Here is a 57,671-nt window from a genome sequence, read left to right as displayed (position 1 = left end):
GCCTGCACGCCAGAACGCCGTGGTGGTGAGCGGGGTGATGGCGGCTTCCGTGGCCCCGGCCACCGCGACGTCGCACTGGCCGGATGCGAGCAGGTCGCGGGCCAGCGCGATGGCGGTGGCGCCGGAGGCGCAGGCGGTGGCCGGGGCGAGACTGGGGCCGTGCGCGTGGAGGTCGATGGACACCTCTGCGGCCGCCATGTTCGGGACGAGCTGGGGGATGGTGAGCGCGGAGACCATGTCGGGTCCCCGTTCGTCCAGCCGCTTGCCCTGCTCTTCACGTACTGCGTCTGCACCCAGCCCGCAGCCGACGACGACGGCGACCCGGTCGCCGTTCCATGTCGCGGGATCGAGGCCGGCGTCGTGCACCGCCTCGCGGGCGGCGAGCACAGCCAGCTTCGCGTTGCGCGACATGCGCCAGGCCGTGCGTCCGACGCGCTGGTCCAGAGCGTCCCGGGTGAGGGGGACGCGGCAGGAGAAGTCGACAGGCAGGCCGGCGAGCGCCGGATCGCGAGCCGCGGTGCCCACGCCGCGGCACACGGCGTTCCAGGTGGCATCGGTGTGCTCTCCGCCCGGGGTGAGCAGGCCGAGTCCGGTGATGGCGACGGGCGCTGTCATGAGGACGCCGCCGCCCCGGTGTCTTCCGCGCGCAGGATGTCCAGGCGATCGACGATCTCGGTGATGGTCGTGCTGCGGGCGGCGTGCTCGCCGGTGACCGTCACCCCGAACCTCTCGTGGATGACGAGCCACAGATCCGCCAGGGCCAGGGAGTCCAGGCCCAGTTCCTCCAGCGTGGCCTGGGGCTGGATCTCGTCTTCTGGGATGCGGAAGGTGCTGGTCAGGATGGAGCAGAGGAGCTGGTGCGTTTCCGGCATGAGGTTTCCTTGCTGTCGTCCGGCGCGGACGGGGTGGTCCGGGTCAGCTCTGCGAGGCCGGTCTCGAACCCGATCGGCGGGTCGAAGCCCAGCTCGCGGCGTGCTGCGGTGAGGTCGAAGTGGTGCGGCTGCAGGAGTTCGGTGACCAGGAAGCGGCTCAGGGCGTGGGTGCGAGGGCTGCGGATGACGCGCAGCCAGGTGTCGCTGACGGCGGCCGCGGCCGTTGCGAGGCGGGGTGGGACGGCGCACCAGCGGGCGTCGATGCCGGCGGCTGCCAAGAAGTGGTGGACGATCTCGCGCAGGGGACGCGGGTCGTCCTGGCCGATGAAGTAGGCACGGCCGCCGGCCGCCGGGGGCTGCTGGAGACGGTCCAGGGCAAGGAGATGGGCGTGGGCGGCGGTGCGCAGATGCGTGGTGTCCACGAGGTTTCCTCCGTGCCCGGGCATCAGCAGGCGGCCGGCCAGGACGGCCCTCGCCAGGGCCGGGGCGAAGTGGGGGTCGCCCGGGCCCCAGATGATGTGCGGACGCAGCGAGACGGTGGCCAGCTCGGGACTGTGGGCGGCCAGCACGAGGGCCTCGGCACGGGCTTTCGCGGCCGGGTAGGCGGCCAGGTGCCGACGCGGGTAGGGAAGATCCTCGGCGACACCCTCCAGACCGCCGGGGCGGAAGACGACGCTGGCGGTCGAGGTGTACACGAGGGTGCGCACCTGATGGGCGCGGCACTGCTCGATCACGTGGCGGGTACCGCCGACGTTGGTGGCCCAGTAGGGCGCCGGCGGGCCGCTGACCCCGGCCAGTGCGGCATTGTGGATGACGGCGTCGCAGCCGGCGACGGCACGGGAGACCGCGCCCGCGTCGGTGAGATCACCCAGGTGCTGCTGGACTCCCAGGTGTTCCAGCGGGGTGCTGGGGCGGCGGCACAGGGAGGACGTGGCGATGCCCCGTGCTGTCAGCTGCCGGCAGATCTCCCGTCCCAGGAAGCCGCTTGCTCCGGTGACCAGTACTTTCACCGCGGCCTCCCGCGCAGGCGCTTGGCGGCCCAGGCGGCCAGCCGCGGCCGGTCGATCTTGGAGTTGTGCCGGGGGTCGGTGGGAAAGCCCGGGTGCGGCAGCAGGGCGCCGATGCGGTGTGCTGCCGGGTGGCCCGTCAGGGCGGCGCGTACCGCGGCCAGCGCCGTGGCACGGTCGGCGGAGGGCTGGACTTCCACGCACAGGACGGGCAGTTGGCTCCCCGCCGGGCCGACGCCGACCAGGGCGGTGCGCGAGACGCCCGGGGCGGTGTCGGTCACGATCTCGACGTCTTCGGTGGTCAACGAGGAGCCGGAGGTGGTGACCAGGTGCGCCCGGCGGCCGAGGAACCACAGCCGGCCCTGGTCGTCGAGCCGCCCGAGGTCTCCGGTGCGGTGCAGCACACCACGGTCGGTCTCGATCTTGGTGGCGGCGTCGGCCTCGGGCTGTGCGTGGTAGGCGGGGCTGACGGTGGGGCCGCAGACGGAGATCTCACCGAGTCCGGTGGCGTCGGCGTCCAGGATCCGGGCGTGGAGGCCGGGCAGCGGCCGGCCCAGGCAGGTGCCGGCCTGCCCGGCGGGCGGCCGCGGGCGCGCGGTCCGCAGGTCGTGGTCGGTGATCGCGGAGACGGGCAGGCACTCGGTGGCGCCGTAGACGCTGAGGAGTTCGGCGTCGTCCGGGACGGCCTTGCGCAGCGCATCGGCGAGACGGGTGCGCAGCGGGGCGCCGAAGGACAGGATCTGCCGTACCGAGGGCAGGGTGATGCCGTGGCGGGCGCAGTGGGCGGCGATCAGGGTGAGAACGGCGGGCGAGGCGAGGATCTTGGTGACGGAGTGCCTCAGGATCGGCTCGACGAGTTCCCTCGGCGGTGTGCGGGCCGGGGCCAGATGGTTGACGGCAGGGGCGACGGTGGTCAGGTCCAGGAGCGGGCCGAGCATGGCCACCGGCAGGAAACCCGCGAGGAGGACGTCGTCGGCCCGGGGGGTGAGCAGCCCGGTCAGCGCGTCGAGCTGCCCGGTCAGGGTGGTGTAGCGGTATTCCGCTCCTCTGGGGCGGCCGGTGGAGCCGGAGGTGAAGGCGATCATGGCCAGGTCGTCGCCGCTGGGCTCCGCCAGTCGTGGCAACGGCCCGCTGCCGTCGGGCGCTTGAGTCGTCAGCCGACGCCCCGGGGCGAGCGGTGTTCGGCCCGTGACCAGGGCGATCCGCACATGGGGGCGGCCCCATCCCCGTGCTCGGCGTCCCAGGTGGGCGAGAGGCTCGCCGATGAGGACGTCCGGGGCGATCTCCTTGAGGCAGCGGCCCACTTCGGCGCGCGGCTCGATCAGGACGGGGACGGCGCCGAGGGAGCACAGGGCGTAGGTCACGGCTGTGAGGTCGTAGGCGTCGCGTGTCATGACCACGGCCTTGTGGCCGGGGAGGACCCCGGCCTCGCGCAGGGCCTGGGCGGTGGCGTGGCAGCCTCGTAGCAGTTCGCCTCGGTGGACGGTGCGGTCGGTCTGCTTACGGCAGCTGATGAGCGCGGTGGCCTCGGGCTGTTCGGCCAGGCGTGACAGGCGTGCGGTGACGTTCAGGGCGGTGGCGGTCACGGGGTCCCTCGCAAGAAGTCGCGGATGTGGTCGCCGAGTTCGCCGGCGGCGTCCTCCATCACGAAGTGACCGGCGTCGGGGAAGCGGTGGATGGCGGCGTGCGGGTAGCGGCGAGCCCATTCCTCCAGGACGAGGGGTGTGAACACGGGGTCGCGCATGCCCCAGCCGATGAGCATGGGCACCGCGCCCAGGCCGGCGTCGGGGTTCGGGGGTTCGAGCAGTTGCCAGGCCGGGTCGGTGCTGTCGCGCGGGATGGCGCGGATGGCGTCGACGACGGCCCGGCGCTCGCCGCTGCGGGCATACGGCCGCAGGAAGGCGCGGCGCTCGGCCGCGGGCAGCCGATGGTGGACCCCGGCGTGAACGGCGGTGCGGGCGAAGGCGTTGGTGAGGTGGACGAAACCGGACACCAGCGCATGGTCGCGGATCCAGCGCAGATAGAAGGGGAGCTGAAAGCCGGCGGGCCAGGGGAAGGCGACGGTGTTGCAGACGACCAGGCGGGTCACGACGCCTGGGTGCCGCAGGGCCCAGGCGATGCCGAGCGGGCCGCCCCAGTCGTGCAGGACCAGCGTCCAGCCCCGCTCGGGCAGTTCTCGGTCCTGTGCCAGGTGGCGGTGGAGGGTGTCCAGGTGGTCGAGTTGGGCCTGGTAGGGGTCCGGGCATCCGGCGGGCGGCCTGAGATGACGGGACATCCCGAAACCGGGCAGGTCCGGTACCACGCACCGGGCGTGCGGCGAGAGACGGCCGACCAGTTTGCGCCAGGCGTAGCTCCATGACGGGTTGCCGTGCAGGAACAGCACCGGATCACCGCTGCCGAGGTCCAGATAGTGCTGTCCGGTGGACGGGACCCGCCGCCAGTGACGGGGCGGTGGATAGCCCGGCATCAACCGGTCGATCACGGCCTCTCGCGTCGGCGGGGCGAGAGCGGGTTCCGGGGCGCGGCCGGCCGTGCCGCTCACCATCGGAGCAGCGCCAGGCCGAAGCTGAAGCCGCTGGCCAGGCCGAGCATCGTCACGATGTCCCCGCTCTCGACACGGTCGGCTTCCCGGGCCTTGACCAGTTGCAGTGGCAGGGAGGCCGCAGCGGCGTTGCCGTGTTCGAGCACGGCGGGCATGCATCTGTGCTCAGGCAGGGAGAACAGCTGGATCACCTCCCGGTACTGCGGCATGGCGATCTGGTGGAAGGCGATGAAGGCGCCGGCGCGTGCCGTGTCGAGTTCGCTGCCTGCGACGGTCAGGATCTCCGGGAGAACGTCGAGCGCGCCCTGGCGGAGGTCTCCGTTCAGACGCAGTGTGGTGTGGTCGTCGTGCACCGACCGGCTGTGCATCGTTCCCCCGCCGGCCACGGTGCACGACTGCCAGGCGGCGGAGTTGCTGACGAAGCGCATCGCCAGTACTCCGGGATCGTCGTCGCCCGCGGGTCCGGCGGTGAGGACCATCGCGGCGCCGGCGTCCGACGCGGTGTAGCCCGGCAGTGCCCGAAGCAGAGCCTGGCGGTCGGGGGCGTGCCACCGCGTGACCAGGGAACCGACCTCCCCGCAGGCGATGAGCACGGTGCGGCGGTGGCCTGCCGCGATGAAGGCCGCGGCCACCTCCATGGCGTTGAGGACGCTGTTGCAGGCGTTCTTGACGTCGAACACCGGGCAGGACGCACCGAGTTTCGCGGCCACGAGGTGAGAGGTGGCGGGCTCGATCAGGTCGTGCGCCGTCGCGGCGAACAGCAGCAGGTCCACGTCGTCGATCTTCAGGCCGGCCTCGTCGAGTGCCGTGCGTGCGGCGGCCACGGCAAGGTCGGAGGCGTTCTCGCCGTCCTCCCGGACATGGACGCCGCGTACCCCGGTGAGATCCTCCAGCAGGCCCGGGGGCGGGGCGTAGCCGCCCGTCTCGGCGATTTTGGCGCGGACTTCGTCCATGGTCCGGTAGTGGGACGGCAGGTGAGCGGCGACGGCAGTGATGCGGGCACGGCGGGCTTCGGGCACCGCGCCACCGTAGCGGCGCAGCGCACGGCGGCGGACCCGCAAAGCACCTGGTGAGAGGTTCTCCACCCCAACGAGTGGTCCGCATTGGCTTTCGCCTCCGTGATGCTCTTCAATGCCGAATCACCCCAAGGTCTGCAATTCGGTGTGAGAAGGCGGAAACGTGGCGACGCAGCTTGAGCGATCCGTGGCGGTGGTGGGTGCCGGCTGCCGGCTTCCCGGCGGAATCACGGATCTGGACGGACTGTGGACCGTGTTGCGAGAAGGGCGGGACATGGTGGGTGAGATGCCCGCCGACCGTCTTCCCAGGGACAGGATGGTCGACCCGGGGGCCGTGCGCCCCGGCCGCAGCTACACGGCCGCCGGCGGTTTCCTCACGGATGTCGCCTCGTTCGACGCCGCCTACTTCGGCATGTCCCCCGCCGAGGCGCGCCACACCGACCCCCAGCAGCGGCTGTTGCTGGAGATGACCGCCGAAGCGCTCGACGACGCGGCGATCCCGGCCGAGTCGCTGGCGGGGTCCGACACCTGTGTCTACGTGGGTGTCTCCGACCCCGCCTACGGCACGACGCTGGCGATGATGCAGGACCACACGAGTCCGCACACCATGCCCGGCGCGACGCTGTCGATCGCGGCGAACCGGGTGTCGTACGCCTTCGACCTGCGCGGACCGAGCATGGTGATCGACACCGCCTGTTCGTCCGCGATGGTCGCGCTGGACCGCGCGTGCCGCACCCTGCGCGAGGGCACCAGCCGCGTCGCCCTGGTCGGTGGCGTCAACGTGCTGGCCAATCCCTATTCCTTCGCCGGCTTTTCCTATGCGGGCATGCTGTCGCGCCGCGGGCGCTGTGCGGCGTTCTCCGCCGACGCCGACGGGTTCGCGCGGGCGGAGGGCGGCGCGGTGATCGTCCTCAAACGCCTGGTGGACGCGGTGGCCGACGGAGACCGCGTCCACGCCGTGCTGGCCGCCACCGGCAACAACACCGACGGCCGCAGCACCGGCATGGTCCTGCCCAGCAGCGAGACGCAGGAAGCGCTGCTGCGTGCGCTGTACGCGGAGGCGGAGATCAGCGCGGACGACGTGGTGTACTTCGAGGCGCACGGCACCGGAACCCCGGCCGGGGACCCGGCGGAGGCCGAGGCCGTCGGCCGGGCGCTCGGCCGGCACCGCAGCAGCGGCGCACTGCCCATCGGCTCGGTGAAGACGAACCTGGGTCACCTGGAGCCCGCGTCCGCGATGGCGGGCCTGCTGAAGGCGATCCTGGTTCTGCGTCATCGACTGGCGCCGGCGTCCCTGCATGCCCTTCCGCTCAACCCCGCGATCGACTTCGACGGCCTCAAGCTGGCACCCACCGTCGAACCACTCCCCTTGACGCTGGGGGAACGATCCGCCGTGGGGGTGAGCGCCTTCGGCTTCGGCGGAGCCAACGCCCACGCCATCGTCACCCTGCCGCCCGCGCCCCTTCAGGCCGACGTGGGCCCCGCACCGAGCACGCGCCCGCTGCCGCTGGTGATCTCCGCCCGTTCCGCGAAGGCACGAGACCAGCTGGCCGCCCGGATGGCAGAGCGCCTGCGCGCCGCGCGGCCCGAAGACTTCTACGACCTCGCCCACACCAGCACCGTGCGGCGCAGCGCGCACCCGCACCGGGCCGCCGTACTGGCCCGCGACCCGCAGGACGCCGCCCGGCAACTTGACCAGCTCGCGGCCGGACAGCCCGGCCACGCAGCCACCGTGCGCACGAGTGCGCGGGGCGGCGTCGCGTTCGTGTACTCCGGCAACGGCTCGCAGTGGCCAGGCATGGCCGCCGACCTGCTGGAGCACGAACCGGCCTTCCGGGCGGCCGTCGAAGAGGCGGACACGGCCCTGGCCCCGCACCTGGGCTGGTCGGTGGCCAAGGAACTCGCGTCCCCCTCCCCCCGCGCCTGGCAGCGCACCGAGATCGCCCAGCCGGCCCTCTTCGCCGTGCAGGTGGGCCTGACCGCGCTGCTGGCCTCCCATGGCCTGCGGCCGCGCGCCGTGGCCGGACACAGCGTCGGAGAAGTCGCCGCCGCCCACGCCGCCGGGGCCCTGACCCTGGAACAGGCGGCGCTGGTGATCGCCGAACGCAGCCGCACCCAGGGCACCACGGCGGGCCGGGGGCGCATGGCCGCCGTCGGCCTGCCCGAGGACCAGGCCCGTGAGGAACTGCTCCGCCGTGGTGGGGCGTTGGAGATCGCCGGTGTCAACAGCGACCGTGATGTGACAGTCGCCGGCTGCGCCGACGCGCTGGCCGCCTGGGGCGCCGAACTGGCAGGCCGAGGCGTCTTCTTCCGCGAGCTGGACCTGGACTACGCCTTCCACAGCCGCGCCATGGACTCCACCGAGGAGCCGCTGCGTACCGCGCTGGACGGCCTCGCCCCTTCTGCCGCCAAGATCCCGTTCGTCTCCACCGTCACCGGCACCGCCCTGACCGGCAGCGAACTGGACGCCCCCTACTGGTGGCGCAACGTCCGCGAGCCGGTCCGCTTCGCCGACGCCGTCAGCCACCTCACGGCCGAGCACGCGGGCGTCCTGGTCGAGATCGGCCCGCACCCGGTACTACGCCCCTACCTGCGCCGTACGGACGCCACCTGCATCGCGACCCTGCTCCGTGACGGCGACGGCCGCCGCGAGGCCGCAGCCGCCGTCGCCGCAGCGCTCGCCGCCGACCCCACGACCGACTGGCGGCAGCACTTCCCCCGCCCGGGCCGCGTCATGGACCTGCCCGCCTACCCGTGGCAGCACGAACGGCACTGGCACGGCAGCGCCCCTGACTGGGTGGCACGGACCAGCGGCTCCGGTGAGCTGGACCATCCGCTGGTCGGTGAGCGGATGCCCGCCCCGCACCCCGTCTGGCACGGCACCGTCGAGCCGCAGCTGGTGCCCTGGCTGGGTGACCACAAGATCGGCGACGACGTGCTCATGCCGGCGGCCGCCTACGTCGAGATGGCGCTGAGTGCGGGCCGCCGAGCCCTCGATCAGCCGGTGGAGGTGCGGCATCTGGAGATCGGCCGTCTGCTGTCCCTGCAGTGGCCGGACCCGACGCCGGCCGCCCTGCAGACCGCGGTCACCCCCGACGACGGCGCCCTGACCATCAGCGTGCGCGAGGAACACGGCGGCGAGTGCCGGCCCGCCGTACGGGCGCGGGTGCGCAGCCTGCTCGGCACGGCACCCCGACCGCTCGACGTCGACTCCCTGCGGACGCGGTGTCAACGGCACATCGACGGCCCGGACTTCTACCGGACCTGCCATCGCATCGGGCTGAACTGCGGCCCCGCCTTCCAGCTGATCGACCGCCTGGACGTCGGCGACGACGAGGTCCTTCTCTCCTATCGGCTCCGGCACGCCGCCGACGCCTACACCGCCCACCCGGTCCTGCTCGACGCGCCGCTGCAGGCCACCGTGGCTCTGTCCGAGCTGACGACGGAATCCGCCGCCTTCCTGCCGACGGTGTTCGCGGCCGTGCGCGTATGGCGCACCCCCGCCGCCACGGGCATCGTGCATCTGCGCCGCCGCACCCGCAGCGCCAACGAGATCTGCTGGGACATCACCTACGCCGACACCGACGGCACCGTCACCGCCGAGATCGACGGCTGCCGCACCCGCCGCGGCGGGCTGACCGAGCACGTCCCACTGGCCGTCCAGCGCACCGTCCTGAGGGCAGCCCCGCACCCTGGCAGCCCCGCACCGCCCTCTGTGCTTCCCGCCCCGAGCGAGGTGGCGCGTGCGGCCGGGCCGCGCATCGCCGCCGCTCGCGCCGCCCTGGACGACAGCGGCCACCAGCGTTTCATCACCGCCGCCGAACAGGCCACGGCCCGCTGCTGGGCCCGGACGCTGCGCGGCCTTCTCACCGATCCGGCAGCCCCTTTCGCGATGCACGACCTGGTGACCGGGGGCCTTCAGCCACAGCACCGGCGGCTGGTGCGCCTGATGATGCCTCTGCTGCTCAGCCATGGCCTGGCCCGGACAGCGGGCGAGAACTGGCAGTTGACCGACGCCGGTGACCGCGCCGTGCCGCTGCTGCGCAGCCTGGTGGAGGACCATCCCGGGTACGGCGCCGAGACGCTGCTCATCAACCGGCAACTGCGGCACCTGCCCGACGTCCTCGGGGGACGCCTCGACCCACGCGAGCTCCTGTCGACCGGGGAGAGCGCCTATGAGCAGATGCGGGACACCAGCCCCGCCCACCGCTTCACCCACCGCGTCGTGCAGGCGCTGCTGGGCGACATCGTCGCCCGCTGGCCCGCCGACCGACCATTGCGGATCCTGGAGGTCGGCGCGACCACCAGCGCCCTGACGGCGGCAGTCCTGCCCGTGCTGCCGGCCGACCGGACCCGTTACACCTGCACCGCTCCCCACGACAGTGTCCTCACCCGCGCCGAACACCGCTTCGGCCGCCACGACTTCGTCGACTACCGCACCGTGGACCTGAATGCCGGTCCGGCCGGACAGGACCTGCCCCGAGGCGGCTTCGACCTGGTCCTTGCCGGCGATGCCCTACAGGACACCGCCGATCTGGCCACGACCCTGCGGCACCTGCGCACGCTGCTGGCCCCGGGCGGACAGCTGCTGGCCACCGAACCGCACCATGCCCAGCTCCAAGCCGTGCTGTTCGCGGCTTCGGAGGACTTCTGGGAGCGCGCCGACCGCACTCTGCGCCCTGCGTCCCGCGTACTCGACCGTGATCAGTGGGTCCCGCTGCTGGAACGGTGCGGCTTCACCCAGGTGGTGCAGACCGGACCCTACGACCGATCCGTCCTTCTGGCCGCGGCCGGCCCCGACACCGTTGCGGACGCGCACGCACCGCGACCGGTGCCCGCCACATGGGTGGTCGCCGTCGAGGACGCCACCGAGGTGCCGACCGCACAGGAGCTGGCCGCCCTGCTGGGCGACGGCGTGGTCGTCCCCGCGGCCGACGAGGCGGCCACCTGGACCGCCGTACTGGCGAAGGACACAGTCCCGCGCGTCGTGCTGCTGCTCGCCGCGTCCGCCCCGCACGAGACCGTCCCACGAACCGTCCGCCGCGCCGCATTCCTGCGTGCGCTGGCCACCGCCTGCGAGAACCTCCCGGGCACAGCCAGCCCGCACCTCTGGCTCATCACCCGCCCGACCGGCCTGTTCCCGGCACCTGAACAACCCGAGCAGCCGGACGACGCGGCCATCTGGGCGGCGTGCCGCACACTCGCCAACGAACGCCCGGACCTCCACGTACGACGCGTCTCCTGCCACCGCACCGACGACGCCCTGGCCGACGCCCAGCGCATGGCCGAAGAGCTCCTCGCCACGCACGCAGACTCCGGAGACGGCCGGGAGGACGAGATCGTTCTCACCCCGCAGGGACGCTTCGTCCCCCGGCACGTCCAGCACCCCGCCGACGAGCTGCCGGCCCGCCCCGCCACGACACCGTTCATCCTGGACGTACGCAACCCGAGCCTGAATCGCCGCCTGGTATGGCGGCAGACGGACATCGTCGAGCCCGGGCCGGGCGAGGTCGCCATCGAGATGCGGGCCGTGGCCCTGAACTACCGCGACCCCATGCGCGCCAATGGGTTGCTGCCGCCCGAGGCAGTCGAGAACAGCCCCCTCAGCCGCGGCCTGGGCACGGACGGCGCCGGCGTCGTCTGCGCCGTCGGGCCGGGCGTTGACCATCTCAAGCCCGGCGACCGGGTCTTCGGCCTCGTCCCCGCCGGCCTCGCCTCCCACGCGACGAGCCCTGCCTACGGCCTGCACCGTATCCCCGAGGACATGAGCTTCACCGAAGCAGCGACCTTCCCCGTCGCCTTCCTGACCGTCCACCACACCCTCGTCGAACAGAGCCGCCTCGGCCCCGGGGACACCGTGCTCGTACACGGCGGAGCGGGTGCGGTCGGCCTGGCCGTCCTGCAGTGCGCCCGCGCCTGCGGCGCCCGCGTCATCGCCACCGCCGGGACCGAGACCAAGCGAGACCTGCTGCGCACCCTGGGCGTCGAACACGTCCTTGACTCCCGCAGCCTGGACTTCGTTCCGCAGGTACGGGAGCTGACCGGCGGACAGGGCGTGGACGTCGTCGTCAACTCCCTCAGCGGCGAGGCGATCGCCCACAACGTCGATCTGCTCCGCCCCAACGGACGGTTCATCGAACTCGGCAAGAAGGACATCTTCCTCGACAACTCCCTGCCGCTCCGGCCCTTCCACCGCAGCCTGACCTTCATCGGCTTCAACCTCGACGCCGTCATGCAGGACCGAACCCGAGGCAGCCGGCTCGCCGGCGCGTGCGCATCACAGATCGCCGCCGGCACGTACCGCCCGCTGCCCCACTCGGTCTACCCCGCCGCCCGCGTCGACGAAGCCTTCCACCTCCTGCAGCACTCCCGGCACACCGGCAAGATCGTCATCTCCTTCGACCCACTCGACGAACCCGTCCCCGTCGAACCCGCACCCGGCACCCCCGCCCTCGACCGCACCGGCACCTACCTGATCACCGGCGGGCTGAGCGGGCTCGGCGCCGCCACCGCCCACTGGCTGGCCGACCACGGAGCCCGGCACCTGGCCCTGCTGTCCCGTCGTGGCCCCGAGGCCCCCGAAGCCCCCGCCCTGCTCCAGCAGCTCACCGAACGCGGTGTGCGTGCCACCGCCCACGCCGCCGACGTCACCGACGAGGACGCCCTGCGACAGGTCATCGACACCGTGAACGCCTCCGGACACCGGCTGCGCGGCGTCGTCCACGCGGCCATGCACATGGACGACGCCCCGCTGTCGGAACTCACCGACGCCCGATTCGCCGCCGTGCTCTCACCCAAGGCCACGGGAGCGGCCGTCCTTCACCGCCTCACCGAGGACCACGACCTGGACCTGTTCCTCGCCCACTCCTCCGTCTCCGCCGCGATCGGCAACCCCGGCCAAGCCGCCTACGCCGCGGCCAACGCCTACCTGGAGGCCCTCGCCCGGGCCCGACGCGCCTGCGGACAGCCCGGCACGGCACTGGCCTGGGGACCGATCGGCGAAACCGGATACGTCGCCCGCAACGCCATGGAAACCGTCATGACGGAACGCGGCCTCGAACTCCTCACCCCCGCCGAGGTCCTGACCACCGCCGGTCACCTCCTGGCGGCAGGCACCGAAGTCGCCGGAGCGGGCCGCTACCGCTGGGGCGCCGTACGCGACCTGCTGCCCGCACTGTCCACACCCCGATTCGCGCCCCTGCTCCCGCCCACCTCCGCGGCCTCCGCGGACGCCCGCGACGAACTCCTGCGGACGCTGGCCACCCTGCCCGCGGACAAGGCCCTCGGCACGATCACCGACAGACTGGCCCACCTCCTGGCAGGCGTCCTCCAGACCGATCCCGCCGACATGGACCCCGCCCGCCCCGTCACCGACTTCGGACTCGACTCCCTGCTCGGCACACACTTCCTGGTCCAGGCCCGAGACCTCTTCGCCATCCGACTCGCACCGGCGGATCTGGCCACCGGGCGAACCCTGAACCACCTCGCCCGTCTCGTCCACCAGCGACTCGAACTCCATGCGGACGACGCGGAGTAGGAAGGACAGGGAAGACCTTGGGCGGGTCGGATCGGCGGCCCGCTCGGGGCTTCCGTGAGGCCGCCCGCAGAGGCCGGCGAATGCTTCGCCCGGCGACACCCCGCTTCCACTCGTTCGCATCACCGGGCAGCCGCAGGGAAAGCGACAGGATCGGCACCATGAGTACCGAGACGGACTGGACATACCGGGTGGAGGAGCCGCACGGCTCCGAGGGGTGGCGCCCCTACGGCGACGATCCAGGGCGTTGGCGGGGAACCGTCACCACCGACGACCCGAAGGAGAACGCCGAGTACGTCGCCGCCCTCGTCGTCACCGACCTCGTGACCGAGTGGGACCGCGAGGGCGCCGTCCGCAAGCACGTGCGCGTGATCGTCTGGGAGGGCGAGGAAGGCACCGGTCCCGCCGACGCGGCCTTCACCGTCGAGATCCAGCCCGCCACCGACGGAGACTGACGCATCGTGGTCGGTCAGCCGAGAGAAGTGAGGAGGGTGTTGAGTGCCTTGTGGGCTGGTGGTGTTCCCAGACAGGTCCAGGGCTGCTGCTCAGCGCGAGGGGAACGCACGGACATGCCGGCCGACTGTCGTGCCGCACACGGTGCCGGAGCCCATCAGGCCAGTCCTACATAATGTAGGAGTTCATCGGGCGCCGCCCACCGGGTCCTCTGCTCCATCAACGACGGAGAGCGCCTGTCACGACCGCACGAACGGGAGCAGAGTTGTCCAGCGCACACGACGGGGCGGTCACGGTGGTGGTCATCGCCTACAACGACGCGGAGCACGTCGCGGAGGCGGTGGCCTCGGCCCTCGCACAGGGTGATGCGGTCGGCGAGGTCGTCGTCGTCGACGACGCTTCCACCGACGACACACCTCACGTACTGGCACAGCTCGCGGCCGCCGAGCCGCGCGTGCGCGTCGTACGCCGTGCGGTCAACAGCGGCGGCTGCGGCACCCCGCGCAACGACGGTATCGACGCGGCCCGCCACCCGTGGCTCGTCTTCCTCGACAGCGACGACGTGCTTCCGCCGAAGGCCGTGGACACGCTCCTCGCCGTCGCACTCCGGCATGACGCCGACGTGACGGCAGGCCTGTGCGTGCGGCGCGAACTGCCCGGTGGACGTGAGATCCCCTGGCAGGAACAGCTGTTCACGGCGGAGTCGGTGCACGACGGGGTGGCCGGGCGTCCGCGGACGCTGTGGGACACGCTGTCGGTGAACAAGATCTACCGCCGTGACTTCCTGCTGTCCCGGCGGATCCGCTTCCCCGACGGCGCCGCGCACTACGAGGACTTCGTGTTCACCGCGCGTGTCTACGCGGCCGGGCCGCGCTTCGCCGTCACCCCCGAAACCGTCTACATCTGGCATGTGCGCTATGGCACCGGCCAGGCTTCGATCTCGCTGCGCCGGAACCTGATCCAGAACTGGCAGGACCGGGTCGCCGCCCATCGGCAGGTGCTGGAGATCATGCGGGACAGCGGCGACCAGGATCTGCTGATCGCCGCGCAGACGAAATTCCTTGAGTTCGATCTCGCTGTCTATCTGCGCGAACTGCCGCAGCGCACGCCGGAGTACCAGGACGCCTGGTGGCGGATCGCCCGTGAGCACGTGGGGGCCTTCGAGACCGAGGCCGTTCGCCGGGCCACTCCCGCTGCCCGCTGGCGTACCGAGGTGCTGCTCGGCCGCGAGCGGGATGCCGTGGACGTCCGGCGGCTGGCCGAGCTGGCGGCCGACCCGCCGCGGCTGGCGCCGCCGTACGCCGGTGACGCGCGGCGACCGCTGTGGGACGAGGCGGGTTCCCTCCCCGAGGCGGCGGACGAGATCGTGCTCGACGGTCTTGACGACACCCCTGTCGCACTGCTGCCCTTCCACGTCCTCGGGAACGTGGGCGCGGGTCGCCGCCTCGTGCTCGAACTACGACTGGCCGACCTCTACGGCAGGACCGCGCACGCCGACCCGGAGCGGGCGGCCGTCGAGTTGCGGCACCGGGTGACGGGCACGGCACACCGGTACGAGGCAGCGTGGGAAGCCGAGCCGGGCGGACACGGCTGGCGTGCCGTCGTCACTGCCGACGTGGCGGCGCTCTGTGAAGGCGGCACGATCACCACCTGGGATGCCTGGGTGACCCTGACCTTCCGGGACGGCGCGTCGGCCACGAGACCACTTCGCGCGGGATCCGGACTCAGGCGGCTGGTACGGATGGGCCGCGGGGGACGGGTGCTGTTGCTCCAGCCGTACGCCACCACCAGTGGCTGCCTCGCCGTGCGCGTCACGGATGGCCTTTCCGGGATGCGCCGCGTTGTCGCGGGACGGATCGCCCGCCGCGTGCGGCGCTGAACGGCGACGAGGTCAACTGCCCGCCGGTACCGGTCCGTTCGTGTCGGCCGGCTTTCGCAGGAAGACGCTGCGCACCACGCGTTCGGCCGCGTGCCCGTCGTCGTAGGGGCAGAAGCGTGCCCGGAATCCGGAGCGCCGCTTGGCCATGTGCGGCCCCGTGTACTCGCCGCTGAGGAAGATCTCGGCGAGTTGCTCCTGCGTGGTGGCGACCGCTCCGGGCGCCTCGGCGAGGAGGTCGAAGTAGACGCCTCGTGCGCGGCGGTACGTGTCCCAGTCGGGCGCGTAGATCACGATCGGCCGGTCCAGGGCGGCGTAGTCGAACATCACCGAGGAGTAGTCGGTGATCAGTGCGTCGGCAGCGATGCACAGGTCTTCGATCGACGGGTGGGACGAGACGTCCACGACGCCCGGCGACGGGACGGTCCCAGGGGTGTCGAAGTAGTGCGCACGCACCAGCAGGACGTGGTCGTCACCGAGCTGATCGGCGAACCGCCGCACGTCGAGCAGGGGTGCCGCCTGCTCCTGGTGGTCGCGGTGGGTGGGCGCGTAGAGGACCGCGGTCTGCCCAGGGGCGATGCCCAGTTCGTCCCGAACCCGGTTCACCTCGTCGAGCGAGGCGTTGACCAGCCGGTCGACGCGCGGATACCCCGTCTCAAGTACCTCGTAGCCGCCGGGGTAGACCCTGGTGAACACCTCGGTGGTGTGCGGGTTCGGCGAGACCAGGAAGTCCCATCGCCCGCACTGCTCCACCAGCCGGTCGAAGTTCATGCCGCGTGCGGCTGCGGGGTGGTCCCGCAGGTCGGTTCCCATCTTCTTCAGGGGGGTGCCGTGCTGTGTCTGCACCAGTACCGCGCCGCGCCGCTTGGGCAGTTCGTAAGGGAAGTTGACGTTGTTGACCAGATACTTGGCCCGCGCCATGGTGCGCAGGCATCGTGCCGACCCGTCCACCACGTACTCGACCCCCGGCGGGATGGATGCCGTCCTGTCCCTGGCGACCACCCACACCCCGCGGATGCCGGGCGCGAGCTCGCGGGCCTTCTCGTAGACGGCCGCGGGGTTGCAGGCGTAGCCGCGGTTCCAGTAGGCGGCGTAGACGGCGAGGCTGTCGTCGACGGGTAGCAGCAGACAAGCGCGGTAGTAGGCCCGCCGCAGCGCCGTGGCCACGAGGCGGGGTGCCCGCCGTGCCGCACGACGCGCCCGGCCGAGGGCGGTACGCAGTGCGAGACGAAGCCGGTTCACCGGTTCCAGGGCCGCGTAGGCGGGGTAGGCGCCCCGCTCCACCAGCCGGTACTGCAGGCCGCGCAGCCCGGACGGGTGGGAGTAGTCGCGTGGCCGGAATCTCCGGAAGTGCTCCGACGCCTGCCGGAAGAAGTCGCGCCGCATGCTCTCCGGCACGAGTCCCGGGGTGGCGAGCACCGTCGTCGCATGGCGTACGGTCCGGTCGAACACCGCCCTGCGGAAGGGCTCGGCGGTCTCGGCCTCGCGGTCGATGAAGGCGAAGATCCGCTCGTACTGGGCGAAGAGATCGAAGTGCTTCGGGCTGGAGGTGTTGGTGATCGCTCCCTCGCGCCCGCGCCGGTAGTGGTAGCAGACACGGTCGAGCATGCTGAGCCGGCGCGCCGCGAGCAGGACGGGATAGGTGACGGAGATGTCCTCGTAGTACCCGTGCCCGAATTCCACGTCCAGGCCCAGCAGGAACTCGCGGCGCAGCACCCTGCCCCACGCGGTCATGATGAGGTCCAGGGTACTCGGGCGCTCCGCGAGCGTGAACGTCTCGGGGGCGTCCCGGAACAGATGCGCACGCACGTTGCGCTCCACGCCTCCCTCCGGGCCGAGGAGGGCGTGGTCGACGAGCAGCACGTCGGGCTCGGTCCGCTTCAGCCGCTCGGCGACCGCGGCGAGCGCCCCGTCGGCCAGCCGGTCGTCGCTGTCGACGAACCACACGTAGTCACCACGGGCCCGGGCCAGTCCCTCGCCGCGCGCCCGGCCGAGGCCGACGTTCTGCGGCAGGTGGACCACGCGCAGCCGCTGGTCCCGGGCCGCGTACGCGTCGAGCAGGGCACCGCTGCCGTCAGGGGAACAGTCGTCCACGGCCACGACCTCGATGTCCTGGAAGGACTGCGACGCCCCGAGGACCGAGTCGAGGCACTCCTCCAGATACTCCTGCACCTGGTAGACGGGCAGGACGATACTGATGAGTACCTCTACGGACGGTTGCACGGCCGGGGTGTCAGTCGTTGCCACATGCCCTCCAGGCAAGTGTCGGTGTGTATGTGTTGCACGCTCGGACACCCGTGAGGTCGTCTCACGCCATTCCTCGGCATGAAGGAACCAACCATCCTGACCAGCGACACACCAGGGCGCCCCTGCACGGGGGAACGCGGCAGCTCCTCAAGCACACACTAGTACTACATGTTGTAGGAGGACCAGCGCGGTCGTGCTGGGCGAGGTGAGCGGGCAACGCGGAGGCATCGGAGAATGGTGCCACAGGGCCGAAATTCCCGCCAAAGCTCCACTCGAAAGGGTGAATCGCCCGAGGGAATCGATCGGGTAGGCCACGCCCGTAGGTGTCTCCCGCGGAGGGCGGGTCAGGGAGTCCGGATGCGCCTTCGAGGCCGGGCTCGGGTCCCGACCCCCAGCGCCGTCAGTACGTCACCGTGATCCGCTGCGCCGGGCCGTCGACGCTGATCCACCCGCCGTACGGGATCACCAGTTGGGGATCGGTGTGTCCGAAGTCGACGTCGAACACCGCCATCGTGTGCGGGGCATACGTCGCCAGCGCGCGCAGCACCGCTTCGCGCTGCTCAGTGGCGTAGCGCCGCTTGTCGTCGTTCTTGTTCGGCTGCTGGAAGGACCACGCTTTGGCGCGGCCCATCAACAGGGCCGGGAAGCGCGCCAGCAGGCCCCGTTCTCCCATGTTGCGCAAGATCCGGAAGACGTCCTCCCCGCTCGGCAGCTCCTCCGAGGTCTCCAGGAACAGCACGCCGCCCTCGTAGACGGCCGGGTCGCGTGCGATCTCGCGGTCGGCCATCAGCAGCCATGACAGGATTTCCAGGTTGCCGCCCCAGGCGCGGCCCTCGACGAATTGGTCGGGCTGGTGCCAGATCCAGCCGTCGGCGGGCTGCGAGTCCGGCTCCGTCTCGAAGGTGGCGGGGTCGGCCCAGTCACGGGCGGTGTCACGGTAGCGCGGGGCGGGGCGGAGTTCGTACGGGCCCGAGGTGAACAAGGCCGCGCGTACCGAATCTGCGGTCATGGGGTGGAGTGCGTACGGGCGGCCGAGCTCGGTCATCAGGCAGCCGCCGTGGTAGGCGACGATGCCCAGGTTGTGCAGGAAGACCAGCAGGTTGGTGTTGTCGCTCATTCCGAAGAAGGGTTTGGGGTTGGCGCGGATCAACTCGCGGTCCAGGAAGGGAAGCACGGTGATCTGGTCGTCGCCGCCGATGGTGGCCATCACCGCTTTGACCGTGGGATCGGCGAACGCGGCGTGGATGTCGTCGGCTCGTTCCCTGGGGGTGGAGCCCATTTTGCGCGTCGCCGGGTACTCCACCGGTTCGAGTCCGAAGTCCTCGCGCAGTCGCTTGAGCCCCAGCTCGTGCGGCTGAGGGAAAAGCGCCGGCAGTCCGGACCCCGGCGAGATGACGGCTATACGGTCGCCCGGCACAGGCTTGGCCGGATACGCAGGTGAGGTCATGTCGGCCAGGTTAGGGGCCTGGTCGACTTCCGATCATCTTCATTTCTGCTGCGCGGGTCGAGTTGTCGAGTACGAGGGCGGCGACCTCTGGGGGGGGAAAACTCCTGCCTACTTCATCAGCGAGTTTCCGTTGACGGTCCGAGTCGTGCCGTCGTTGAGGGTGACGGTGATGGTGGTGCCGGTGAGCTGGTCGTGGGAGTCGCTCTCCGGCCACCAGGCGGTCCACCGGCCGTACGGCAGTGTGCGGATTTGCCGCACGGTGGCATGGACGGTGCGCCGGTGGTCTCGAACGGTGATCTCCTTCACGTCGGAGCCCATCGATCCGACCGCGTAATGGAACCTGGCGGAGCCGCCGCCCTGGGCGCCCTGCGCGTCCAGCGTGACGCCGTCCGCGGGTACTTCGACCGCAGGGCCGATGGCCACCGCGACGCCCGAGCCATCGGATCCCGCCAGGCAGTACGCCGCGTGGCCGTGGCGTGTGATGATCATGGAGGCGATGGTTCCACGCATGTCCGTGTTGCTGAGCTCTCCTGGTCCTCCTTCCCCGGAAGCCTCCTTCGTCTCCTTGAGGCACCGGATCAGAGGGGAGGATTTCGCGCTGCCGGCATCAGTCACGTCGCCGGCGGTGGGTGTGGCAGTGGCCGTCCAGGTGGCTACTTGGGCCGCCGACAACGGTCCGGAGCCCCCAGGCCCAGGCCGATCCGACAGCACGGCCAGCAGGGCGGCACCTGCCGCCAGTGTGCCGGCCACCGTGAGCGCAATGCCGCGCACCAGCGGCCGGCGAAACGGGACGACGGCGGAACGGCCGGGACGGGCGGTGTCGCTCAGAACCGTCCGCAGCAGCCGTTCCCTTCGGTCGAGATCGGCGGCGGAGAGTTCGGTGCGCGGTGCGGCGTCGAGTTCGGTGAGGCGGGAGAGGAGAGCGTTTCTCATGCGGAGCTCCTGTCAGTGCGTCGGAGAGAGGTCGGGTGAGGCGGGGGCGGCAGGTCTGACACGGCTGGCGAGACGCCGCTTCGCACGCGTCAGGCGCATGGCGTATGCCGCACGGGTGCAGCCGAGGACCGTGGCCGCGTCCCGAGCCTTGAGTTCCTCCCAGACGTGCAGCGCGAGGACCTCCTGGTCGGCCGGGGTGAGTGACTGCCAGGCAGCGACGAGGTCGATCCGGCTGTCCACCTGGGCCGTCGCGTCGATCGCCGTTTCGTGGCAGCCCGCCTCGGTGGCTTGCCGGATGTGCACCACGAGGGCCGACTGTCGGCGTGCGCTGCGGTCCGCGTTCAGCATCACGTTGCGGGCCACGCCGAACAGCCACGGCCGCGGATGTGCGGGGAGTTCGCGCCGGCGGCGCCACGCGGCGAGGAACGTCTCCCCCACAATGTCGTCGACGTTCATCGAGTGGCACGGCGGCGCACGAACCGCAGCACGTCCTCGTAGTGAGCCCGGTACACGTCCGTGAACTCAGCCTCGGTATGGATGGGCATGGCTTCCTTCCGTAGCGCCTGCCTTTCCATGTCCATCACCGATAGAAGTGCAACAGGGCCGGCTGACCGGGAGCAGGCCGCCGTCGACGGCGTGACCGGCCCCGAGCCACGCACCAACCGGCCTGCCCCCGGCCTCCCCCCTTGGACGAGATCAAACCGTGGGCGTGGCCGGCCCCGGCCCGTGAGTGCAACGAGACCGGGTGTCCGGGCCGGTTGCCGGACGCCGGCTGACCGACTCGGTGCCGTTTCCTGCTCATGGCGCTCGCATGCGCGAGCGCGTCTCACAGGGCGGCCGAAGAGACGCTTCCGCCAGGCAGGTGAGGCTGCTGCCGGGCCGTGGGGGCGGCGGGCCAGGGAGCGGTGGGCAGGACTCGCGCCAGCTCGTGGCGTATGCGGTCGGCTTCACCACGAGCCTGAGCCGGCACGTCACCGCGCTCAGCGACAAGGCGATTGAAGATCGGGGTTTCCTGGAACACGCTGGGATCTGCCTTCTGAGGTGGGTTCGGCACGGCAACCACCGAGCCGCGAATCGATCATGTGACGGATCGAGTATCCAGTGCCGCGAGCAGGGGCAGTCACCACCCGTACGAGGGAGACGGCGCCGATGTCGGACTCTGTGCTCTTGATCACACCAACTCAACGGTCGGCCGACCCGGTCAGCGCCCCAGGTACTGGTGGTGAGCAGCACCGTCGTGGTGCAGCGGGCCGTTCCGTGACGCGTTCCCCTTGGGCGAGGGGTGGCGGGCACTCCGGCACACGCGGGCAGTACGCGGCGGAGAACGCGCAGGAGTGGGCCGACGCCCCGCGAAAGCTCTCGTTGAACCGGATCTCCTCCGCCGAGCAGTCAAGCCAGGAGCAGGGCGGCGTCCCAGGGGAGGTCGTCGCCGTCAGATGCGGGCGGCCGGGTGATCCGGTCGTGCAGGGCGAGGGCGACTCCGGCGGCACCTTCGAGGTATGCCGGGGAGTCGAGTGGTTCCGGTCGGTGCGGAGGCGCGGGGACGGTGGGGAAGCCGAAGGCCGACGCGGGGTCGAAGCGGGCGCACAGCCGCTCGGCGAGTTCGTCGGCTCGCGCGGACAGTGAGGCGTCGTCCAGATCGGCGGCCATGCGCCCGGCGGTCTGCATCAGTCCGGCAAGGCCGTGGCAGAGGCCCGCGTCCTCAAGCCCGCGCAGCCGGTCGGGGTGGGAGAAGAGCGCCCTCATCGCGCGGGCCGCGTTGTCCAGCCACTCGTCCTCTCCCAGTGCCGTACCGGCGAGTTGGAGTGCACGGGCGATGCCCGGCGTGCCGTAGCACCAGCTCGGGCGTCCGCGCTCCACGGTGGGCCTGGCGGGGGCGAGTTCCTGGTCAGCGGTGACCGTGCCGGGCCACCACGGCCCCGCGTCCGCGTCCTGTCGGTCCTCTTGGCGCCAGCTCATCAGCCACGAGGCGATACGGCGGACGGCGGTGTCCTGGCCGGGGACGCGCAGTCCGCGCGTCCAGCACAGGGACAGCAGCGCGAGCGGCCCCGCCGCGCCGTGTGCCAGGCCCAGGTCGAGTACGCACTCCCGCCCGCGCTCGTCCGCCGCGAAGGGCCACGGGGGGCTGGACCAGCCGGGCAGCGGTCCTGCCTCTGTCCCGACCGGCTCGGTGAGGGCGACGAGGTAGCGCAGCACGTTCCGGACGGCATCGGTGTCGGCCGTGGCGGCGGGCTCGGCGAGGAAGTACCGGCCGAGGCCGGTCACGCCGGAGATGACGTCGAAGTGCGCCCGGTCGGCGCCGGGGGTGCCCGACTCGATACGGGCGTACTCCGTTTCGAGGATTCTCACCAGGCCGTCGCGCAGGGCCGTGTCGATGCGGGCCCGCAGGGTGGCGTAATCCCGGGGCGAGCGGGTGGCGTGCTTCGCGGCGAAGCCGAGACCGCCCAGTCCGGAAAGGATCCCGATCCCGCCGGCGCGCCCGGCCGCTTCGGCCTCAGCCGCCAGCAGGGCATGGGCAGTTGGGCGCAGGCTCGCGTCGCTCCTGCTGACCTCGCCGAACAGCAGCGCCGCCCCCGAGGGGCCGCCTGCGAGTCCGGAGGTGGTGAAGAGCCGCGGGTCGGTGAGGCGGTCGCGAGCGCGGGCCAGGATCTCGGCCACCACCGTCTCGGCGTCCCACCGCTTCGGTGCGGTAGCCGTCATCGCAGGTGCTTCCTGCGTCCGTGTTCGGCCTGGGCGAGGCCGCGCGCCACCGCGAGCGAGCGGTTCTCCGAGGTGCGCGAGGTGCCGACGAGCCGGTTGTGGTGCATGTGGAACACGCTTGCCAGCACCGATGGTTCGCGGGCGACGGAGGCGTACACGCGCATGGCCGCCGCCCTGGCGGCACAGGCGGCCAGCACCGCGTCGGCCTTTCCGGCCGGGAACGCGGCCCGGATCCCGCCGTCGTCCAACAGGCGCAGCGCCGCCGCGCGGTGATCGCGGAAGTAGGCGTGGTTCTCCTCGTCGCGCGGACGCGTGAGGTGCCAGTCGGGCCACTGGTCGCCGTGCACCTGGCGGGAGAGGTCGAGGTAGTTGGCCGCGGCGAGCACCGCTGGCTCGACGGTCACGGCGTCCGTCGCCCGCAGCAGCAGTTGTTCCAGGACGGCGGCGCTGTCGCGGTGGAAGACCTCCTCGGCGGCTTCGAGGGCCTCGTGGCCGCCGTAGCGATGAGCTTCGGGCTCGTAGCCGTCGAGGACGAACGCCCCGGCCAGACGCATGCCGCGAAGCTGCTCGACCCAGTCCAGGACACCCGGTGTCAGCTCGCCGTGGAGCGTGTCGGGGTCGCCGTGGAAGCGCAGGCGCAGATGCGCGCCGGTGGGGTCGCTGTAGCGGATGAAGAACCAGCGGTCGACCCCGGGCGGCAGGGCCGCCAGCAACCGGGGCAGCTGCTCGGTGAGGATCTCGTTGTGGCGGGCCGCGGCGGCGTAGAGCCGGCCGTAGAGCCATGCGCGGCTGTGGCGCGGGGCGGGCGGGGCGACCGGGCTGAAGCGCGGCGTCCGAGGCCCGGCGGCAGGGGGCCGCGGGGCGGCGGACGGCTGCGCGGCCGTAGGTGACGGCGGGGTGGCAGGGGACGGGACAGGGAGGAGAGGAAGCACCAGTTCGCTGGTGAAGGCGCCCGCGTCGGTCGCCAGCCAGCCATCGCCCGCGCCCGCGTCCTCAGGGGTCTCGTACGCCGCCACCGGCGCTCCCCGGCCCAGCTCGCGGCGCAGCAGCATCCGGTGCAGCGGTGCCGTCAGGTCCAGCTCCGTCCGGCGGTCGGTGCTGCCGACGACCACCCGGTCGGGGACGTTCCACCGGGCACGCCAGGCGTCCAGGCGACGTTCCCATTCCTCGTCCGAGAGGGAGGAGTCGGCCAGATCCGTGGCCGACAGCTGCCAGCGGGCGGGGGCGAGGACCGACCTGCCGTAGCGGACGCGCGGCAGGCAGGGAAGCCTGCCGAGCTCGCCCCATGACCACAGGCCCTGCACCGCCGTGCCCATCTTCGGCACCTCGCGCAGCAGCCGGACCGCGGCGGGGGCGAGGTGCGGGTTGAGCATGGTGGGGAACTGGGGCACGATCTCCTGTCCGGTCGACGCGTCCACCACGTACAGCTGGTCCAGGTCGGCGGCGAGCGCGAGGTCGCCCATTCCGCGCACCGCACCCGAGGAGCGGTCGGCGAAGCGACCGACGGCGACGCGCTCGCTCCAGAACGACGGCACACGGACGACGTTGGTGCTGCGGCCTCCCCGGGGCGTGAAGTCCAGCTGTGCCGGGCACGCACCGTCCCCGGCCGCATCGGTGGCGGCACGGCGGACCAGTCCGCCCAGCGCGTCGACGTCGTCGAGGAGATAGGCGAACCTGCCGAAGAGGTCACCGAGTGACAGTGACGCCGTCGTCGGAGAGATCACCAACGTGAAGTCGCCCTCTTCGACGGCCTGTTGGGAAGGGGCGGTCAGATGCAGGCACAGATCCAGTGCCGCCGCGGGCGGTGTCCGCGAGCCGGCCAGCCGGTCGAGCACCGCGTCGTCCAGCACCACTTCGCGGGCACCGGAAGCAACCGCCCCGAGGGCGAGCTCCGCCAGGAGCGCGTCCCTGGACCGGCCACGCTCACTCGCTTCCCCGCGCGCCGGCTGCCGCCGTTCGCTGCGCGGATGGTCGTACCCGGCAGGCGGGCCGAGCCCCGTGTGCGGATCGAGCACGTCGCTCAGCGGCACGGCCCGGCCGGTGCCGTAGCGCTCGACGAAAGCGTCCCGGTACTCCCGCAGTTCGGCCCACTGCCCCGCGGCGTCGGGGGCGGCGAGACGTAGCGCGGCGGCCGCCCGTTCCGCCTCCCTGAGCACGTCCCGGGGCAGGGTGACCTCGGCGTCCAGCCGGGTGTCGACCTGGATCGACCGGTCGCCGGTGCGCAGCGCGCCCATGGTGTCGAGGGCCGTCCGCCAGTGACCGAGGCCGGCGCCGGCGTGTTGTGCGCCGTACTGCTCCAACAGGTCACCGACGGAGGCGAGTCGGCCGGCCTCGTCGGCTCGGCCCGCGGCGTTGAGGGCGTCGATCGCGTACCGCAGTGGATCGGTCTCGCTGAGCGGCGGGCGCAGCTCCGTGAGGAGGAATCCCTGCCGGACGAGCCCGAGGACCAGCCCCTCCTTGGCGGACGCGGGCACCCCGGGGTACGCGTCGTCAAGGTGTTGCAGCAACTCCCCGGCGAGTACGGGGCGATGGGCCATGGCGAGAACGGTCCTCACCGGCGCCGTGTGGCGCACGGAGACCTCTTGGACGCCGTGGCCCTCGTGCTGCCGTTCCGAGGCGTCCTGCCTTGCGGAGTCATGCCTTGCGGAGTCATGCCCTGCGGAGTCATGCCTTGCGGAGTCCGTGGGATCCTCGACGGCGTCGGCGAAGGGGAGCACCCAGCGCCGGCCTCGTGCGAACCCGAGGTCGTTGGTGACGACGCGCAGCCCGCGGAGCACGTCCATGTCACCCTCCCACGTGGCGAGGACGCCGAGCAGCCAACCGCCGTCCGGGCGCACCGCCTTGCGGTGACGGGTGCCCATGCGGACCCGGCAGCCGTCGCCGAAGGAGACGGGGGCGACACCCGCGAGAAGTCCGAAGGGGGTGGCGCGGCTGGCGGCCCGCAGCACGTAGCGGGTGGCCGAGAGAGTGAGCTTGCGCAGGGCGTTGGGCCTCATCGGCGCGCCGCCGCGCAGCGTTTCGACGGCCCGGTGAAGCGAGGGGCTGGAGACGGCGAGCGCCTCCTCGACCCGTGCGTCGGAGGTGAGCGCGTCGAGGTACCGGGCGACCTGGTCGCGGTCCCGTGGATCGATCGCGGCGCGGGACTCGGCGGCGGCCGTCCGGGGAAGCAGGGGGACGCGGAGCATCCCGAGGGGCTCCGCTCGGAAGGGCACGTTCTCGCCGGGCATGTTCTCGCCGCTCCTTTTCGCGTCCTGTTCGCTTCCTTGTTCTCGCCGGGCACCGCACATGTGCGCCGCCTGTGGGCACATGTGCGTCTGTCGGCCGCGGGGGCCCGGGCCTGAGCCCGAACTCCCGCGGCCTCAGCTGATCAGGAGCAGGTCGGGGTGAGGCAGCCGATCTCGGACGGGCAGAACACGATGGTGGCGGTGGGGGTGACCGAGAGGGCACCCTCGATCGACGCCGACTCGTCCAGCTCCACTCGCACGTCCAGGTCGAACTCCGACAGCTCCGCCGGCGACTCGGCCGGCATGGCAACGGACATGGTTCTCTCCTTCGGCAGAAACACGCGATGGCAACCGGGCACCCGGACTTGAGCACCCGTCAGTCACATACACGGTGAGAGACAGGTCGCCGGTGCCGTGCGAGACCGAGGCCTAGTGGCCACCACAGACATGCCCGCCATGAAGCAACCGTTCGAACCGGCCGCGCGTCCCCGCCAGGTTTGCTTCGCGTATGCGAACATGAGGGCGGCGCCATGGACGACGGCAGCTCGTTCAGCACGCCGAACAGACGGGGAGATGCGCCGTCCGCCAGACCCTGCCGAGGCTCAGACCCTGCCGACGCTCAGACCCTGCTGACGGTCAGACGCTCCAGCGCGGGGATCACGGCACGCAGGTCCTCGGCCTCGACGTACGTCGTCGCGCGTGCGCGCACGTCGGGCGGGGCGTTGAAGGCGATGCCCAGGCCGACGGTGTCGAAGAGCAGGCCGTCGGTCGGGCAGGCGCCCACCGCGGCGCAGTCCGTGGGGGCGACGCCGAGATCGTCGGCCCGGCGCCGGACGAACTCGATCTGGTCCGCGGAGGTGACCGGGGCTCCGGCCTGGCCGGTGAACCGGCCGTTCATCGCGTCCAGGAAGCGGCCCGAGTACGAGTGGAAACCGAACCGCTCCGCGAGATGCGCGCCGATCGGGGTCCAGGTGAGGCTGGAGACGATCGGCACCAGGCCGTTGTTCCAGCACCACTGCGTGGTCTCCGCGACGCCGGGCACCACGGGCAGGCCCGCGAGCTGGGTGTGCAGGGCCTTCTCCGGGATGCCCGTCCAGCGTTCCGCGTCCGCCTGCCCTGTTTCGTGCACGCCCGAGGCCCCGCTCAGTCCGAGGCGTTCCTCGACGAGGCGGGACAGGCTTCTTCCCGGGACCAGAACGCAGTCCACGGAGAAGAACACGGCGGCGTTTTGAGCAAACATAAGCTGTGCGAGTATGCCACCGCCTGCGGCCCCGCAGTAGACATATTCGCGATCGCTCCTTCCGGGATCTCGTGGGGGTGCACGCTTTAGGGATCTCCTGGTCCGATCGAGGCAAACATGGGAACGGCCGTGATCTCACGGTCCGCCGCCGCCTCGCTTCACGGGAGCACCGTGTCCACCAATTACGTGCCCTTTACTGCCGGTTTGTCACCGGGGCCGCTGGACTTCGCCGGAGCCGCGCCGGCCACGCAGCCGGCCGTCCAGAACGCCTGACACCGGTCCCGCCACCACGGCCCCTCCCGAACAGGAAATCCCGTGCAGCTCTCACCCCTGCCCGAAGCCTCCTTCACCGCTCGCCTCCGCGGCGCCGTACGCCCCGACCGTCCGTTGATCGTGGTGGCGGCGGAAGCCGAGGCGGCGTGTTTCGACGACACCTTTCCCGTACTGGTCACCGGAATGGGGAAGGTACGGGCCGCCGTGGAGCTGACGCTGGCGCTGTCGTCGGTCCGGCCGCGGGAGATCGTCAACGTCGGTACGGCCGGCTCGCTCCGGGACCTGCCGTGCGGGGTCGTGGAGGTGAGCCGGGTCATTCAGCACGACCTGCCGGACGAGGTGCTCCACCGGCTCAGCGGGGTCCACTACAGCCGTCCGCTGACCGTACGGCCCGAGCCCGGCCCCACCCTGGCCACCGGTGACGCCTTCGTCGCCGACGGTCGCACCCGCGCGCTGCTGGCCGAGCGGGCCGATCTGGTCGACATGGAGGGCTACGCGATCGCCGCCGTGGCCGAACGGTTCGGCGTGCCGGTGCGGATCGTGAAGTACGTGAGCGACCAGGCCGACGAGTCCGCCGAGCGGGAGTGGCCCGAGGCGGCAGCGGTGGCCTCCGGCGCGCTGGCCGACTGGATGCGCCGGCACCTGCTCTGAACGGCCGTGCCGGCAGGCACGGCAACCCGAACCGTCCGTCCGTACGGTGTCCCGTCCGGGGCACCGACGTATCTCTGGAGAGTCATGCCTCGTCGCCTGTTCACCTCGGAGTCCGTGACCGAGGGCCACCCCGACAAGATCGCTGACCAGATCAGCGACACCATTCTCGACGCGCTTCTGCGCGAGGACCCGACCTCCCGGGTCGCCGTCGAGACGCTGATCACCACCGGCCTGGTGCACGTGGCCGGCGAGGTCACGACCAAGGCGTACGCGGACATCGCGACCCTGGTCCGCGACAAGGTCCTGGAGATCGGCTACGACTCCTCCGAGAAGGGCTTCGACGGCGCCTCCTGCGGCGTGTCGGTGTCCATCGGCGCGCAGTCCCCGGACATCGCGCAGGGCGTCGACACGGCGTACGAGAAGCGGGTCGAGGGTGCCGCCGCAGGTGACCGGGGTGACGAGCTGGACAAGCAGGGCGCGGGCGACCAGGGCCTGATGTTCGGCTACGCGTCCGACGAGACGCCGACGCTGATGCCGCTGCCGGTCTTCCTGGCGCACCGCCTGTCGAAGCGGCTGTCCGAGGTCCGCAAGAACGGCACGATCCCCTACCTGCGCCCGGACGGCAAGACGCAGGTCACCATCGAGTACGACGGCGACAAGGCCGTCCGTCTGGACACGGTCGTCGTCTCCTCGCAGCACGCCTCCGACATCGACCTGGAGTCGCTGCTCGCCCCCGACATCCGTGAGTTCGTCGTGGAGCCCGAGCTGAAGGCCCTGCTGGAGGACGGCATCAAGCTCGACACCGACGGCTACCGCCTGCTGGTCAACCCGACCGGCCGTTTCGAGATCGGCGGCCCGATGGGCGACGCCGGTCTGACCGGCCGCAAGATCATCATCGACACGTACGGCGGCATGGCCCGGCACGGCGGCGGCGCGTTCTCGGGCAAGGACCCGTCCAAGGTGGACCGCTCGGCGGCGTACGCGATGCGCTGGGTCGCCAAGAACGTGGTGGCGGCCGGGCTGGCCTCCCGCTGCGAGGTGCAGGTCGCGTACGCGATCGGCAAGGCCGAGCCCGTCGGTCTGTTCGTCGAGACGTTCGGCACCCACAAGGTCGAGACCGAGAAGATCGAGAAGGCCATCGACGCCGTCTTCGACCTGCGTCCGGCCGCGATCATCCGCGACCTCGACCTGCTCCGCCCGATCTACTCCCAGACCGCGGCCTACGGCCACTTCGGCCGGGAGCTGCCCGACTTCACCTGGGAGCGCACCGACCGCGTGGACGCCCTGCGCAAGGCCGCGGAGATGTAGCTCCGTCCCCTTCGCGATGGGGAAGCGGGTCCCGGTCCCGGCCGGGGTAGTCGGGACCGGGACCCGCGTTCAGGGGCTGCCCAGCCGGTCGGCGGCGCTGTGCAGACATGCGGCCCACCGTGGCTCGGCCAGCGCGTCCGCGGCCTCGCGGGGAACGCTCAGGCGGACGTCGCGGCTGTGGTCGTCGTCCGGGGTGGGTGTGACCAGTACGGTCCAGGGAATGGGGTTTGCCGGGAACTCGAACCAGAACGGCCGGCCGGCGCCGAACTCCAGCGCGTACACGGGCAGTCGGCTGGCGTTGTTCAGCGCGACCGTCCCCTCGAACGCGTCCAGCGACATCCGGCTGAGGACCCGCGCGGAGCGCCCGGCGCGCCGCTGGGCCGCCAGGAAGGCCACCTCCTGACGTACCCGTTCGGGTGTGACACGGTCCAAGGCGGTGTGTACCGCGCCGACGGCACGGGCGAGGGGCTCCTCGCGCAGCTCGCGGGCCCGGAGCACGGCCGTGGTGTTGGACACCGCGTTGCCCCAATAGCCGTCCGGGAGGCGGTCCTTGAGGGCGGCCCGCAGGCCGACGACGATGCCAAGGCGCTCCTCGGCGTCGGGTGCGCGGTCGCGCAGCGCCCCGAGGACCCGCCACACGTGTGCCCCGAGTGCGTCGCCGCTGGAGGCGGGGGGCCGGTCGTGGTCCTGTCCGGCGCGTGCGGTCTCGCGCAGGGCGAGGACCTCCGCGGCGGTGAAGCGGACGGTGATGGTGCGCATCGTGTGCGCGCGGGCGTTGACCTTCCAGAGGAACCCTAATTTCCGCCGTCCGGTGACGACCTCGTACTGCGGGTCGTCCGGTTCGGGTCGCGCGTCGTCGGCCAGGCCGTCCAGGAGCGCACGGTCGTACGGGGAAGCGGGGAAGTCCTGCCCCGCATGCGTGCGGGACCAGTGGTGCAGGAAGTCGAGGAAACCGCCGCCGTCGACAATGCTGTGGTTGATGCTGACGCCGAGCACGGAGCCGCCGCCGCGCATGTGCGTGACCTTGACGGTGAGCAGCGGCGTGTCGTGGCCGACGACGCGGAAGGCGTTCACGGAGTGGATGTAGCGGCGCAGGTCCCCTCTGGCGGACCGGTCGGGCCCGTAGTCCGGCATGGCGCTGTCGCGGTGGGCGACGGCGAGGACGGCGCCCGCGTCGTTGCACACCACGCTGAGTCCGCCGTCGTCGTCGCGTACGAGGCGCCCGGTGAGCAGCGGATAGTGCGCCAGGGTGCGGCGCAGGGAGTCGGCCAGGGCGTCGGCGTCCAGGGTCTGCCGGTAGAAGAAGGTGCGCGGTGTGGCGAAGGTGCCGTTCATCAGGTCGTGGACGCCGAGCCGGACACGCTCACCGGACGTGCCTCCTCCGCGCAGGACGACGGTGCGCTCGGGTTTGCCCGGCGGGCGGCCGTACTTCATCGCTTGCGGCTCCAGGGATGGACGAAAGCCCCACGGGGGCCGGGTACTTCACAGTGCCGGATGCCGGACGATGAAATCCCCAGACGCGCGGGCTTTTGGTGGTTCCCTAGAATCGTCCGGTGTGCCTGGCCCGTGGGCGGGCGCGCGTGCTGGTCTGGAGTTCCCCCGATCGAATGCGATACGGGTGTGGGGACCCGCTTCGACTGCGAGCCGGCCGTACGTATCGTCCCCACCGGTACACAACAGGAGGCCATCAGCCGTGGGGAACGACAAGACCGAGATCCTCGACCTGGTGCGGGAGTACCACCGTTCCACCGCCTCGTCGGGGTTCGTGCCGGGCAGCACGCCGGTGCTGGCATCCGGAGCGGTGCTCACCGAGGACGACCGGGTGGCACTGGTGGAGGCGGCGCTCGACATGCGGATCGCCGCCGGCGTCAGTTCACGCAAGCTGGAACGATCGCTGGCCAAGTACTTCGGTCTGCGCAAGGCGCATCTGACCAACTCCGGTTCGTCGGCCAACCTGCTGGCGCTGAGCAGCCTGACCTCGCCGCAGCTGGGCGAGGACCGGCTGAAGCCGGGCGACGAGGTGATCACGGTTGCCGCCGGGTTCCCCACGACGGTCAACCCGATCCTGCAGAACGGCCTGGTGCCGGTCTTCGTCGACGTCGAACTGGGCACCTACAACGCGTCGTTGGAGCGGGTGGAGCAGGCGATCGGCCCGCGCACCCGGGCGATCATGATGGCGCACGCGCTGGGCAATCCCTTCCAGGTCCGTGAGATCGCCCAACTGGCCCAGGACCGCGACCTGTTCCTCATCGAGGACAACTGCGACGCCCTGGGCAGCACCTACGAGGGGCGGCTGACCGGAACCTTCGGTGACCTGGCGACCGAGAGTTTCTACCCGGCCCACCACATCACCATGGGCGAGGGCGGCTGTGTGCTGACGGACAACCTGATCCTGGCCCGGGTCGTGGAGTCGATGCGCGACTGGGGCCGCGACTGCTGGTGCGAGCCGGGTGAGGACAACCGCTGTTTCAAGCGGTTCGAGCAGCAGATGGGGTCACTGCCGGAGGGCTACGACCACAAGTACATCTTCTCCCACGTGGGCTACAACCTGAAGTCGACGGACATCTCCGCGGCGCTCGGACTCCAGCAGCTCAGCCGCATCGACGAGTTCGGCAAGGCACGCCGCCACAACTGGGCCCGGCTGCGGGAGGGCCTGGACGGGCTGCCGCACCTGCTGCTCCCGGAGGCGACCCCGGGCAGCGACCCGAGCTGGTTCGGCTTCGCCATCACCGTGCAGCCGGGCGCGCCGTTCGAGCCCGCCGCCCTCATCGACCATCTGGAGTCCAGCAAGGTCGCCACGCGCCGCTTCTTCGCGGGCAACCTGACCCGTCATCCGGCCTACGAGGGGCGGGAGTTCCGGGTCAGCGGCCCGCTGACCAACAGTGACATCACGACCGAGCGGACGTTCTGGATCGGTGTGTATCCGGGGCTGACCGACGAGATGATCGACTACAGCATCGACACGGTCATGGAGTACGTGACCCTGCCGCACTGAGTCTCGCCCGACACCGACGGGGTGGGTCCCGGCACCGGACGGTGCCGGGACCCACCCCGTCGTGCGTGTGCGGCGGACGCTCAGCCGGCCGCCGGGGTCGCCGGGTCCTGGGTGGCCCAGGTCTCCAGCAGGTCGGCGGCGCGGGGGGCGCCGCCCGCCGTGCGGATGGCGTCGCGCAGGGCGGCGAGGGCCGCCGGTCCGTCGGGGTCGGCGAGCAGTTCCGCCACCGTGGCGGCGAGACCATCAGCGGTCAGTCCGGTCCGGTCCAGGGCGCGTCCGACCCGGCACTCCTCCAACCGCCGTGCGCTGAGCACCAGTTCGTGGGCGGTCGGCAGGGCCACCACGGGGGTGCCGTAGGACAGGGACTCCATCAGGCTGCCCATGCCGGCGTGGCAGACGAACACGTCGGCGTGCGGCAGCACGGCGGGGTGCGGCAGCCAGGGGTGCGCTTCGACGTGTGCCGGCAGCGGGCCGAGCAGCGCGGGGTCGCTGCCCCGGCCGAGCGTCATGACGACGTGCCAGTCGGCCGGCGGGAAGGCCTCGGCGCACAGGCGGAAGAAGTCGCCGCGGTCCCCCGCCTCGGTGCCCAGGGAGACCAGGGCGACCCGGCGCCCGTCTCCGGGCGGCGACCAGAGGCCGGGCTCGGGCTCGCCGAACGTGGGACCCACGAAGGCGAACCGGTCGTCGAAGCTGTCGCCCTCGATCTGGAAGGCGCGCGGCAGGAAGACCAGGTTGCGGGTGTCCCACTCGGCGCCGTAGCGGCCCATCTCGTCCGGTCCGATGCCGTGTTCGCCCATGAAGCCGATGAGCACCCGGGCGCCCTCGGCCATCAGCGGGTGCCCGGGGTCCCACATCTGGGCGCGCAGCGAGAACTTCTCGTTGGCGGCGTGGCTCGGGCAGACCTGCACCGGTACGGCCCCCAGGACGCGCGCGAGCACGCGGGCGGCGGCGACCGTCTCGAAGTCGTAGAGCACGACGTCGGGCGGGTCGCCGGCCAAGGCGTCCAGGGCGGCGGGGTAGACGGTGCGCACGGTGTCGAGGAGGAGGTCGAAGCCGTCGCGGGCGAGCCGGTCCGGGTTCGGGTCGGCGGCCCGGTAGAAGTCGCCGCGCGCGGAGGCGTAGGTCACGGCGCGGGCGCCGCAGTCCGCCACGACCGGTGCGAAGCGTTCGTCGACGACGTAGGTGACACGGTGGCCGCGGGCGCGCAGTTCGCGGGCCACTCCCAGCGTGGGGGCGATGTGGCCGTAGTCGGGGAACAGGAGCAGGGCGTAGTGGCGCGGGGGTGTGGGCGTGCCGGGCGGCATCGGCTCTCCGAAAGGTGTCTGACGGCCCGGGGAGGGCCGCGGCGGTGGATCAGCGGGCGTCCGCCCTCAGCGCCTCGTAGTGCGCCAGGCAGTCCTCGTAGCGGGCCAGGAGTCCGGTGTCCCGGGCCTCGGCGACGGAGATCGCCTTCAGGTCCTTCTCGGACATCAGCGGCGCCTCCGACAGGCTCCAGGGCAGGGCGAGATCGGGGTCGAAGGGGTCGATGTCCACCTGGGTGCCGGGCACGAACTCGGTGGAGCACAGGTAGGACACACAGGTGTCGTCCGTGAGGGCGAGGAAGCCGTGCACCAGGCCCTCGGCGACGAACAGCGTCTCGCCCGTCTCGGCGGACAGCCAGTTCGCCTCGTGCACTCCCCACGTGGGGGAGCCGACCCGCAGGTCCACGACGATGTCGAGGACGGCGCCGCGCACCACGCACACCACCTTGGCCTGCCCCGGTGGCAGCAGTGTGCCGTGCAGTCCGCGCAGGGTGCTGCGGCGCGACACCGAGTAGTTCACCTGCGCCACGGGCACGGGGCGGCCGATCTCCGCGGCCAGCCTGTCGTGCCGGAACGACTCGTAGAAACTGCCGCGCTCGTCACGGATCTGGTGCGGCGTGATGTGGTACGCGTCCGGCACAGCCATCTCTCGAACCTTCATGGTGGCCACACCGTAGGGCGTGGGGATCGAGGACCGATCGAGAGCCGTCGGTGGACGGTTCCGGTCGATGGAGATCGATGACGATCCTTGACGATCGATGGAGGTCCATGAAGGTCGATGGAGTCTGGAGCGATCCTCGATCGACGGCTGCTTCAGTGGTGTCGTCAGACCCGCGATCGGGCGGGGCAGCGACGGTGAACGGGTGCGCGGTGCGCGGATCCGGGAGGAGAGACGGCATGCCGGAGGTCGGTGCGCTGGGACGGCCGTGCGAGGCGGACAGGGGGTCCGGCCGCGTGCTGGTTCTCGGGGCGACCGGATTCGTCGGCCGTCATGTGGGAGCCGCCCTGGAACAGGCCGGCTACGAGGTCCTCGCCGTCGCCCGTCACCCCCGCAAGACTCCGGCGTCCTGGCACTTCCACCCCATGGACCTGGTCGACGCCGAGCCGCGGGCGATGGTCGAACTGATCGACGAGGCAAGCCCGGTGGGCGTGGTGAACGCCGCGGGAGAGGTGTGGTCGCCCACGGCCGACCGGATGCGCCGCAGCAACCAGCTGCTCGTGGATCGGCTGCTCACGGCGCTGGCCGCCGCCGGCCCGCGGCCACGACTGGTGCAGCTGGGCTCGGTGCACGAGTACAGCCCGCAGCCCCGGGAGGTGTGGCTCACGGAGTCCTCCCCGGAGGAACCGGCCACCGACTACGGGCGGACGAAGCTGCACGGCACGCGGGCGGTGCTGCGGGCCGCCGGGACCGGTACGGCAGACGCGGTGGTGCTGCGGCTGTCGAACGTGATCGGCGCCGGCACCCCTCGGGCGAGCCTGCTCGGCCAGGTGGCCGCGCAGCTGCTGGAGGGGGCCGCCGAGGGGCGGACGGCGGAGGTGCGGGTGTCGCCGCTGCGCAGCAGCCGTGACTTCGTCGACGCACAGGACGTGTCACGGGCCGTCGTCGCGGCGCTGCGTTCCCCGGACGCCGGCGGTCGCGTGGTCAACATCGCGAGCGGTGTCTCGCAGCCGGTGCGGGACATGGTGGACCTGCTGATGTCGATCAGCGGCCGTCCCGCCCGGCTCGTGGAGCGTCCGGTCGCGCAGTCGCGTGGGCTGACGGACACCGACTGGATGGCCGTGGACGTGTCGGCGGCGCGCACGCTTCTCGGCTGGCGGCCGCGGCGTACGCCCCGCGACATGGTGCGGGATCTGTGGCAGGCCGCGGCCGAGCAGCAGGACGGCCCCGCCGCCGACGGGTGAGCGGGCGGCCCCGGCCGCCGTGGACGGCACGTCAGCCGGGCAGGAGGTCCAGGTCGGCCGTGCTGACGCGGTCGGTCAGCATGTGCTGGCGCAGCCGCTGCAACCCCGGTGAGGGGTCCAGGCCCAGTTCGTCGCGGAGTTGGGCGCGCAGCCGCCGGTAGACCTCCAGCGCCTCGCCGCGCCGGCCGCACCGCTCCAGGGTGATGATGAGAGCGCCCTGGAACCATTCGTGCAGCGGCCGTGCGCAGGCCAGCTCCTTCAACTCACCGACGAGTTCACGGTGCCGGTCCAGGCGCAGGCCGGCGATGACCCGCAACTCCTCGGCCTGAAGGTGGAGTTCCTTCAGGCGCAGGGCGTGCCCGTGCACGGCCGGGCCGGGAGTGACGTCGGCGAACGGCGGTCCGTCCCACAGCCCGAGGGCCCGGTCGAGCAGCGCCTCGGCGCCGGCCGGGTCACCGGCGGCGAGTGTCGTGCGGGCCAGGCCGGTGAGATGGGCGAACTCCTCCGCGTCGCACTCGCCCGGCCCGACCTGCAGCAGGTAGCCGTGGGCGTGGGTGACGAGCGGACCGGGCTCGCCGGGGCCGGGGTCCTCGCCACCGTGCAGCGCCTTGCGCAGCTGGTACGCGTACGTCTGCACGGTGGCGGTGGCACTGCGCGGCGGGTCCTCGGCCCACAGCTCGGTCGTCAGCGCGCGCAGCGAGACGACCGAGTTGCGGCGGGCGAGCAGCAGGGCGAGCACCTGGCGGACCTTCGGTGCCGTGGGGGTGACGTCACGGCCGTCGGCAGAGACCCGCAGCGCGCCGAGAGTGTGCCAGGTCAGCACGGTGCGGTTCCCGTCCCCGTACCGGGCCGGGTGGTCCGGCTCCACACCTCGGGGTTGTCCCGGTACCAGGCGACCGTCTCGGCGAGGCCCTCCGTGAAGTCGACGTGCGGCTTGTAGCCGAGCTCGACGTGGGCCTTGCGCCAGTCCACGGAGTAGCGGCGGTCGTGGCCCTTGCGGTCGGTGACGTACTCCACGCTGTCCCAGTCGGCGCCGCAGGCCTCCAGGAGGAGTTCGGTCAGACCGCGGTTGTCCAGTTCGGTGCCGCCGCCGATGTTGTAGACCTCACCGGCGCGGCCCCGGGTGCGGACCAGTTCGACGGCGCGGATGTGGTCGTCGACGTGCAGCCAGTCGCGCACGTTCAGGCCGTCGCCGTAGAGCGGGACCTTCTGGCCCGCGAGCAGGCGGGTGACGAACAGCGGGATGATCTTCTCGGGGTACTGGTGGTACCCGTAGTTGTTCGAGCAGCGGGTCACGCACACGTCCAGACCGTGGGAGCGGTGGTAGGACAGCGCGATCAGGTCGCTGGACGCCTTGGACGCGGCGTACGGCGAGTTGGGGTGCAGCGGCTGCTCCTCGGAGCAGGAACCGGCCGGGATGGAGCCGTAGACCTCGTCCGTGGAGATGTGCACGAACCGGTCGATGCCCTGGTGCAGGGCGGCGTCCAGCAGGGTCTGGGTGCCCAGGACGTTGGAGCGTACGAACTCGGCGGCGCTGGCCAGGGATCGGTCCACGTGGGACTCGGCGGCGAAGTGCACCACCTGGTCGTGCTCGGCCATCAGGCCGTCGACCAGCTCGCGGTCGCAGATGTCGCCGACGACGAGCCGGTAGCGGTCGGAGTGCGCCACCGGGTCCAGGTTGGCCAGGTTGGCGGCGTAGGTGAAGGCGTCGAGCACGGTGACGGTGACGTCGTCGGGGCCGAGGGCCCCGAGCAGGGTCCGGACGTAGTGGGAGCCGATGAAACCGGCACCGCCGGTCACCAGGATGCGCGTCTGACTCATCGTGGGTGCGGCGCGTCACCGGGCGTGCCGAGCGGGCGCCGTCCTCCTTTCTGACGGTGTGTGCGGTCGCGCCGGGGTTCAGCGGGCCGCGACGAGACGTTCGAGTTCCGCGACGACGGCGTGCGGGGTGGGCATGGCGGCGGACTCGTCCCGCAGCCGGCGTGCGGCGGCGGCATGGGAGGGATCCTCCAGGAGTCGCCGGGTGAGGTCGCTGACCCGGTCGGGGTCGGCGTCGGTGTGGTGCAGGAAGAAGCCGGCGCCGGCGTCTTCGAGGGAGCGTCCGCGCAGTTCCTGGTCCGCGACGAGGGTGGACACGGCGAGCTGCGGCACGGCGTTGACCAGGGCGGTGGAGAAGCTGCCCCAGCCGCCGTGGTGGACCACGGCGGAACACGTCGGCATCAGGGTGCTGAGCGCGACTCCGCTGACGGCCAGGACATTGGCGGGCAGGTTGTCCAGCTGCTCGGCCTGCTCGGGCATGAGGGCGGCGACGATGTCGGCGTCCAGCCGCGACAGGGCGCGCAGCAGTTCGGCGATGTCGACGTAGTCGCCTCCGTAGGCCTCGGTGTTGGTGCGGCCCAGGGTGACGCAGACGCGGGGCCGCTTGGGCTCCTCGCGCAGCCACTGCCACCGCACCGCGGGGCCGTTGTAGGGCACGTACCGCATCGAGATCTGGTGCAGCTCGCTCGGCGGGCGCAGGCTCGGCGGCAGCGTGTCGAGGGTGAACTGCCCGTTCAGCAGCTCCTCGTCGCAGCGGACCCCGTAGGCGCTTCCGCGTTCGTCGATCCAGTCGGCGAGGGGGTCGGCGCGCTGGTCCTGCGGCACGTCCTGGGCGAGTTCGACGAACGTGGCGCGGGCCTGACCGTAGACGTCGGCGGACCACAGCAGGCGCGCGTGCGCGGCGCCGCAGGCGCGTGCGGCGATGCCGCCCGCGTAGGCGATCGGGTCGCGTACGACGAGGTCGGGCCGCCAGTCCCGGGCGAGTGCGACGAGGTCGTCGAGGATCGGGGCGTTGTAGCGGGCGAACCCGTGGGGAACGCTGATGGAGTACCGCTCGACCAGGCTCGCGTGGTCGACGTCGCCGTAGCCCAGGCGGCTCCAGTTGGCGACATCGGCGTCCTGCGAGTCCCGGGCGACGGCCATGTCGCGATGGACGTCGTCGTGGTCGGTGCCGATCGGCGCGGCCACCAGTCCGGCGCCGGTGACGGCCTCGTTGAGCGACGGCGCGTTGGCCATCAGCACCTCGTGTCCGGCGGCCGTCAGGGCCCAGGCCAGCGGCACCATCGTGAAGACGTGTGACTTCTCCGGCAGGCCGGCGAACAGGACGCGCATGGATTCCTCTCCTCAGTCGGTTCCGTGGGGGTGGCCCGGGGCGGCGCTCAGGCCGCCGGATCCCGGTCCTCCGTCACGGTGATGGCGCTCAGCGGGCAGGACTCGGACGCCTCGCGCACGGCGGGGGCCTGCGCGGCGCCGGGCCGGTCGACCAGCAGCAGGGCCAGTCCGTCGTCGCCCTGGTCGAAGACCTCGGGGGCGATGAGGGCGCACTGGCCGGCGCCGATGCACCTGTCGTGGTCGATCGCGATGTCCATGCGGGCCTCCTGTGCGCTCGCCGTGCCGGGCCGGTGGGTTGCCGCGGCGAGCTCATCTTGCGGTGCCGGTGCGGGGATCGGCCGTGCGCGGGTCGCTGTCTGGGGTTTCCTCCAGAGATTCGGCCGGTGTGCGGGCCGCGGGAACCGGTGTGCGCGGGGCGGGGGTTGTGGGTACTCGCCGGTTCTCGGGTGAATCCCTAGACAGCGCGGGCCCCGCTGGCCCGGCGCGGCGCGGTCGTGTTGGGGTGGCCGGGCGACCGGGTGGCGGCGCCGGTGAAACGGACGGTGCCCGCGGGACCGTCGTACGACATCTGCGAAAGGGGAATCCGGGTGGCGCAGCAAGGCACCTCGGACGTGCTCGACCCGACGCCCGGGGCCGACGTCCGGCTCGAACACCCGCCGACCGTCGAGCCCGACGGCGGCGTCACGCTGCTGGCCTGGGCGGCGCGGATGCGCGAGGAGCAGCCGGTGTGGCGGGACGGCAACGGCAACGTGCACGTCTTCCGCCACGCCGACGTGCAGCGGATCCTCGCCGATCCGGCGACGTTCTCCTCGGACACGGTGGGCCGGCTGTCGGGCGGTGAGAAGCAGGCCCCGCGGGGCACGCTGCTGCTCCTGGACCCGCCGCTGCACGGCAAGATGCGCCGTCTGGTGAGCCGGGCGTTCACCCCGGGACTGATCGCCGGCCTGGAGCCGTGGATCACCGAGCTGACCGGGCAGTTGCTGGACGCCGCCCCCGAGGACGCCTTCGACCTCGTGGACGCGCTGGCCAACCCGCTGCCGGTGACGGTCATCGCGCGCATGCTGGGCGTCCCCACCGAGGACCGCGACCGGTTCCAGGGCTGGGCCGACCAGTTGCTGTCGACCGATCCGGACGACCCCGAGAGCGTACGGCGGATGGAGGAGACCGCGGTCACCATCTCCGCGTACCTCCAGGGCTTCATCGAGGCCCGCCGCTCGGAGCCGAGCGGTGATCTGCTGGGCACCCTGGTCGGCGCCGAACTCGACGGTGAGCGGCTGGACGACGAGGACATCGCGAGTTTCGCCACGCTGCTGCTGCTCGCCGGGCACATCACCACGTCGGTGCTCGTGGGCAACGCGCTGCTGTGCCTGGACCGCGATCCGGAGCTGCTGGAGCGGGTGCGCGCGGACCGTTCGCTGGTCCCGGCGGTCCTGGAGGAGACGCTGCGCCTGCGCCCGCCGTTCACCCGGATCGAGCGGGTCACGACGGCCGCCACCGTCGTCGCCGGCACGGACCTCGGCCCCGACACCCTCGTCCATCTGTGGCTGCTGTCGGCCAACCGGGACGAGGAGGTCTTCGAGGACGCGGACGCGTTCCGCCCGGAGCGCTCCAACGCCCGGCAGGCCGCGTTCGGACACGGCATCCACTACTGCATCGGGGCACCGCTGGCCCGGCTCGAAGGCCGGATCGCGCTCGACGCGCTGCTGGACCGGTACAGCGGCATCGCCGTCGACCCGGCGGCGCGGCTCAGCTGGCACGGCACGAACGTCTTCGGTGCCCGCCATCTGCCCCTGCGCGTGCGGCGCGCGTGAGGCCGTTTCGCCCATGTCTCTCCCCCATCCCCTCAGCCTCGGCCCCTCTCGCGACGGAGCGACTCCATGAAGACCAGGCCCGGCCCGCCCGTGATTCCCTCGGAGCGGGGAAAGTGCCCGTTCGACCCGCCCACCGAGTACGCCCGGCTGCGTGCCGAGCAGCCGGTCAGCCCCGTCACCTTCCAGGTGGCGCCGAAGGACACGTCGGGCTGGCTGGTGACCCGTCATGACCTGGTCCGGCAGATCCTCGCCGACGACCGCTTCAGCCACCGCAACGAGTTGCTGGCGCACGTGGTCGCGCCGCCGTTCCCGATGACCGAGTACGCCCCGCAGCCCTCGCCGCCCGGGTCGTTCGCGAAGATGGACGCCCCTGAGCACACCAAGTACCGGCGGCTGCTGGCGGGCCACTTCACGCTGCGGCGCATCCAGCAGTACGAGCCGCAGCTGACGCGCATCGTGGGTGAGGCGCTGGAGGAGATGGCCGCCAAGGGCTCGCCCGCGGACCTGGTCACCGACTTCGCCGAGAAGGTCAGCCTGCGCTCGGTGTGCTCGCTGATGGATGTCTCGCCGGAGCTGATGGACGGCATCCAGGAGCACTTCTCGGCGCTGATGACGCTCACGTACACGCTGGAGGAGTTCATCCACCACGTGGAGTCGATGGACGGGCTGATCCGTCCGATGGTGCGCGAGCGGATGGCGGAGCAGGGCGAGGACTTCTTCGGCCGGCTGGCGTCGACCGGTGAGCTGACCGAGGACGAGCTGGTCAACCTCGCCGTCCTCACCCTGGGCGGCTCGCTCGACACCACGCCGAACATGCTGGCCCTGAGCACCTTCGCCCTGCTGGAGCACCCGGACCAGCTGGCCCTGCTGCGCGAGCGGCCGGAGCTGTACGAGGCCGGGGCGGTGGACGAGCTGCTGCGCTATCTGACGATCTCTCAGATGGGTTCCAGCCGTTGCGCGTTGGAGGACGTCGAGATCGGCGGCACCACGATCAAGGCAGGTCAGACGGTGGTGCTGTCGCTGCCCGCCGCCAACCGCGACCCCGAGGTCTTCACCGACCCCGACCGGCTCGACGTCACCCGTGTCCCCCGCAAGCACCTCGCGCTGGGCTTCGGCGCGCACCAGTGTCTGGGCCAGCATCTGGCACGGGCCAGCATGCGGATCGGGCTGCGCAGCCTGTTCGAGCGCTTCCCGTCGTTGCGGCTGGCGGCACCGGCCGGGGAGGTGCCGCTGCGCGACCGAGCGGTGCACTACGGCGTGGACCAGCTGCTCGTGGCCTGGGACTGACAGCCATGGCACGAAAGGGCTCCGGGCGCCGTGGGGCGAAGAAGGACCTGCCCGCGTTCCGCACGACCGTCGACAGCCGGGTGGAGCGGGTGCACACCGTGCGCGCCGGGACGGCCGACGGCGCCCGGATCCGGCTGACCGGCTACGACCTGCTGACCGGACCGTGGTACACCCCGCTGACGTTCTTCTACCGCGACACCCTCGACGGCGCGGCACTGCGCGACTCCCTGGCGCGCACGCTGCGCCGCTACCCGCTGCTGGCCGGGCGCCTCCAGCGCGACGCGGACGGCGGACTGAGCGTGCTGTGCAACGACGCGGGCGTCCGGTTCACCGAGGCGTCCTGCCCCGACCCGATGCGCGACTACGGCCACGGTCTGCGCGCCGCGCCGGTCATCGGGGAGCTGCTGCGCGAGGTGAGCGCCTTTCGCGTGGTGGACCGGGACACTCCGCTGCTGAAGATCCGGCTGACGCGGATGAAGGGCGGCGGATCGGTCCTCGGCGTGCTCATCAACCACAGCCTCGCGGACGGCGGCAGCACCGTCGCCTTCCTGGAGAGCTGGTCGCGCGAGCACCTCGGGCTGTCGTGGGAGGAACCCAGTCACGACCGTGGGGTGCTGGACGCGCTGGGCCGGCTGTCCGCGGACCCCGCCACGCGCGCAGGGCGGGCGTTCGTGGCCGTGGGCCGGGTGCGGCACCTGGCGACCACGCTGCGCGTCGGTGTCAACAAACTCGCCACGATCACCACCCGGTTCGGCGCGGGGGAACTGGCCGCGCTCAAGGCCGAGGCCCAGCGGACCCTGCCCGCCGCCGACGCGTGGGTGTCGACGAACGACGCGCTCACCGCGCACCTGTGGCAGGTGCTGGGCGAGCTGCGGGACCGGCCGGCCGACGCCGCGGAGTGGCTCGGGCTGATCGTCGGTGCGCAGAGCCGGCTGGGCGACGCGCTGCCGACGTCGTACTGGGGCAACTGCGTCAGCAACAGCTGGACCTCGCTCACCGCCGCCCGGTTGCGCGAACTGCCGCTCGGGGCCGTGGCGTGGGACGTGCGGCGCTGTCTGGACAGCAACACCGAGGACAAGATCCGTGACGAGATCGCCTTCCTCGGCTCCTACCGGGGCAAGGGCGTGTCCCGGCACGTGATGTCGGTGCGGGCCCCCGACGTGTCGACGACGTCCCTGTCGGTCAACAACTGGTCGCAGTTCCCGCTGTACCGGATCGACCTGGGCGCGGGACGCCCCTTCTGGTACGAGTTCCCCGACCTGCCGGTGCCGACGGTGCACATCGCGCCCACGCCGCAGGAGGACGGGGGCCGGGACGTGTATCTGTGTCTGCCGGAGTCCGACGCCGCGCTCGCGCACACACCGCAGTGGCGGGAGCGGCTGCACGCCCGCGGCGCGGCGCCCGTCGGATCGTGACGCCCGCCGGCCGGCCGGCGAAGGGGCGGGATCAGGGCGCGGCTGCGGGAAAAAAGCGATCCCATACCTCTCCCGACCTGGTATAGGCCAAAATGGCCCATGGGGAGGGGTGTTGCCGGGCCGGCGTGCCGGTCTGCGCGGTCGATCCCCCTGGGGGCGGAACAGGTCCCGGCTCGCCACCGGCGTTCCGGGAGAGAGGTACAGGGTGATGATCACTGCGCACGGGGACAGCTCCCGGGAACCGCAGCCGGGCGGACCGGAGCCGGTGGAGCGTGAGCGTGAACTGGCCCTCCTCGGCGAGCTCGCGCGACGCACCGCGGCCGGCGACCCGGGTCTCGTCATGCTCGAAGGCCCTGACGGCATCGGCAAGTCGACCCTGCTGTGTGCCCTGATCGCCCAGGCGCGGGCCCAGGGCCTGCGCGTGGTCCACACCCGCGCCGACCGGCAGGACCACCGGCGGCCGCTGAGCACCGCCCACGACCTGCTGGCCGGCCTCGACGCCGGCAGGATGCCGCCGCTCACGTGGCCCGAACCACCGGGCACCTCCGGCCCGGACGCACCCGTGCCCGGGTCTGACGCGCGCGTGGCCGGGTCCGCCGACGTCGACGGTGCGGGCGTGCCCTTCGACGTACTCGCCGAACTGCACGAGATCGTCCGGTCGGCCGCGGCGAACGGCCCGTTGGCGATCGTCGTCGATGACGCGGAGGAGGCCGACGCCGCGTCGCTGCGCTTCCTCGCGCACGGCGCGCGCCGCATGGCGGGGCTGCCCGTACTGATAGCGCTGACCCGCCGCAGCGGCACACATGTACCGGCCCTCAACGAGGTGGCGGCCCTCCCCCTGTGCCGGGTGCTGCGGCCACGGCCGCTGACCGGTGCGGGGATCGGCCTGCTGGCGCGACGGCTGCTCGGTACGGAGACCGACACGGCCTTCCACGAGTCCTGTCTCGCGGCCACGAACGGCAACCCGCTGATGGTGGCCCGGCTCCTGACGGCTCTGCGCGAGGAGGAACTCCCGCTCACCGCCGACCACTTCACGTCCGTGTCCGAACAGGACATCCCCGCGTTCCGGCTGCGCGCGGCGCGGCTGCTGCACCGGCACCCGGAGGCCACCGTACGCGCGGCCCGCGCCCTGGCCGTGCTCGGGGACGAGGTCTCCCCGGAGACCGGCGCACGCCTGGCCCTGCTGGACAGCGCCGTCTTCGCCCGCTCCCTGCTGGCCCTCGTCTTCATGGGACTGGTCACCTCCAACGCCGACGGCACCTGGTCCTTCGCCCACTCCCTGCTGCGCAACACCGTCCTGGGCGAGATGTCCGAGGAGGAGCGCGACACCGCACACGGCCGGGCGGCCCGGCTGCTGCACGACGCCGGGGCCAGCCCCGCGGAGGTGGCCGAGCACCTGCGTCAGGCGCCGTCCACGACACACCAGCCCTGGGCCCGCACCGTGCTGCGGGAGGCCGCCCGTGAGGCCATGCTCCGCGCCTCCCCGATGCGCGCGACACAACTGCTGCGCCCGTGTGTGCCCGAGGGCACCGAGGAGGACTGCGAACCGAGCCTGCTCGTCGAACTCGGTGTGGCGGAGAGCCGGATCGACCCCGAGGCCAGTGTCCGCCACCTGAGCACGGCGCTGGACCGGGCGACCGAGCCGGAACTGCGGCTCCAGGCCCTCAGGTCGCTCGCCGAGGCGCTCACCCGGCAGGGGCAGGTGGACCGGGCCGTCGGACTCCTGACCCGCTACCGCGCCGAGACGGCCGTCCCTCTCTCCGGCACGGCCGATCCCCAACTCGTGGAAGCCCGGCTGCTGATGGCGGCCACCGGCAACCGCGCCGCCTTCACCCAGCTGTTGGAGGCCGTCTCCTTCGACCTCTCCCTGCCCGGCGGCACCGCCGAGGAGCGCGCACTGCTCGCGGCCCGCGCCGCCATCTCGGTGACCCGCCTGGACCGGGTCGCCGAGGCGGTCGCCGCCGCCCGCGCCGTCATCGGCCGCGGCACGGCGGCCAACGACGCCCCGCTCTTCCTCGCCACGGCCGCTTCCGTCCTGCTCTACGCCGACCTGCCGCACGAGGCCGAGTGCAGCTACCACCGGCTCCTCGAAGGCACCGACGCGCTGCTCGACCAGACGTATCCGAGCCTGCTCGCCCTCAGCGCGGAGGCGCACCAGCGGCTCGGCTCCCTCGACCCGGCGCTGCGCGCCACCGCCACCGCCCTCAAGGACGTCACCGTCTCGCGCGCCAGTCGGTACGAGGCGCTGCCGCTCGCCGTACGGCTGCACGCCCTGCTCGACCGGGGTGACCTGGCTCAGGCCATCCTGCTGGAGAAGGAGATACCCGACCCCGTCCCGGACGACTCCTGGCAGTGGAACGAGGTGCTGTGCGCCCGCGGCCGGCTGCATCTGGACACGAAGGACCACGAGCGGGCGCTGGCGGTTCTCAAGGAGTGCGCGCGCCGGCAGGCGGAATGGCAGCGCATCAGTCCGGCCGTCTCGCCCTGGTGGTACTGGGCCGGGCACGCCCATCTCGCCCTGGGCGACCACGGCGCAGCCGCCGCGCTGGCCGAGGAGGCCGTCGCCGGTGCCCGGTCCGCGGGCCTGCCGTGCGCCCTGGGCTCAGGTCTCGAACTGTGGGCGGCGGCGAGCGACGGCGAGCGGCCGCTCCTGCTGGAGGAGGCCGAACAGGTGCTCATGGGCACCCGGGCCGCCCTGGTGCGCGCCCGCGTGCGGGTCGCCCGGGGCAAGGCGCTCCAGCGGCTCGGATACACGAAGGACGCCCGCGCGGTGCTGCGGCAGGGCTGGGAGGAGGCCTACGACGTCGGGTCCCGGTCCCTGTACACCGTCGCCCACCGGGCCCTGCTCGCCACCGGCGCGCGGCCGCGCCGACCCGTTTCCCGGGGCTTGGGAGCGCTCACACAGAGCGAGTCCCAGGTGGCCCGCCTCGCGGCGTCCGGCCGGTCGAACGCGTGGATCGCCGAGTCCCTGTACGTGACACAGCGGACGGTCGAGGTTCATCTGACCTCGGTGTATCGCAAGCTCGGCCTGTCCGGGCGGCGACAGCTGCGGGACGTGCTCACGTCGGAGGAGATCACCACCTCCGAGCACGAGCAGTGACGATCCGCCCCAAGACGCTCCGAGCACGATCGGTAATCATTACAGAATGCTGTCGGTTTCCGCTCCGCTTGACACAGCCATTTGACCTTCATTCAGGAATCATTAAGCATTCCCGCCTCGATTCCATTCACCCGACACGCAGGGCGTCCACCGGCGCTCACGACCGCCGTCCCGCCCTGTCGCGGCCGCCCCTGACCTGGCCAGGGGCCCGACGGCCGAACACGGCGACGCCTTGTGCAATTCGGCGCACAAGCCCGACTTTATCGCGGACTTTCCGAGCCCCCTTGCTGGCGCACCCCTCGCTATGATCTGCTGATACTCAAGATGTCAAGCAGCCGTGAGTGAACCTTCGGGACTTCTTCTGTATGAGCGATGCCATGGACTCTCCTCGCACTGTCCCTCGGAGGGGGCACCGGCCGATCCGCCGGTCCCGGACAGCACAGCGACCGCAGAGTTCCGCCGGCCCGGTCGGCGCCCCGCGTACGAGGGAGTACGAGCACGGTGTTACTAGAACGCGAGTCCGCCCTTGCGCAGGCCACCGCCGCCCTGCGCCGCGCCGAGGGCGGAGAGGGCTCGCTGCTCGTCGTCCGGGGTCCGCTGGGCGTGGGCCGGTCGACCTTCCTGGAGTCCTTGGCGACCCTCAGCCGTGACCACGGGTTCGTCCTCCTGCGGGCCCAGGCGTCCGCTGCCGAGGAGCCGTTCCAGTTCGGCGTGGTGGGGCAGTTGCTGGACTCGCTGCGCGGGGTCGTCCCGCCCGACGACCTGGCCCGCTGGCTGCGGCGGGCCGACGCCTCGCTGCCCGGGGGCACGTCGCACACGGCTCTCGGGGACGGCACGCCCACGGCGACCTCCGCGTCGTCCGCGCTCAGCCGGCAGCGGGCACCGCGCTGGCTGACGGTGCTGCTCGGCTGTATACAGGACGACCGCCCGGCGGTGCTCATGGTGGACGACCTCCAGTGGGCGGACACCGGATCCCTTCAGGCACTCGCCCTGTCGCTGGCCCGGCGCGCGCGTCGGCGGATCCTCTTCGTGTTCTCCGTGCTGCCCGGTGACGTACGCGGCACCCGGCAGCACGTCCGCGAGGTGCTCGCCCCCAGGGACTTCCGGGCCGACCCCGGGTGCGCCGACGGCCTGTTCCGGTCCGACGACACGGTGTCCGACCGGGCGCTGGAACTGTCGCCGCTCGGCCTCAACAGCGTGCGTCTGCTGGTGGAGAAGTCCCTCGGCGGCGCGACGGACCCGGTGTTCGTGGACACCGTCGCGACGCGCTCCGGCGGCAACCCGCTGCTGCTGCGGACGGTGCTGGACGAGGCGCAGTACCTGAGACTGCGTCCGACGGCCACGGACGCCGTCGTCGTGGCGACCCTGCGCCCCGAGCGCGTACGCCAGCGTCTCGACGCGTTCCTGCGGTCACAGCCCGACCATGTGCGGCGGGTCGCCTACGCGCTCACCCTGCTCGGGCCCGCGGCGGACGAGCAGTTCGTGGCCCGGCTCGCCGAACTCGACGACGCGGGAAGGGACCAGGCCGTCGAAGTGCTGCGCCTCGCCGGTCTCGTGGACCGGCGTTCGTACCGGCTCACCTCGGGCACGGTGCTGCGGGACCTGCTGGAAGAGAACATGCCCGCCCAGGAACGCACCGTCATGCGCGGGGTGACGGCCGAACTGCTGCACCGCGCCGGCCACCCGGCCGAACTCGCCGCGGAACAGCTGATGGCGGTCATCACCCTGCGCGGCCCGAAGGCGGTGCAGATCCTGCGCACCGCCGCGGCCAGCGCACAGCGCCGCGGCTCCCCCCGGGACGCGGCACGCTATCTGCGGCCCGCCCTCCTCGATTCGTCCCTCTCGGGGCACAACAGGGCGCGGCTGCTCGTCGATCTCGCCACCTCGGAACGCAGCTTCGCGACCGCCGCCTCGCTCCGGCACGTCGTGGAGGCCGTACCGCTTCTCTCCACGGTGCGGGAGCGGGCCGACGCCATACTGCTGCTGGGACCGCTCCAGATGGACCCGCCCGCCTTCCGCATCGATGTCATCCGGGCCTCCATCGCCGACGAGCTGCGCCGCTCGGACACCGGGGACACGACGGAACGCGAGCTGGCGCTGCGCCTGGAGGCACGCGAGCACATCCTGTCGGCACAGGACCCCGCGCACATCCAGCGGGCGCTGCGGCGCCTGCGCGACCTCGGCCCCTCCCCCCGGCCGGCCACCCCGGGCGAACGGGAGTTGGTCACGTCACTGATGCACATCGCGTTCGTCGCCGGCTCCGTGCCCGCGGAGCAGCTGGCGAGCCTGTGCACCCGCGTCCTGGAGCAGGAGCGGCCCGTCCCCGACCACGTCCACAGCACCGTGCCGTTGGCCGTGAACATCCTCGCCGGCGCGGAGCACACCGAGGGCGCGGCCAACTGGCTGCGTGAGGCGCACCGGCTCGCCCAGCGCCGCGGCGGTGACGTGGAACAGGCCGTCATCCGCTGCGAACAGGCTCTGGTCGCGCTCGCCGACGGTCACCGGACCTACGCCCGGGACAAGGTCGTCCAAGCCGACGCCCTGGCGGGCCCGGAGGCCAGTGGTCTGCCCACCGTCTGCGCGGCGGTCCTCGCGATCGTCGCGATGAACACCGACGAGCCCGAGCTCGCGGAACAACTCCTCACCCAGCACCGGCTGCACACCGAGAACCAGCACCTGGCCGCGCTTCTGCACGTGGCGCGGGGCACGCTCGCGGCCCGGCGCGACGAGGCGCGCACGGCGCTGGACCACTACCGGACCGCCGGCCGGCGCACCGAGCAGATCGGCTGGCTGAACCCGGTCGTCCTGCCGTGGTCGTCGTGCGCCGCCCTCATGCACCACCGCCTGGGCGAGCACGAAGAAGCGCTCGCCGCAGCGCAGTTGGAGCTCGACAGATCCCGGGCCTGGGGCGCGCCCACCGCACTGGGGCGCGCCCTGATCGTCCTCGGCCGGGTCACCTCCGGACGCAAGGGCCCCGAGTTGCTCGAAGAGGCCGCGACGGTCCTGGAGAAGAGCGGCAACGCATACGAACTGTCCCGGGCCCTGTACGCGTTGGGAACTCATCGTGAAACCCACCGCAACCGGAGATCGGAAGCCCTCAAACGGGCACACGAACTCGCAAACGAACATGGCGCCCCCGCGTTGGCGAGGAAAATCGGCAGCAAACTGGCCGAGAGAACCGGGGAACCCGAAGCCCGCGGCAACAGACTGACCCCCTCGGAACGCAAAGTCGCACGTCTCGCGGCGGCAGGACTCAGCAACTCAGACATCGCAAGTCAACTCGGCACATCATCGCGGATGGTGGAGAAACATCTTACGAACTCCTATCGGAAACTTGGTATCCCTGGGCGCCCCGGGCTGGCCAAAGCGCTCACGGGGGACGACACCGAGCAGTGAGCCCCAACTCCGGGCACCAGGAGGGCACCAACCGGTCAGTAACCGGGCACCATCCGCGGAGAAACGGTCACACCCTCGCTCCGACGCTCTATCCCGCGCACCACCGGCGACGGCGTCGGCCGCGACACACGCCCGACCACTCAACGAAATCGGTTGGTGACACAGCGGGACACTTGGCCGTTCAGGGGGCTGCCACTTGGCTGCCCTCAGTGCCGCGGGGCCCGTGCGACCGCACCACCGAACCACCGAACCACAGTGTTTTGGAGCCACGCAAAAGTTTGCTTGACCCGTCTGTAGGCATATTCCTAGGCTCGATCACAGTTGATCAGATGCGCACAGAGACGGGGGACCGGCCGATCTCGGAACCGGAAGCAGCAGCATCGCGTCCGATCAAATATGCCTTCGGGCAACAGATTCCCCACATCTGAATGCAGAAAGACGGTGCGTCGCAGTGACCACGCGAATAACAGGCCCCTGGCACAACAGGGACAGGGCGGCGGCCCCGCGCACTCCTTCGGAGTTTCACCGAACTCAGCCGGATCACCGACACCGCACGGAGAGCAGCCGTCGCTTCTACACGGCACACATCGACACCGACATGCACATCGTGGCGGCGGAGCATGATTTCTCCCGCCAGTTCGGAAGAACGTCCGCCGACATCTGCGGACGGAGTCTCTACGATCTTCTGCACCCCAGCTCGCCTTCCGTTCTCAACCGGCACTTCAACCGGTTGTCGGAAGGGCGCTGTAACCGCTTCGCCGAGCGCATGGTCGGCCTGGGCGACGAGGGGCGGGCCTTTTCCGGAGAACTGACGGGCATCGCCGTACAGAACACCACCGGGCTGCTGGCCGGGATCGTCGTACAGGTCAGGCCGGACGCCCAGGCACCCGACACGGACTCCGAGGAGGGAGTCCTCAACCCCGGTGAGCGGCTTCTCAGCAAGCTCGACGCACAGGTCCTGGAGGGCGTCGCCAGCGGCGCCTCCACGGTCCAGCTCGCCGCTCGTCTCTACCTCAGCCGGCAGGGCGTCGAATACCATGTCGGTCTCATGTTGCGGAAGTTGAAGGCACCAAACCGCGCCGCCCTCGTGGCGCGTGCCCACTCCATGGGCATGCTGACCGTCGGCCAGTGGCCCCCGCGGGTCCTGCCGGACTTCATCAAGTAGCGACACTTTCGCCACCGGCCTGACGCCTGGCGCACCAGTCACGCTGTGCGTCGATCCGGGCCACCCCCAACAGCTGTGTCGGCGGCCGCACCGTCTCGAACGGTGCGGCCGCCGACGCATGCGCAGCGCCAACGCACCGACAGAGCAGGGACGTTACCGAAGACCGGGCACGGTGCCCGGTCTTCGGCGGCACTCCCCCGCGGCTACTGCTCCAGCTCGCGGCTGATGAGGTCGAACAGCTCCTCGTCGCTCGCACCGTCCAACTGCTCGCCGAGAGACGGGCCGTCACCGTCGGGCCCGGCGCCGAAGAGCTCGATCTCGCTCAGGAGCGTCCTGAGCCGGGCGCCGAGGAGCGCGCGGGCGTCGTCGTCCGGATCCGCCTTCATGATGCGGGCGATACCCGTCTCCAGGTCCGCCAGCATGGTCGCCACGGTTTCGTTCTCCCCGGACAGTTCGGCGTCCAGATGCTGCGCCAGGGCGGCCGGCGTGGGGTGGTCGAACACCAGGGTCGCGGGCAGCGCCAGACCCGTGTCCTCGATCAACGCATTGCGCAGCTCCACCGCGGTCAGCGAGTCGAACCCCATGTCGCGGAAGGCCCGTTCGGCGGCGACCGCGGTCGTGTCGCCGTGCCCCAGCGCCTTGCCCGCGGCACGCCGTACGTGGTCCAGGAGAGCATCGGCGCGCCCCTGAGGCGACAGCGCGGCGACGCGCTCGACCAGGGCGGGCCGCCCCGCGCCGGCAGCGGAGGAGTCGAACGGCGCGTCAGGCACCGTCATGGCGGCGGCCGCCTGGGGGAGACCGGCGAGCAGGGGGCTGGGACGACGACTGGTGAACGCCGGAACGAAACGCCCCCACTCCACATCAGCCACCACCACCGAACCACCCCCACCCTCCAACACCGAACCCAACCCCACCAACGCCCGCCCCGGATCCATCACCCGCAACCCACGACGCCCCAACTCCACCGCACCCTCACCCGACACCATCCCCCCACCCGACCACGGACCCCACCCCACCGACACACCCACCACACCACGACACCGACGCGACTCCACCACCGCATCCGCCCACGCATTCGCCGCCGCATACGCCCCCTGCCCCCCACTCCCCCACACACCCGCCACCGAAGAAAACACTACAAACGCGCTCAAATCCCAACCCCGCGTCAACTCATCCAAATACACCGCACCCCACCCCTTCGCCCCCACCACCCGCGACACATGAGCAGGTGTCATCGCATCGATGAGCTCCACGTCGAGGACTCCCGCGACATGAGCGATCCCGTCGACGTGATGGGCTTCGAGCAGCGCGGCGACCTGAGCCCGTTCGGCGACATCGCACGCGACGACGTCGACACGTTCCGCACCGGCCGCCCGCAGGCGGTCGACCGTCTCGGCCAGCCCAGGGCTGTCCGGGCCGCGCCTGCTCGCCAGGACGAGTTCCCGCGTCCCGCGCGTGACGAACCACTCGGCGACGCGCACCCCGAGCGCACCGGTGCCTCCGGTGACGAGGAGCCGCCGCGGAGACGGACGGCCGTCGCCGAGCGACGCTCCCGGATCCGTGCCGGACTGCGGTGCCGGGCACAGCCGACGGCCGTGGATCCGCCCGTCACGCACGGACACCTGGTCCTCGCCGCCATGGGCCAACACCGATGCGACGGCGGCGAGTTCCTCGTCGCTCGGCTCCGTCGCCACGTCGATGAGCCCGCCCCACCGGTCCGGGTGTTCCAGAGCGGCCACACGGCCGATCCCCCATATCGCCGCCTGCGCGGGATCGTCGGGGCCGCGACCGGGGCCGAACCCGGCCCGGGTGACGACCCACAACGGCGCGCGCACGCCCGCGTCACCGAGGGCCTGAACCAACGCCATCGTGTCGAGCACACCGGCGGACGGGGAAAGGGAAGGGGAGAGAGGGAGGGAGAGGGAGAGGCACGACAGCACACCGGCCGGCTCGCCCTCGTCGACCGCCGACTCCAGCAGCGCGGCGAGCCCCTCCCTGTCCCGCACGTCACAGGTGAGCCGCTCCAGACCGGGGACGAACCGATCGAGCCCGGCGAGAGGGGCGGCGTCGGGCTCCTGCAGCAGCAGCCAGCGTCCGCTCAGGGAAGCCGTGGCCGGTACCTCCACCGGCGCCCATTCCACGCGGTACCGCCAGCCGTCGACCTCGGCGCGCTCCATCTGCTCGCGGCGCAGTTCCGTCAGCCGGGGGATGACCGCATCCAGCGCGTCCTGAGGCACGCCGAGCGTGTCCGCCAGGTTCTGCGTCCCCTGCTCCACCATCGACCAGAAGGACGCGTCACCCTCCGAGTCCGACGGCATCCCCGACGCCACCGTGTGCGCCGTGACCGTGGGCCAGAACCGGGTGCGCTGGAAAGCATAGGTGGGCAGGTCGACCGCCACGGCACCGTCGTGCTCACCGAAGACGGGGGTCCAGTCGACCTCCCCGCCGTCGACGTGCAGCTTCGCCATCCCCCGCAGCAGCGCCAGGTACTCGGAACCGTCCTTGCGGAGCATCGGTACGAACAGTGCGCCGTCGGCGTCATCGTGCGGAACGCAGCTCTGCGCGAGGGCGGTGAGGGTGCCGTCGGGTCCGATCTCCAGGAAGCGGGTCACGCCCTCGGCGGCGAGAGCGCTCACCCCGTCGGCGAAGCGAACCGCCTCACGGACGTGGCGTACCCAGTAGTCGGGCGACGCCAACTCGCCATCACCGGCGAGGCGTCCGGTCACGTTCGAGACGACGGGGATGGAGGGTGCGGTGTAGCTGATGCCCTCCGCGACGTGGCGGAACGCGTCGAGCATGGGCTCCATCAGCGGTGAGTGGAAGGCGTGCGAGACCCGCAGACGGGTCGTGCGCCGCCCCTGTGCCTGGAGTTGCTCGGCGACCTCGATGACGGCAGCCTCGGCACCCGCGATCACCACCGCCCGAGGACCGTTGACCGCGGCGATCGACACCTCACCCGCACGGCCCTCCACCAGAGGCAGCACCTCGTCCTCGGCAGCCTCCACCGCCACCATCACACCACCAGCAGGCAACTCCTGCATCAGCCGACCACGAGCCACCACCAGAGCGCAGGCATCCTCCAGCGACAACACACCCGCCACATGCGCGGCAGCGACCTCACCGATGGAATGGCCGATCAGGATGTCCGGACGTACCCCGAACGACTCCACCAGACGGAACAACGCCACCTCGACCGCGAACAACGCGGGCTGCGCCCACTCCGTACGAGACAGCTGCTCCGCATCCTCCCCGAAGACCACATCACGCAACTCCACGCCCACGTAAGCGCACACGGCGTCGAAGGCGTCCGCGAACACCGGGAACGCCTCGTACAACTCACGCCCCATCCCCAACCGCTGCGCACCCTGACCCGAGAACAGGAACGCCGTCCGCCCACTACGCCGGCCTTCACCTACGACCGTGCGCAGTCCGGGCTCGCCCAGATGCAGAGCCTTGAGTTCTTCGGCCAGTTCCTGACGGGTGACAGCGAGCACGACGGCCCGCTGCTCGAATGTGGAGCGGGTCGTGACCAGCGCGCGGGCCAGAGCGGCGGACGACGAGTCGTCCGGCTCCTCGACAACCGCCAGCAACCGCCCGGCCTGGGCGCTCAGGGCCGCTTCGCTGCGGCCGCTGACAAGCCAGGGCAGTACTGCCCCATCGTCCGTCGCAGAGCTTCCCGAGATCGACGGCTCGGGTGCCTGCTCCAGGATGACGTGCGCATTCGTACCGCTGAGACCGAACGACGACACACCCGCACGCCGCACCCGCCCAGCGTCCCCCATCCACGCCTGCCGCTCGGTCAGCAGGCGTACATCCCCCGCCGACCAGTCCACATGCGACGACGGCTCACCCACATGCAACGTCGCCGGCATCACACCGTGCCGCAACGCCTCCACCATCTTGATCACACCAGCAACACCCGCAGCAGCCTGGGTGTGACCGATGTTCGACTTCACCGACCCCAGCCACAACGGACGCTCACCCTCACGCCCCTGCCCATACGTCGCCAGCAGCGCCTGCGCCTCGATCGGGTCACCCAGCTTCGTCCCCGTACCGTGCGCCTCCACCACATCCACATCAGCCGCCGACACACCCGCCGCCGCAAGCGCAGCCCGGATCACCCGCTGCTGCGACGGACCGTTCGGCGCCGTCAGACCATTCGACGCACCATCCTGATTCACCGCCGAACCCCGCACCACCGCCAACACACGACGACCCGCCGCAACAGCATCCGACAGCCGCTCCACCAGCAGCACACCCACACCCTCACCCCAGCCGGTACCATCCGCCTCCTCCGCGAACGCCTTGCACCGACCATCACCCGCCAGACCACCCTGACGACCGAACTCCACAAACGCACCCGGCGTCGACATCACCGTCACACCACCGGCCAGCGCCAGATCACACTCCCCCGACCGCAACGCCTGCGCCGCCAGATGCAGCGCCACCAGCGAGGAGGAGCAAGCCGTGTCGACCGTGACCGCCGGACCCTCCAGACCCAGCACGTACGACACCCGACCCGACGCCACACTCGCCGCATTACCCGTACCGACATACCCCCCGAAGTCACCCTCCGACAAACCCAACAACGCCGGATAGTCCTGACCGTTCGTCCCCGCGAACACACCCGTACGACTCCCCCGCAACGACCGAGGATCCATCCCCGCCCGCTCCACCGCCTCCCACGACGTCTCCAACAACAACCGCTGCTGCGGATCCATCGCCAACGCCTCACGCGGCGACACCCCGAAGAACTCCGCATCAAAACCACCCACACCCGACAGGAACCCACCCTGCCGGACGAATCCCGAGGCCTTGCCGTCTTCGTTCGCGTAACGGTCGTAGACGGTCTCCAGCGCGGCCCAGCCGCGGTCGGTCGGGAAGTCACCGATGCCGTCACGCCCGTTGACCAGCAGATCCCACAGATCCTCGGGCGACTCCACACCACCCGGGAAACGGCACGCCATACCCACGATCGCCACCGGCTCATCCAGCGCGGTCACGGCTGCCCTGTCCAACGTGGCAGCGGCGACGGCCTCGTTCCCGAACAGCTCGCTGTAGAGGAACTCGGCCAGGGCCTGCGGGGTCGGACGGTCGAAGACCACCGTCGAGGGGAGCGCGACGCCCGAGACCGAGGCCAGGACGTTGCGCAGCTCCACCGCGATCAACGAATCCACACCCAGATCGCGGAACGCCCGCTCCGCACCGACCTGTTCGGCGCCGGCGTGGCCCAGCACGACGGCCGCGAGCCTCTGCACCTCGTCCAGTACGAGGCGCAGCCCGGCCGCACGCGGCAGACCGGCTATGCGTGACCTCAGGCTGTCGTCGGCCTCGCCGGCTCGCGCGGCCCCGCCCGGTGCGGAGGTGACGACGGGAACGGCAAGGCGCGAGAGGAGGGCGCTGGGACGAGTCGTCGTGAACGCGGGAACGAACCGCGCCCAGTCGGCGTCCACGACCAACTGGGTGGTGAGACCCGCGTCCAGTACCGCCCCGAGGGCGGACAGGGCGAGTTGGGGGGCGAGTGCCGTCACGGCGCCCTGGTTCCGGCGGCGGCCGCCGGACTCCACGGCCATCCCGTCCCCTGCCCACGGCCCCCAGGCGACGGAGGTCGCGGGCAAGCCGTCGGCCCGGCGCCGCTCGGCGAGGGCGTCCAGGACCGCGTTGGCGGCGGCGTAGGCGCCCTGGCCCGGACTCCCCACCGTTCCGGCCAGCGAGGAGAAGAGGACGAACGCGGAGAGATCGCGGTCCCGGGTCAGTTCGTCGAGCAGGCAGGCAGCCGATGCCTTGGGGCGCATCACCCGCTCGATGCGCTCGGCGTCCGTCGCCAGCAGCGTGGCGTCGTCGAGGACTCCGGCCGTGTGGAAGACGGCATCGACGGAGTACTCCGTAAGGAGCGAGCCGAGGTCCGCGCGGACGGAGACGTCCAGGGCGCGCAACGTGACCCGCGCGCCCGCTTGTTCCAGTTCGGCACGCAGCTCGTCGGCTCCGGGTGCCGCTGCGCCGCTACGGCTGACCAGGATGAGGTCCCGGGCACCGCGCTCCACCGCCCAGCGGGCGACCTGTGCGCCCAGAGCACCGGTACCCCCGGTGATCAGCACCGTCCCGTTCGGCTCCCAGCGGTCAGCGTGCTGCGGCAACGGCGCGGACTGTACGAGCCGCCGACCGAAGACACCATGAGCGCGGATGGCGAGTTGGTCCTCGCCCCGCTGAAGGCTCGTCAACGCGTGCACGAGGCGGGTGTACGCTCGCTCGTCGACGTTCTCGGGCAGGTCGACCAATCCGCCCCAGACATCGGGGTGTTCCAGCGCTGCGACGCGCCCCAGTCCCCATACGGCACTGTGGGACGTGCGGACTACGCGTTCGGCTCCGTCGACTGCGACGGCGCCTTGGGTGACTGCCCAGAGTCGTACGCCCGGGAAACGCGAGCCGCCCAGCGCGCGCAACGCGTTCAGTGTCCCTACCGCCGCTACCGCCGGTTCGGCGGATGCGGCGAATCCGAGGAGCGAGAGCACTCCGTCCAGGTCACGGGGGGCGTCGAGCGTCTCGGCTCCGTCGGCGAGAACGCCGAGTGCCTCGGCACAGGCCGCGGGATCAGCGGCGTCCACTGCGATGACGTGCGGCGTCAGGCCCTGCTTGCGGAGAGCGGAGACGACGCCGTTCGCGGTCTCGCGTGAACCGGTGTCCGCGTCGGACGGGATCAGAACGGCCCAGTTCCCGGTGCGGGCCGCACCCCTTGCAGGTGTGATCTCGTCGTCCCGGGTCAGCGGCCGCCAGGACTCCTCGTAGCGCAGGGCGTCGACGGCCGCCCGCTCCTGTCGGCGGCGGT

Annotated in this window: 35 protein-coding genes (2 of these 35 only partly in view); 13 read left to right on the top strand and 22 right to left on the bottom strand. The window is 71.6% G+C overall.

Translation table 11 applies throughout. The features are described from left to right. The 6 genes in view from AC4OXY_RS43590 to AC4OXY_RS43565 are tightly spaced (each overlapping or abutting the next) and all read right to left on the bottom strand, a layout consistent with a single transcriptional unit that may run on beyond the window. Window positions 1–615 carry the 5' portion of a beta-ketoacyl-[acyl-carrier-protein] synthase family protein gene (locus tag AC4OXY_RS43590; RefSeq protein WP_491992486.1) on the bottom strand. Its footprint begins 612 nt before the window's first position, so 615 of the gene's 1,227 nt are visible here — the first part of the coding sequence; the start codon lies at window positions 613–615; the stop codon falls past the left edge of the window. Further along, window positions 612–872: an acyl carrier protein gene (locus AC4OXY_RS43585; protein ID WP_362822445.1), complete on the bottom strand. Its 261-nt coding sequence runs from the start codon at window positions 870–872 to the stop codon at window positions 612–614. The genes AC4OXY_RS43590 and AC4OXY_RS43585 overlap by 4 nt, the downstream gene beginning before the upstream one ends. Continuing rightward, window positions 836–1,882 (bottom strand): NAD-dependent epimerase/dehydratase family protein, encoded by a 1,047-nt coding sequence (locus AC4OXY_RS43580; RefSeq protein ID WP_491992485.1) that lies wholly within the window; start codon window positions 1,880–1,882, stop codon window positions 836–838. Before AC4OXY_RS43580 ends, AC4OXY_RS43585 begins: the two co-directional genes overlap by 37 nt. Next, window positions 1,879–3,465: an AMP-binding protein gene (locus AC4OXY_RS43575; protein WP_491992484.1), complete on the bottom strand. Its 1,587-nt coding sequence runs from the start codon at window positions 3,463–3,465 to the stop codon at window positions 1,879–1,881. The genes AC4OXY_RS43580 and AC4OXY_RS43575 overlap by 4 nt, the downstream gene beginning before the upstream one ends. Next, complete coding sequence (locus AC4OXY_RS43570; protein WP_356036758.1) at window positions 3,462–4,424, bottom strand: alpha/beta fold hydrolase; 963 nt, start codon at window positions 4,422–4,424, stop codon at window positions 3,462–3,464. The genes AC4OXY_RS43575 and AC4OXY_RS43570 overlap by 4 nt, the downstream gene beginning before the upstream one ends. After that, the gene (locus AC4OXY_RS43565) at window positions 4,418–5,440 is read right to left on the bottom strand and encodes a 3-oxoacyl-ACP synthase III family protein (RefSeq protein ID WP_491992483.1); all 1,023 of its coding nucleotides are present in this window, start codon (window positions 5,438–5,440) and stop codon (window positions 4,418–4,420) included. Before AC4OXY_RS43565 ends, AC4OXY_RS43570 begins: the two co-directional genes overlap by 7 nt. Before the next feature lie 160 nt (window positions 5,441–5,600). Here AC4OXY_RS43565 and AC4OXY_RS43560 point away from each other — a divergent pair, with 160 nt between their 5' ends. From AC4OXY_RS43560 to AC4OXY_RS43550, 3 genes are all read left to right on the top strand, one after another. Further along, window positions 5,601–12,974, top strand: a complete 7,374-nt coding sequence (locus AC4OXY_RS43560; RefSeq protein WP_491992482.1) for an SDR family NAD(P)-dependent oxidoreductase — start codon at window positions 5,601–5,603, stop codon at window positions 12,972–12,974. Between the two features lie 158 nt (window positions 12,975–13,132). Continuing rightward, a complete protein-coding gene (locus AC4OXY_RS43555) occupies window positions 13,133–13,426 on the top strand; it encodes a hypothetical protein (protein ID WP_356036750.1) in 294 nt (97 codons plus the stop codon). A gap of 263 nt (window positions 13,427–13,689) precedes the next feature. Continuing rightward, window positions 13,690–15,303 carry a glycosyltransferase family 2 protein gene (locus tag AC4OXY_RS43550; RefSeq protein ID WP_491992481.1) on the top strand — a complete coding sequence of 538 codons (1,614 nt, stop codon included), beginning with the start codon at window positions 13,690–13,692 and terminating at the stop codon, window positions 15,301–15,303. A 12-nt stretch (window positions 15,304–15,315) separates the two neighbouring features. On the opposite strand, the gene AC4OXY_RS43545 is transcribed toward AC4OXY_RS43550, so the two are convergent. The 8 genes from AC4OXY_RS43545 to AC4OXY_RS43510 form a co-directional block, all read right to left on the bottom strand. Beyond that, on the bottom strand, window positions 15,316–17,523 hold the full coding sequence (locus tag AC4OXY_RS43545) for a bifunctional glycosyltransferase/CDP-glycerol:glycerophosphate glycerophosphotransferase (protein WP_491992480.1): 2,208 nt from the start codon (window positions 17,521–17,523) through the stop codon (window positions 15,316–15,318). A 424-nt stretch (window positions 17,524–17,947) separates the two neighbouring features. Then, window positions 17,948–18,994, bottom strand: a complete 1,047-nt coding sequence (locus tag AC4OXY_RS43540) for a S66 family peptidase (RefSeq protein ID WP_491992479.1) — start codon at window positions 18,992–18,994, stop codon at window positions 17,948–17,950. 108 nt (window positions 18,995–19,102) lie between these two features. After that, window positions 19,103–19,927 carry a hypothetical protein gene (locus AC4OXY_RS43535; RefSeq protein WP_491992478.1) on the bottom strand — a complete coding sequence of 275 codons (825 nt, stop codon included), beginning with the start codon at window positions 19,925–19,927 and terminating at the stop codon, window positions 19,103–19,105. 12 nt (window positions 19,928–19,939) lie between these two features. Then, window positions 19,940–20,383 (bottom strand): RNA polymerase sigma factor, encoded by a 444-nt coding sequence (locus tag AC4OXY_RS43530; RefSeq protein WP_491992477.1) that lies wholly within the window; start codon window positions 20,381–20,383, stop codon window positions 19,940–19,942. Window positions 20,384–21,316: 933 nt separating this feature from the next. After that, the gene (locus AC4OXY_RS43525; RefSeq protein WP_491992476.1) at window positions 21,317–22,627 is read right to left on the bottom strand and encodes a lanthionine synthetase C family protein; all 1,311 of its coding nucleotides are present in this window, start codon (window positions 22,625–22,627) and stop codon (window positions 21,317–21,319) included. Then, window positions 22,624–25,854, bottom strand: coding sequence for a lantibiotic dehydratase (locus AC4OXY_RS43520; RefSeq protein ID WP_491992475.1), 3,231 nt, complete (start codon window positions 25,852–25,854; stop codon window positions 22,624–22,626). The genes AC4OXY_RS43525 and AC4OXY_RS43520 overlap by 4 nt, the downstream gene beginning before the upstream one ends. 140 nt (window positions 25,855–25,994) lie before the next feature. Continuing rightward, window positions 25,995–26,168 (bottom strand): FDLD family class I lanthipeptide, encoded by a 174-nt coding sequence (locus tag AC4OXY_RS43515; protein ID WP_356036727.1) that lies wholly within the window; start codon window positions 26,166–26,168, stop codon window positions 25,995–25,997. 302 nt (window positions 26,169–26,470) lie between these two features. Then, window positions 26,471–27,070: an HAD family hydrolase gene (locus AC4OXY_RS43510; protein WP_356036725.1), complete on the bottom strand. Its 600-nt coding sequence runs from the start codon at window positions 27,068–27,070 to the stop codon at window positions 26,471–26,473. Window positions 27,071–27,406: 336 nt separating this feature from the next. Between AC4OXY_RS43510 and AC4OXY_RS43505 the strand changes: the two genes are divergently transcribed. Together AC4OXY_RS43505 and metK are read left to right on the top strand one after the other, a co-directional pair. After that, window positions 27,407–28,015: a nucleosidase gene (locus tag AC4OXY_RS43505; RefSeq protein ID WP_491992474.1), complete on the top strand. Its 609-nt coding sequence runs from the start codon at window positions 27,407–27,409 to the stop codon at window positions 28,013–28,015. An 84-nt stretch (window positions 28,016–28,099) separates the two neighbouring features. Then, a complete protein-coding gene (gene metK, locus AC4OXY_RS43500; protein ID WP_491992473.1) occupies window positions 28,100–29,323 on the top strand; it encodes a methionine adenosyltransferase in 1,224 nt (407 codons plus the stop codon). Between the two features lie 69 nt (window positions 29,324–29,392). Here the strand turns inward: metK and AC4OXY_RS43495 are convergent, their stop codons facing one another. Continuing rightward, window positions 29,393–30,757: an acyltransferase gene (locus AC4OXY_RS43495; protein ID WP_356040576.1), complete on the bottom strand. Its 1,365-nt coding sequence runs from the start codon at window positions 30,755–30,757 to the stop codon at window positions 29,393–29,395. Window positions 30,758–31,016: 259 nt separating this feature from the next. Here AC4OXY_RS43495 and rfbH point away from each other — a divergent pair, with 259 nt between their 5' ends. Next, on the top strand, window positions 31,017–32,318 hold the full coding sequence (gene rfbH, locus AC4OXY_RS43490; RefSeq protein WP_356040579.1) for a lipopolysaccharide biosynthesis protein RfbH: 1,302 nt from the start codon (window positions 31,017–31,019) through the stop codon (window positions 32,316–32,318). Window positions 32,319–32,398: 80 nt separating this feature from the next. Here the strand turns inward: rfbH and AC4OXY_RS43485 are convergent, their stop codons facing one another. Together AC4OXY_RS43485 and AC4OXY_RS43480 are read right to left on the bottom strand one after the other, a co-directional pair. Then, complete coding sequence (locus AC4OXY_RS43485; RefSeq protein WP_491992472.1) at window positions 32,399–33,622, bottom strand: macrolide family glycosyltransferase; 1,224 nt, start codon at window positions 33,620–33,622, stop codon at window positions 32,399–32,401. A gap of 49 nt (window positions 33,623–33,671) precedes the next feature. Then, the gene (locus tag AC4OXY_RS43480; RefSeq protein WP_107471433.1) at window positions 33,672–34,265 is read right to left on the bottom strand and encodes a dTDP-4-dehydrorhamnose 3,5-epimerase family protein; all 594 of its coding nucleotides are present in this window, start codon (window positions 34,263–34,265) and stop codon (window positions 33,672–33,674) included. Between the two features lie 251 nt (window positions 34,266–34,516). Between AC4OXY_RS43480 and AC4OXY_RS43475 the strand changes: the two genes are divergently transcribed. Then, window positions 34,517–35,521, top strand: a complete 1,005-nt coding sequence (locus AC4OXY_RS43475) for an NAD-dependent epimerase/dehydratase family protein (protein ID WP_491992471.1) — start codon at window positions 34,517–34,519, stop codon at window positions 35,519–35,521. Between the two features lie 31 nt (window positions 35,522–35,552). Here AC4OXY_RS43475 and AC4OXY_RS43470 read toward each other — a convergent pair whose 3' ends face one another. The 4 genes from AC4OXY_RS43470 to AC4OXY_RS43455 form a co-directional block, all read right to left on the bottom strand. Beyond that, window positions 35,553–36,344: an AfsR/SARP family transcriptional regulator gene (locus tag AC4OXY_RS43470; RefSeq protein ID WP_491992470.1), complete on the bottom strand. Its 792-nt coding sequence runs from the start codon at window positions 36,342–36,344 to the stop codon at window positions 35,553–35,555. Next, complete coding sequence (rfbB, locus tag AC4OXY_RS43465; protein ID WP_356038820.1) at window positions 36,338–37,342, bottom strand: dTDP-glucose 4,6-dehydratase; 1,005 nt, start codon at window positions 37,340–37,342, stop codon at window positions 36,338–36,340. Before rfbB ends, AC4OXY_RS43470 begins: the two co-directional genes overlap by 7 nt. A 78-nt stretch (window positions 37,343–37,420) precedes the next feature. Continuing rightward, a complete protein-coding gene (locus AC4OXY_RS43460; RefSeq protein WP_356038818.1) occupies window positions 37,421–38,671 on the bottom strand; it encodes an activator-dependent family glycosyltransferase in 1,251 nt (416 codons plus the stop codon). 47 nt (window positions 38,672–38,718) lie between these two features. Then, entirely contained in the window at window positions 38,719–38,928 is a 210-nt protein-coding gene (locus AC4OXY_RS43455) for a ferredoxin (RefSeq protein WP_356038815.1), read from the bottom strand. A gap of 330 nt (window positions 38,929–39,258) precedes the next feature. Between AC4OXY_RS43455 and AC4OXY_RS43450 the strand changes: the two genes are divergently transcribed. The 6 genes from AC4OXY_RS43450 (at window position 39,259) to AC4OXY_RS43425 (ending at window position 50,845) form a co-directional block, all read left to right on the top strand. Continuing rightward, on the top strand, window positions 39,259–40,482 hold the full coding sequence (locus AC4OXY_RS43450; RefSeq protein ID WP_356038813.1) for a cytochrome P450: 1,224 nt from the start codon (window positions 39,259–39,261) through the stop codon (window positions 40,480–40,482). Window positions 40,483–40,548: 66 nt separating this feature from the next. Then, window positions 40,549–41,769 carry a cytochrome P450 gene (locus tag AC4OXY_RS43445; RefSeq protein ID WP_356038810.1) on the top strand — a complete coding sequence of 407 codons (1,221 nt, stop codon included), beginning with the start codon at window positions 40,549–40,551 and terminating at the stop codon, window positions 41,767–41,769. 5 nt (window positions 41,770–41,774) lie between these two features. Continuing rightward, window positions 41,775–43,184, top strand: coding sequence for an acyltransferase (locus AC4OXY_RS43440; protein WP_356038808.1), 1,410 nt, complete (start codon window positions 41,775–41,777; stop codon window positions 43,182–43,184). Window positions 43,185–43,392: 208 nt separating this feature from the next. Beyond that, window positions 43,393–46,284, top strand: a complete 2,892-nt coding sequence (locus AC4OXY_RS43435; RefSeq protein ID WP_491992469.1) for a helix-turn-helix transcriptional regulator — start codon at window positions 43,393–43,395, stop codon at window positions 46,282–46,284. A 501-nt stretch (window positions 46,285–46,785) separates the two neighbouring features. After that, window positions 46,786–49,680, top strand: a complete 2,895-nt coding sequence (locus AC4OXY_RS43430) for an AAA family ATPase (protein WP_356038802.1) — start codon at window positions 46,786–46,788, stop codon at window positions 49,678–49,680. 451 nt (window positions 49,681–50,131) lie between these two features. Further along, the gene (locus tag AC4OXY_RS43425) at window positions 50,132–50,845 is read left to right on the top strand and encodes a LuxR C-terminal-related transcriptional regulator (RefSeq protein ID WP_356038799.1); all 714 of its coding nucleotides are present in this window, start codon (window positions 50,132–50,134) and stop codon (window positions 50,843–50,845) included. Window positions 50,846–51,048: 203 nt separating this feature from the next. On the opposite strand, the gene AC4OXY_RS43420 is transcribed toward AC4OXY_RS43425, so the two are convergent. Then, on the bottom strand, window positions 51,049–57,671 hold the 3' portion of the coding sequence (locus AC4OXY_RS43420) for a type I polyketide synthase (protein WP_491992468.1). It continues 2,890 nt past the right edge of the window; 6,623 of the gene's 9,513 nt are visible here — the last part of the coding sequence; its start codon lies beyond the right edge, outside the window — the gene reads right to left on this strand; it ends in the stop codon at window positions 51,049–51,051.

The organism is Streptomyces sp. HUAS MG56, assembly GCF_058673395.1.
The sequence above is the reverse complement of the archived record's forward strand: the minus strand, read 5'-3'. Positions and strand labels throughout refer to the sequence as shown.

What these genes read in the sequence shown, in the direction of transcription:
- AC4OXY_RS43585 (WP_362822445.1), bottom strand. Translation starts at nt 872, where the DNA reads ATGCCGGAAACGCACCAGCTCCTCTGCTCCATCCTGACCAGCACCTTC.
- AC4OXY_RS43570 (WP_356036758.1), bottom strand. Translation starts at nt 4,424, where the DNA reads ATGGTGAGCGGCACGGCCGGCCGCGCCCCGGAACCCGCTCTCGCCCCG.
- AC4OXY_RS43555 (WP_356036750.1), top strand. Translation starts at nt 13,133, where the DNA reads ATGAGTACCGAGACGGACTGGACATACCGGGTGGAGGAGCCGCACGGC.
- AC4OXY_RS43540 (WP_491992479.1), bottom strand. Translation starts at nt 18,994, where the DNA reads ATGACCTCACCTGCGTATCCGGCCAAGCCTGTGCCGGGCGACCGTATA.
- AC4OXY_RS43535 (WP_491992478.1), bottom strand. Translation starts at nt 19,927, where the DNA reads ATGAGAAACGCTCTCCTCTCCCGCCTCACCGAACTCGACGCCGCACCG.
- AC4OXY_RS43530 (WP_491992477.1), bottom strand. Translation starts at nt 20,383, where the DNA reads ATGAACGTCGACGACATTGTGGGGGAGACGTTCCTCGCCGCGTGGCGC.
- AC4OXY_RS43525 (WP_491992476.1), bottom strand. Translation starts at nt 22,627, where the DNA reads ATGACGGCTACCGCACCGAAGCGGTGGGACGCCGAGACGGTGGTGGCC.
- AC4OXY_RS43520 (WP_491992475.1), bottom strand. Translation starts at nt 25,854, where the DNA reads ATGCCCGGCGAGAACGTGCCCTTCCGAGCGGAGCCCCTCGGGATGCTC.
- AC4OXY_RS43515 (WP_356036727.1), bottom strand. Translation starts at nt 26,168, where the DNA reads ATGTCCGTTGCCATGCCGGCCGAGTCGCCGGCGGAGCTGTCGGAGTTC.
- metK (WP_491992473.1), top strand. Translation starts at nt 28,100, where the DNA reads ATGCCTCGTCGCCTGTTCACCTCGGAGTCCGTGACCGAGGGCCACCCC.
- AC4OXY_RS43495 (WP_356040576.1), bottom strand. Translation starts at nt 30,757, where the DNA reads ATGAAGTACGGCCGCCCGCCGGGCAAACCCGAGCGCACCGTCGTCCTG.
- AC4OXY_RS43485 (WP_491992472.1), bottom strand. Translation starts at nt 33,622, where the DNA reads ATGCCGCCCGGCACGCCCACACCCCCGCGCCACTACGCCCTGCTCCTG.
- AC4OXY_RS43480 (WP_107471433.1), bottom strand. Translation starts at nt 34,265, where the DNA reads ATGGCTGTGCCGGACGCGTACCACATCACGCCGCACCAGATCCGTGAC.
- AC4OXY_RS43475 (WP_491992471.1), top strand. Translation starts at nt 34,517, where the DNA reads ATGCCGGAGGTCGGTGCGCTGGGACGGCCGTGCGAGGCGGACAGGGGG.
- rfbB (WP_356038820.1), bottom strand. Translation starts at nt 37,342, where the DNA reads ATGAGTCAGACGCGCATCCTGGTGACCGGCGGTGCCGGTTTCATCGGC.
- AC4OXY_RS43460 (WP_356038818.1), bottom strand. Translation starts at nt 38,671, where the DNA reads ATGCGCGTCCTGTTCGCCGGCCTGCCGGAGAAGTCACACGTCTTCACG.
- AC4OXY_RS43455 (WP_356038815.1), bottom strand. Translation starts at nt 38,928, where the DNA reads ATGGACATCGCGATCGACCACGACAGGTGCATCGGCGCCGGCCAGTGC.
- AC4OXY_RS43445 (WP_356038810.1), top strand. Translation starts at nt 40,549, where the DNA reads ATGAAGACCAGGCCCGGCCCGCCCGTGATTCCCTCGGAGCGGGGAAAG.
- AC4OXY_RS43440 (WP_356038808.1), top strand. Translation starts at nt 41,775, where the DNA reads ATGGCACGAAAGGGCTCCGGGCGCCGTGGGGCGAAGAAGGACCTGCCC.
- AC4OXY_RS43435 (WP_491992469.1), top strand. Translation starts at nt 43,393, where the DNA reads ATGATCACTGCGCACGGGGACAGCTCCCGGGAACCGCAGCCGGGCGGA.